General features: G+C 67.8%; 49 protein-coding genes (2 of these 49 cut by a window edge). 29 read left to right on the top strand and 20 right to left on the bottom strand.

Annotated elements, in window-relative coordinates; translation table 11 throughout:
* Positions 1–598: the 5' portion of a LysR family transcriptional regulator gene (locus ACF8NF_RS25540; RefSeq protein ID WP_016449783.1), read on the bottom strand. The gene continues 320 nt to the left of window position 1, outside the view; the window shows 598 of its 918 coding nt (coding positions 1–598); it begins with the start codon at positions 596–598; the stop codon falls past the left edge of the window.
* Between the two features lie 120 nt (positions 599–718).
* On the opposite strand from ACF8NF_RS25540, the gene gcl reads away from it, so the two are divergent.
* From gcl to glxR, 3 genes are all read left to right on the top strand, one after another.
* On the top strand, positions 719–2509 hold the full coding sequence (gene gcl / locus ACF8NF_RS25535) for a glyoxylate carboligase (RefSeq protein ID WP_016449782.1): 1791 nt from the start codon (positions 719–721) through the stop codon (positions 2507–2509).
* A gap of 240 nt (positions 2510–2749) precedes the next feature.
* Positions 2750–3550 (top strand): hydroxypyruvate isomerase, encoded by an 801-nt coding sequence (gene hyi, locus ACF8NF_RS25530; protein ID WP_392451508.1) that lies wholly within the window; start codon positions 2750–2752, stop codon positions 3548–3550.
* A 51-nt stretch (positions 3551–3601) separates the two neighbouring features.
* Complete coding sequence (glxR, locus tag ACF8NF_RS25525) at positions 3602–4516, top strand: 2-hydroxy-3-oxopropionate reductase (protein WP_016449780.1); 915 nt, start codon at positions 3602–3604, stop codon at positions 4514–4516.
* 96 nt (positions 4517–4612) lie between these two features.
* Here glxR and ggt read toward each other — a convergent pair whose 3' ends face one another.
* Positions 4613–6433, bottom strand: a complete 1821-nt coding sequence (ggt, locus tag ACF8NF_RS25520; RefSeq protein ID WP_016449779.1) for a gamma-glutamyltransferase — start codon at positions 6431–6433, stop codon at positions 4613–4615.
* 337 nt (positions 6434–6770) lie between these two features.
* On the opposite strand from ggt, the gene uraH reads away from it, so the two are divergent.
* A complete protein-coding gene (gene uraH, locus ACF8NF_RS25515) occupies positions 6771–7121 on the top strand; it encodes a hydroxyisourate hydrolase (protein ID WP_012204044.1) in 351 nt (116 codons plus the stop codon).
* Between the two features lie 110 nt (positions 7122–7231).
* Here the strand turns inward: uraH and ACF8NF_RS25510 are convergent, their stop codons facing one another.
* On the bottom strand, positions 7232–7621 hold the full coding sequence (locus tag ACF8NF_RS25510) for a DoxX family protein (protein WP_016449777.1): 390 nt from the start codon (positions 7619–7621) through the stop codon (positions 7232–7234).
* A gap of 318 nt (positions 7622–7939) precedes the next feature.
* Here ACF8NF_RS25510 and ACF8NF_RS25505 point away from each other — a divergent pair, with 318 nt between their 5' ends.
* A complete protein-coding gene (locus ACF8NF_RS25505) occupies positions 7940–8524 on the top strand; it encodes a YSC84-related protein (RefSeq protein WP_016449776.1) in 585 nt (194 codons plus the stop codon).
* Positions 8525–8589: 65 nt separating this feature from the next.
* Here ACF8NF_RS25505 and ACF8NF_RS25500 read toward each other — a convergent pair whose 3' ends face one another.
* The gene (locus ACF8NF_RS25500) at positions 8590–8919 is read right to left on the bottom strand and encodes an Arc family DNA-binding protein (protein WP_016449775.1); all 330 of its coding nucleotides are present in this window, start codon (positions 8917–8919) and stop codon (positions 8590–8592) included.
* Positions 8920–9012: 93 nt separating this feature from the next.
* Here ACF8NF_RS25500 and ACF8NF_RS25495 point away from each other — a divergent pair, with 93 nt between their 5' ends.
* Positions 9013–9402, top strand: coding sequence for a hypothetical protein (locus ACF8NF_RS25495; RefSeq protein ID WP_016449774.1), 390 nt, complete (start codon positions 9013–9015; stop codon positions 9400–9402).
* Between the two features lie 3 nt (positions 9403–9405).
* On the opposite strand, the gene ACF8NF_RS25490 is transcribed toward ACF8NF_RS25495, so the two are convergent.
* Complete coding sequence (locus ACF8NF_RS25490; protein ID WP_016449773.1) at positions 9406–9894, bottom strand: hypothetical protein; 489 nt, start codon at positions 9892–9894, stop codon at positions 9406–9408.
* Positions 9895–10024: 130 nt separating this feature from the next.
* On the opposite strand from ACF8NF_RS25490, the gene xdhC reads away from it, so the two are divergent.
* The gene (xdhC, locus tag ACF8NF_RS25485) at positions 10025–10900 is read left to right on the top strand and encodes a xanthine dehydrogenase accessory protein XdhC (protein ID WP_046240322.1); all 876 of its coding nucleotides are present in this window, start codon (positions 10025–10027) and stop codon (positions 10898–10900) included.
* Positions 10901–11086: 186 nt separating this feature from the next.
* Entirely contained in the window at positions 11087–12406 is a 1320-nt protein-coding gene (locus ACF8NF_RS25480) for a urate hydroxylase PuuD (RefSeq protein ID WP_133073327.1), read from the top strand.
* Positions 12407–12476: 70 nt separating this feature from the next.
* Here ACF8NF_RS25480 and ACF8NF_RS25475 read toward each other — a convergent pair whose 3' ends face one another.
* Positions 12477–14360 carry an EAL domain-containing protein gene (locus ACF8NF_RS25475; RefSeq protein WP_392451507.1) on the bottom strand — a complete coding sequence of 628 codons (1884 nt, stop codon included), beginning with the start codon at positions 14358–14360 and terminating at the stop codon, positions 12477–12479.
* 140 nt (positions 14361–14500) lie between these two features.
* Here ACF8NF_RS25475 and ACF8NF_RS25470 point away from each other — a divergent pair, with 140 nt between their 5' ends.
* Entirely contained in the window at positions 14501–15136 is a 636-nt protein-coding gene (locus tag ACF8NF_RS25470) for a Crp/Fnr family transcriptional regulator (RefSeq protein WP_016449769.1), read from the top strand.
* A gap of 120 nt (positions 15137–15256) precedes the next feature.
* On the top strand, positions 15257–17518 hold the full coding sequence (locus ACF8NF_RS25465; RefSeq protein WP_016452621.1) for a diguanylate cyclase domain-containing protein: 2262 nt from the start codon (positions 15257–15259) through the stop codon (positions 17516–17518).
* 16 nt (positions 17519–17534) lie between these two features.
* Here the strand turns inward: ACF8NF_RS25465 and ACF8NF_RS25460 are convergent, their stop codons facing one another.
* A complete protein-coding gene (locus ACF8NF_RS25460; RefSeq protein WP_017404028.1) occupies positions 17535–18227 on the bottom strand; it encodes a Crp/Fnr family transcriptional regulator in 693 nt (230 codons plus the stop codon).
* Between the two features lie 114 nt (positions 18228–18341).
* Positions 18342–20666: a DUF6351 family protein gene (locus ACF8NF_RS25455; RefSeq protein WP_392451506.1), complete on the bottom strand. Its 2325-nt coding sequence runs from the start codon at positions 20664–20666 to the stop codon at positions 18342–18344.
* Positions 20667–20942: 276 nt separating this feature from the next.
* Between ACF8NF_RS25455 and ACF8NF_RS25450 the strand changes: the two genes are divergently transcribed.
* The 8 genes from ACF8NF_RS25450 (at position 20943) to ACF8NF_RS25415 (ending at position 30478) form a co-directional block, all read left to right on the top strand.
* Entirely contained in the window at positions 20943–21875 is a 933-nt protein-coding gene (locus ACF8NF_RS25450; protein WP_016449767.1) for a LysR family transcriptional regulator, read from the top strand.
* 120 nt (positions 21876–21995) lie between these two features.
* Positions 21996–23585 carry an ABC transporter ATP-binding protein gene (locus ACF8NF_RS25445; RefSeq protein ID WP_392451505.1) on the top strand — a complete coding sequence of 530 codons (1590 nt, stop codon included), beginning with the start codon at positions 21996–21998 and terminating at the stop codon, positions 23583–23585.
* On the top strand, positions 23572–24678 hold the full coding sequence (locus ACF8NF_RS25440; RefSeq protein WP_016449765.1) for an ABC transporter permease: 1107 nt from the start codon (positions 23572–23574) through the stop codon (positions 24676–24678). Before ACF8NF_RS25445 ends, ACF8NF_RS25440 begins: the two co-directional genes overlap by 14 nt.
* Positions 24678–25598, top strand: coding sequence for an ABC transporter permease (locus ACF8NF_RS25435; RefSeq protein WP_016449764.1), 921 nt, complete (start codon positions 24678–24680; stop codon positions 25596–25598). The genes ACF8NF_RS25440 and ACF8NF_RS25435 overlap by 1 nt, the downstream gene beginning before the upstream one ends.
* 48 nt (positions 25599–25646) lie before the next feature.
* A complete protein-coding gene (locus ACF8NF_RS25430; protein WP_016449763.1) occupies positions 25647–26819 on the top strand; it encodes a BMP family ABC transporter substrate-binding protein in 1173 nt (390 codons plus the stop codon).
* Between the two features lie 250 nt (positions 26820–27069).
* Positions 27070–28227 carry a BMP family ABC transporter substrate-binding protein gene (locus ACF8NF_RS25425; protein WP_016449762.1) on the top strand — a complete coding sequence of 386 codons (1158 nt, stop codon included), beginning with the start codon at positions 27070–27072 and terminating at the stop codon, positions 28225–28227.
* Positions 28228–28421: 194 nt separating this feature from the next.
* Complete coding sequence (locus ACF8NF_RS25420; protein ID WP_209670836.1) at positions 28422–29429, top strand: aromatic ring-hydroxylating dioxygenase subunit alpha; 1008 nt, start codon at positions 28422–28424, stop codon at positions 29427–29429.
* Positions 29429–30478: an adenosine deaminase gene (locus ACF8NF_RS25415; RefSeq protein WP_043790736.1), complete on the top strand. Its 1050-nt coding sequence runs from the start codon at positions 29429–29431 to the stop codon at positions 30476–30478. The genes ACF8NF_RS25420 and ACF8NF_RS25415 overlap by 1 nt, the downstream gene beginning before the upstream one ends.
* Before the next feature lie 6 nt (positions 30479–30484).
* Here the strand turns inward: ACF8NF_RS25415 and ACF8NF_RS25410 are convergent, their stop codons facing one another.
* Entirely contained in the window at positions 30485–30925 is a 441-nt protein-coding gene (locus ACF8NF_RS25410; protein ID WP_016452613.1) for an HIT family protein, read from the bottom strand.
* Between the two features lie 461 nt (positions 30926–31386).
* Here ACF8NF_RS25410 and ACF8NF_RS25405 point away from each other — a divergent pair, with 461 nt between their 5' ends.
* The 3 genes from ACF8NF_RS25405 (at position 31387) to dcd (ending at position 34538) form a co-directional block, all read left to right on the top strand.
* Positions 31387–32493, top strand: coding sequence for a BMP family ABC transporter substrate-binding protein (locus ACF8NF_RS25405; protein ID WP_392451503.1), 1107 nt, complete (start codon positions 31387–31389; stop codon positions 32491–32493).
* Between the two features lie 111 nt (positions 32494–32604).
* Positions 32605–33897: a guanine deaminase gene (gene guaD / locus ACF8NF_RS25400; protein ID WP_392451502.1), complete on the top strand. Its 1293-nt coding sequence runs from the start codon at positions 32605–32607 to the stop codon at positions 33895–33897.
* 68 nt (positions 33898–33965) lie between these two features.
* Positions 33966–34538, top strand: coding sequence for a dCTP deaminase (gene dcd / locus ACF8NF_RS25395; RefSeq protein WP_013803686.1), 573 nt, complete (start codon positions 33966–33968; stop codon positions 34536–34538).
* A gap of 195 nt (positions 34539–34733) precedes the next feature.
* On the opposite strand, the gene nadB is transcribed toward dcd, so the two are convergent.
* From nadB to ACF8NF_RS25375, 4 genes are all read right to left on the bottom strand, one after another.
* Entirely contained in the window at positions 34734–36236 is a 1503-nt protein-coding gene (gene nadB, locus ACF8NF_RS25390) for an L-aspartate oxidase (protein WP_203399832.1), read from the bottom strand.
* A gap of 10 nt (positions 36237–36246) precedes the next feature.
* Positions 36247–37380, bottom strand: a complete 1134-nt coding sequence (gene nadA / locus ACF8NF_RS25385) for a quinolinate synthase NadA (RefSeq protein WP_312840146.1) — start codon at positions 37378–37380, stop codon at positions 36247–36249.
* Between the two features lie 144 nt (positions 37381–37524).
* A complete protein-coding gene (locus ACF8NF_RS25380) occupies positions 37525–39276 on the bottom strand; it encodes a sensor domain-containing diguanylate cyclase (protein WP_016449011.1) in 1752 nt (583 codons plus the stop codon).
* A gap of 15 nt (positions 39277–39291) precedes the next feature.
* Complete coding sequence (locus ACF8NF_RS25375) at positions 39292–40239, bottom strand: delta(1)-pyrroline-2-carboxylate reductase family protein (RefSeq protein WP_154835113.1); 948 nt, start codon at positions 40237–40239, stop codon at positions 39292–39294.
* Between the two features lie 101 nt (positions 40240–40340).
* On the opposite strand from ACF8NF_RS25375, the gene ACF8NF_RS25370 reads away from it, so the two are divergent.
* The 3 genes from ACF8NF_RS25370 (at position 40341) to ACF8NF_RS25360 (ending at position 43370) form a co-directional block, all read left to right on the top strand.
* Entirely contained in the window at positions 40341–40697 is a 357-nt protein-coding gene (locus ACF8NF_RS25370) for a hypothetical protein (RefSeq protein ID WP_392451501.1), read from the top strand.
* Between the two features lie 108 nt (positions 40698–40805).
* Positions 40806–41687, top strand: coding sequence for a neutral zinc metallopeptidase (locus ACF8NF_RS25365; RefSeq protein ID WP_016449008.1), 882 nt, complete (start codon positions 40806–40808; stop codon positions 41685–41687).
* A 186-nt stretch (positions 41688–41873) separates the two neighbouring features.
* A complete protein-coding gene (locus ACF8NF_RS25360; protein WP_016449007.1) occupies positions 41874–43370 on the top strand; it encodes a DEAD/DEAH box helicase in 1497 nt (498 codons plus the stop codon).
* Positions 43371–43448: 78 nt separating this feature from the next.
* On the opposite strand, the gene ACF8NF_RS25355 is transcribed toward ACF8NF_RS25360, so the two are convergent.
* Entirely contained in the window at positions 43449–44294 is an 846-nt protein-coding gene (locus ACF8NF_RS25355) for a symmetrical bis(5'-nucleosyl)-tetraphosphatase (RefSeq protein WP_016449006.1), read from the bottom strand.
* A 24-nt stretch (positions 44295–44318) separates the two neighbouring features.
* On the opposite strand from ACF8NF_RS25355, the gene ACF8NF_RS25350 reads away from it, so the two are divergent.
* The 3 genes from ACF8NF_RS25350 to ACF8NF_RS25340 all read left to right on the top strand — a co-directional run bounded on the left by ACF8NF_RS25350 (position 44319) and on the right by ACF8NF_RS25340 (position 47610).
* Positions 44319–45632, top strand: coding sequence for a hemolysin family protein (locus ACF8NF_RS25350; RefSeq protein WP_392451500.1), 1314 nt, complete (start codon positions 44319–44321; stop codon positions 45630–45632).
* A 100-nt stretch (positions 45633–45732) separates the two neighbouring features.
* Positions 45733–46026 (top strand): H-NS histone family protein, encoded by a 294-nt coding sequence (locus ACF8NF_RS25345; RefSeq protein ID WP_016449004.1) that lies wholly within the window; start codon positions 45733–45735, stop codon positions 46024–46026.
* 375 nt (positions 46027–46401) lie between these two features.
* Positions 46402–47610 carry an FAD-dependent monooxygenase gene (locus tag ACF8NF_RS25340; protein WP_392451499.1) on the top strand — a complete coding sequence of 403 codons (1209 nt, stop codon included), beginning with the start codon at positions 46402–46404 and terminating at the stop codon, positions 47608–47610.
* Between the two features lie 18 nt (positions 47611–47628).
* Here the strand turns inward: ACF8NF_RS25340 and ACF8NF_RS25335 are convergent, their stop codons facing one another.
* Both ACF8NF_RS25335 and kynA read right to left on the bottom strand, forming a co-directional pair.
* On the bottom strand, positions 47629–48927 hold the full coding sequence (locus ACF8NF_RS25335; RefSeq protein WP_392451498.1) for an MFS transporter: 1299 nt from the start codon (positions 48925–48927) through the stop codon (positions 47629–47631).
* A 91-nt stretch (positions 48928–49018) separates the two neighbouring features.
* Entirely contained in the window at positions 49019–49894 is an 876-nt protein-coding gene (gene kynA, locus ACF8NF_RS25330) for a tryptophan 2,3-dioxygenase (protein ID WP_034365327.1), read from the bottom strand.
* Between the two features lie 163 nt (positions 49895–50057).
* Here kynA and ada point away from each other — a divergent pair, with 163 nt between their 5' ends.
* Positions 50058–50966, top strand: a complete 909-nt coding sequence (gene ada / locus ACF8NF_RS25325) for a bifunctional DNA-binding transcriptional regulator/O6-methylguanine-DNA methyltransferase Ada (RefSeq protein ID WP_016449000.1) — start codon at positions 50058–50060, stop codon at positions 50964–50966.
* On the top strand, positions 50963–51961 hold the full coding sequence (locus tag ACF8NF_RS25320) for a DNA-3-methyladenine glycosylase family protein (protein ID WP_392451497.1): 999 nt from the start codon (positions 50963–50965) through the stop codon (positions 51959–51961). Before ada ends, ACF8NF_RS25320 begins: the two co-directional genes overlap by 4 nt.
* A 17-nt stretch (positions 51962–51978) precedes the next feature.
* On the opposite strand, the gene kynU is transcribed toward ACF8NF_RS25320, so the two are convergent.
* The 4 genes from kynU to ACF8NF_RS25300 all read right to left on the bottom strand — a co-directional run.
* Positions 51979–53283 carry a kynureninase gene (gene kynU / locus ACF8NF_RS25315; protein ID WP_392451496.1) on the bottom strand — a complete coding sequence of 435 codons (1305 nt, stop codon included), beginning with the start codon at positions 53281–53283 and terminating at the stop codon, positions 51979–51981.
* Positions 53284–53335: 52 nt separating this feature from the next.
* The gene (gene kynB, locus ACF8NF_RS25310; protein ID WP_047325874.1) at positions 53336–53965 is read right to left on the bottom strand and encodes an arylformamidase; all 630 of its coding nucleotides are present in this window, start codon (positions 53963–53965) and stop codon (positions 53336–53338) included.
* Positions 53966–53969: 4 nt separating this feature from the next.
* Positions 53970–55367 (bottom strand): amino acid permease, encoded by a 1398-nt coding sequence (locus ACF8NF_RS25305; protein WP_016448996.1) that lies wholly within the window; start codon positions 55365–55367, stop codon positions 53970–53972.
* 99 nt (positions 55368–55466) lie between these two features.
* Positions 55467–55995, bottom strand: the 3' portion of a protein-coding gene (locus tag ACF8NF_RS25300) for a helix-turn-helix domain-containing protein (protein ID WP_392451495.1). The gene runs 257 nt beyond the window's last position; the window shows 529 of its 786 coding nt (coding positions 258–786); its start codon lies beyond the right edge, outside the window; it ends in the stop codon at positions 55467–55469.

Raw genomic sequence — 55995 nt, 5'->3', positions numbered from 1 at the left:
GGTCGTTGCCCTGCACGCTGCTGTAGATCAGCGTGGCGTGCTCCTTGAGGTCGGAGGGGCGGCGCGGCGTGCCGCGCTTGCGCAGGTAGGCGGGCGAGGCCACCAGCACCCAGGGGTTCACGCCCAGGGTGCGTGCGCCCAGGCTGGAGTCGGCCAGCTTGCCCAGGCGCAGGGCCACGTCGATGCCGTTGGCCACCAGGTCGGTGTAGCGGTCCTCGAAGCTCAGGTCGATCTGCACCTGGGGGTTGTGCGTCATGAACTCCAGCGCCAGCGGGATCAGCACGCGCCGGCCGAAGGCCACCGAGCTGCCGATGCGCAGCTGGCCCTGCACCTGGGTCTGTCGCACCTGCACCACCTTGTCCGCCTCGGCCACGTCGTTGACGATGGTCTTGCATTTCTCGTAGTACAGCGCGCCCGCTTCGGTGAGGCTCACGCCACGCGTGTTGCGGTTGAGCAGGCGCACCTTCAGGCGCGTCTCCATGGCCGCGACCTGCTTGGTCACCGTGGGCTGGGTGGTGGCGAACTCGTGCGCGACCTTGGTGAAGCTGCCGGTCTCCACCACGCGCACGAACATGTGCATGGCATCGAGTCTGTCCATGGTGCTGTCTCCTTTTTCATTGATAGTTATTCCTGCACGGAATAAATTTTATGGTCTGTGCAGGCGTTCCGCCAACAGGCCCGTCTGCCTAGAGTTGTCTCCAGTTTGAAGGAGACCTCCATGGCGAAAATGAAAGCAATCGAAGCCGCAGTCCGCGTGCTGGAAAAAGAAGGCGTCACCGTCGCATTCGGCGTTCCCGGTGCCGCCATCAACCCGCTGTACGCAGCGCTCAAGGACCATGGCGGCATAGGCCATATCCTGGCGCGCCACGTCGAAGGCGCAAGCCACATGGCCGAGGGCTACACCCGCGCCGTGGCCGGCAACATCGGCGTGTGCATCGGCACCAGCGGCCCGGCCGGCACGGACATGATCACGGGCCTGTACTCGGCCAGCGCGGATTCGATTCCGATCCTGTGCATCACGGGCCAGGCGCCGCGCTCGCGTCTGCACAAGGAAGATTTCCAGGCCGTGGACATTGCCTCCATCGCCAAGACCGTGACCAAGTGGGCCACCACGGTGCTGGAGCCGGCCCAGGTGCCGCGCGCCTTCCAGCAGGCCTTCCACCTGATGCGCTCGGGCCGCCCCGGCCCCGTGCTGATCGACCTGCCCATCGACGTGCAGCTGGCCGAGATCGAGTTCGACATCGATACCTACGAGCCCCTGCCTGTCTACAAGCCGGCTGCCACGCGCAAGCAGGTGGAAAAGGCCATCGCCATGCTCAACGAGTCCGAGCGCCCGCTGCTGGTGTCGGGCGGCGGCGTGATCAACGCCGATGCGTCCGAGCTGCTGGTGGAGTTCGCCGAGCTGCTGGACGTACCCGTGATCCCCACGCTGATGGGCTGGGGCACCATTCCCGACGACCACCGCCTGATGGCCGGCATGTGCGGCCTGCAGACCAGCCACCGCTACGGCAATGCCACCATGCTGGCCTCCGACTTCGTGCTGGGCATCGGCAACCGCTGGGCCAACCGCCACACGGGCTCGGTCGAGGTCTACACCAAGGGCCGCAAGTTCGTGCACGTGGACATCGAGCCCACGCAGATCGGCCGCGTGTTCGCGCCCGACTACGGCATCGTCTCGGATGCCGGCGCGGCGTTGCAGCTTTTCGTGGAGGTGGCGCGCGAGTGGAAGGCGGCTGGCCGCCTGAAGGACCGCAGCGGCTGGGTGGCCGAATGCCAGGCCCGCAAGAACAATGTGGAGTACCTGCGCAAGACCAATTTCGACAACGTGCCCATGAAGCCGCAGCGTGTCTACCAGTGCATGAACCGCAGCCTGGACAAGGACACCTGCTACGTCTCCACCATCGGCCTGTCGCAGATTGCCGGCGCGCAGTTCCTGCATGTCTACAAGCCGCGCAACTGGATCAACTGCGGCCAGGCCGGCCCGCTGGGCTGGACCGTGCCGGCCGCCCTGGGTGTGCGCGTGGCCGACCCGGCCCGCAAGATCGTGGCGCTGTCGGGCGACTATGACTTCCAGTTCATGATCGAGGAGCTGGCCGTGGGGGCGCAGTTCAAGCTGCCCTACATCCATGTGCTGGTCAACAACAGCTACCTGGGCCTGATCCGCCAGGCGCAGCGCGCCTTCTCCATCGACTACTGCGTGCAGCTGGCCTTCGACAACATCAATGTCGACGACAAGGAAGAGTCCAAGGGCTATGGCGTGGACCACGTCAAGGTGGTCGAGGGCCTGGGCTGCAAGGCGATCCGCGTGCACCGTCCCGAGGACTTCGCGCCCGCCATGCAGCAGGCCGAGGCCTGGATGGCCGAGCACCGCACGCCGGTCGTCGTCGAGGTCATCCTGGAGCGCGTGACCAACATCTCCATGGGCGCCGAGATCGACAACGTGATCGAGTTCGAGGATCTGGCCGCAGCGCCTGCCGACGTGCCCAGCGCCCTGGCCCTGCTGGATTGACGCAAGGCGCCCCCTGAGCGGCTGCGCCGCTTCCCCCTCTCTTCGGAGGGGGACGATGCCATCGCTGCGGGGCGGCCCTTGCCTGGCATCCCCGGCTGGCGCTGCGCCAATGCCTGCATTGCGGGCGGTGCAGGCAATCGGGGGTTCCGATTTCCATTGCCCCTTGGGCATTTTTACCGGCGGGCGCCTTGCGTGCCCTGCCGCTCCCAACCCACCAAACGACTACCGGAGACTTCTGACATGCCCCGTTTTGCTGCCAACCTCAGCATGCTGTTCACCGAGGTGCCCTTCCTCGACCGTTTCGAGCGCGCGGCGCGCGCCGGCTTCGAGGCCGTGGAATTCCTGTTTCCCTACGCCCACACGGTCCAGGAGATCAAGGAGCGCGTCGACGCCCACGGCCTGCAGATCGTGCTGCACAACCTGCCGGCCGGCGACTGGGATGCGGGCGAGCGCGGCATTGCCTGCCACCCCGACCGCGTGGACGAGTTCCGCGCCGGCGTGGCCAAGGCCGTGACCTATGGCCATGCGCTGGGCGTGCCCCAGCTCAACTGCCTGGCCGGCAAGGCGCCTGCCGGTGCCGATGCCGCGCTGCTGCGCCGCACCTTCGTGGACAACCTGCGCTTTGCCGCATCGGCGCTGAGCGCGGCCAATCTGCGCCTGCTGATCGAGCCCATCAACCCCTTCGACATTCCCGGCTTCTACCTGAACCACACGGACGAGGCCCTGTCCATCCTCGACGAGGTGGGCGCGCCCAACGCCTTCGTGCAGTACGACATCTACCACGCCCAGCGCACCGAGGGCGAGCTGGCGGCCACGCTGCAAAAGCATCTGGCGCGCATTGGCCACGTGCAGCTGGCCGACAACCCGGGCCGCAACGAGCCGGGCACGGGCGAGATCAACTACCCCTTCCTCTTCGCGCACCTGGACCGCATCGGCTACCAGGGCTGGGTGGGCTGCGAGTACAAGCCTGCGCGCGATACCGAATCGGGCCTGGGCTGGCTGGACGCCCACACCAGCGTGCGCGCGGCAGTCGCCGCCTGAGCGCCGCCGGAGTTTTTCTCAGCTTTTCAAAAACGACAAGGAGTACACAGCATGAATGCATCCTCTCTCAAGCTTGGTTTCGTGGGCCTGGGCATCATGGGCGCGCCCATGGCAGGCCACCTTCTGGCGGCTGGCCACCAGCTCTTCGTGAACACCCTGGGCAAGATCCCGGCGCAGATCGCCGAGAGCAGCGCTACCCAGTGCACCACCGCGCGCGGCGTGGCCGAGCGGGCCGACATCATCTTCCTGATGCTGCCCGACACGCCCGATGTCGAGAAGGTGCTGTTCGGCGAGGACGGCGTGGCCGCCGGCCTCAAGGGCAGCAGCGGCAAGGTGGTGGTGGACATGAGCTCCATCTCGCCCGTGGCCACCAAGGACTTCGCTCGCCGCATCGAGGCCATCGGCGCCCAGTACCTGGATGCGCCGGTCTCCGGCGGCGAGGTGGGCGCCAAGAACGCCACCCTGTCCATCATGGTCGGCGGCCCCGAGGACGTGTTCGCGCGCGTCAAGCCGCTGTTCGAGCGCATGGGCAAGAACATCACCCTGGTGGGCGGCAATGGCGACGGCCAGACCGCCAAGGTGGCCAACCAGATCATCGTGGCGCTGAACATCGAGGCGGTGGCAGAGGCCCTGCTGTTCGCATCGCGCGCCGGCGCCGACCCGGCCCGCGTGCGCGAGGCGCTGCTGGGCGGCTTTGCCTCGTCCAAGATCCTGGAAGTGCATGCCGAGCGCATGATCAAGCGCACGTTCGACCCGGGCTTCCGCATCTCGCTGCACCAGAAGGACCTGAACCTGGCCCTGAGCAGCGCGCGCCAGCTCGGTGTGTCCCTGCCCAACACCGCCCAGGCCCAGGAGCTGTTCAACAGCTGCGTGGCCCACGGCGGCGCGAACTGGGATCACTCGGGCATGGTGCGTGCGCTGGAGATCCAGGCCAACTTCGAAGTGGGCCAGAAGGTCCCGGCCTGATGCCGCGCAACTGACAACGCGATTGGTGGGAGGGCGGCCTTGCGCCGCCCTGTTGTGAAAAGCCGCGCTCGGCAACGGGCGCGGCTTTTTCTTGCTTCAATAGCCCAGAGTCTGCCCGTCGGGGTTGCGCGGGTCGGAGGCGCCGTAGAGCATGCCGTCGCGCAGCTGGATGGTCTGCGTGCGGCCCATGGATGCCTTCACGGCAACGTTGTGGCCGCGCGACTTGAGCAGGGCCACGGTGTCGGGGCTGATGCCCTTTTCCACGCGCAGCTCGTCGGGCGTCCACTGGTGGTGAAAGCGCGGCGTGGCGGCGGCCTCGGCCGGGTTCATGCCGAAGTCGATGGTATTGACCACGGTCTGCAGCACGGTGGTGATGATGCGCGCGCCGCCGGGGCTGCCGGTGACCAGCACGGGCTTGCCGTCCTTGAGCACCATGGTGGGCGTCATGGACGACAGCGGGCGTTTGCCTGCGGCCACCGCATTGGCATCGCCGCCGACCAGGCCGTAGGCGTTGGCCACGCCGGGCTTGGCAGAGAAGTCGTCCATCTCGTTGTTGAGCAGGATGCCCGTGCCCTTGGCCACGATGCCGCTGCCGAAGTTGGTGTTCAGCGTATAGGTCACGGCCACGGCGTTGCCCATCCTGTCCACCACGGAGTAGTGCGTGGTCTGGTCGCTCTCGTAGGGCTGGGGCTTGCCGGGCTTGATGTCCTTGCCGGCGCGCGCCTGGTAGGGGTCGATGCCGGCGGCCAGAGCCTCGGCGTAGCGCTTGGACGTCAGGCCCTTGAGCGGCACGGTCACGAAGTCCGGGTCGCCCAGGTATTCGGCCCGGTCGGCATAGGCCAGCTTCATGCCTTCGGCCATGTAGTGGATGCTCTGTGCGCTGTTGGCGCCCCACTGGTTCATGGGCCAGCGTTCCATCATGTTAAGGATCTGGATCAGGTGGGCGCCGCCGGAGGACGGGGGCGGCATGGTCACGATCTCATATCCGCGATAGGTGCCGCGCACGGGCTCGCGCTCGACCACCTTGTAGTTCTTGAGATCCTGCAGCGACAGGGCGCCCGCATGCGGCGCCATCTCGGCCGCGAGCTTGCGGGCAATGGCGCCTTCGTAGAACACCTTGGAGCCCTGCTGCCCGATCAGGCGCAGCGACTGCGCCAGGTCCTTTTGCACCAGGCGGTCGCCGCGCTTGAGGGGTTCGCCGTTGCGCCAGAAGATGGCCTGGGTGGCGGGCCACTGGCCCATGTTCTTCTTTTCCTGCTCCAGGATCTTGGCCAGGGTCTCGCTGACCGTAAAGCCCTTGTCGGCCAGCTTCACGGATGGCGCAATCACCGTGGACAGCGGCAGAGAGCCCCATTTCTTCAATGCATGCTCCATGCCGGCCACGGTGCCGGGCACGCCCACGGCGTAGTGGGTGTACAGCGACTTGCCGTCGATGACCTTGCCGTCCGCGCCCACGTACATGTCCCGCGTGGCCTTGGAGGGTGCGACCTCGCGGAAGTCCAGCGCAATGTTCTTGCCGCTCTTGGCGTCGTGCACGATCATGAAACCGCCGCCGCCGATGTTGCCGGCATTGGGCAGGGCCACCGCCAGCGCAAAGCCCATGGCCACGGCGGCATCCACCGCATTGCCGCCCGACTTCAGGATCTGCAGGCCGATGCGCGAGGCCAGCTCCTGCTCGCTGGACACCATGCCGTTCCTGGCCACGACGGGATGGAATACATCCATGTCGAAGTCATAGGCTGCACTGGCCGCCTGGGCCGCATTGCTTTGCGTGATGGGCGCTGCCGCCGGTGCAGGTGCTGCGGCCACCGGCGCTGGCGGCGCCGAGGCCGCGGGCGGCTGTGTGCTGCTGCAGGCGGCCAGGCTGGCAATGGCCAGCGCCAGGCTGGTTGCCAGCAAGGGGGAGCGAAATGGCATCGGTATCTCCTTGGCAGATGAAACAGTGGAACCGTTGAAATGAGCGAAAGTCCTTTGCCGCCCGGTATGCGATGGCCGCAGGGCCTGCAGCCGGGGCGGCGGCGGACCACAGTGTAGAAGCATGGCGTTGCAGGCCTGCCCACGGGCCGCTGCCGACGCCGAAAGTGCGGGTATCTGCCTAGGCTCGAGCTGCATGGCGCACTTCAAGGGCGTACAAAAACTGTATACACTTTGCGAATGCACGAGGGGGCCGCGAGTGCTGTCGCGCGCCGCGCTTCGTGCATCGACCAACCAATGACAACCGGGCGGGCCAGCTCCCGCCGCACAGGAGATTTCCATGGGCCTGAGCACCCACGTCCTCGACACCATGAATGGCTGCCCCGCAGCCGGCATGGCTGTCGCGCTGTATTCCACCGATGGCGACCAGGCCACGCTGATCAAGAGCCTGGTGCTCAACCACGACGGCCGCACCGATGCGCCGCTGTTCGACAACAACAGCCTCAGGACCGGCACCTACCGGCTGACCTTCGACGTGGCGGCCTACTTCAAGGCCCGTGGCGTGCAACTGCCCGAGCCCAACTTCCTCAACAAGGTGAGCCTGGACTTCGGCGTGGCCCATGCCGACCAGCATTACCATGTGCCCCTGCTGGTCAGCCCCTGGAGCTATTCGACGTACCGGGGCTCCTGAGCTCTGGACTGCAGGCGCAGGCTGTCGGGGGATGGCCTGGAGTGAAACCTGAAATGACGAACGGCCCGCATTGCGGGCCGTTGCTCTTGGGGCTCCAGCAAGCGTGCGGGCTACTTGCCCTTGGAATGCCCCATGGCCACGACCAGGGCCGAGATGAAGAAGAAGGCCTGCAGCTCCAGCGCCCAGCCTCCCGAGCTGTGCAGCTGCATCACCTGGCCTGTGTGCACCAGCGCGAAGGCCACGATCATGTTGACCGCAATCACCAGCGCCGCGGGCACCACCCACAGGCCCACCAGCAGCAGCAGCGGCGCCACCACCTCACCCAGATACACCGCATAGGCCAGCCAGCCCGGCGCGCCCGCGGACTCCACCATGCGCTCGATGCTGCCTATGCCGTAGCGGATCTTGGCCCAGCCATGAAAAAGCAGCAGGACCGCAAGCGTGACGCGCAACAGCACCATGGCTGCCTGGGGATGGTGAAAGTGGCTCCAGAACTTCATGAACTCCCTCGATGTGGATGGGCCCGGTGGGCCGGGTGTTGCTGTGGATGCATTCTGGCATCAGCGGGCTTTCGGTGTCGGCTGTGGCGGCCCGGAACGGGATTTTCAGACATTTCCTGCGGGCCTGTAGTCCTATGGCGCAACTTGTGACATGTCTCATCACAAGTACCGCAAAGCGGCCTAGCATCGTCCCCAGCCTGTCTCCGAAGCGGTTTGCGAGCACTGGTAGGGGTGCCCGGGACCGGGAGGCAAGGTGATCAATCCAATGAACCGATGGGGTCTCCCCAAAACGTCCAATCAAGAAAGGCAGGTTTTCCCATGCGTCAGTTTTCTTTGCGTACCGTCGTGATGGCCACTGCACTGGCGGCCGGCAGCGTGGCCATGGTCGGCTGCACCACCACCAAGCCGGAAACCCAGTCCGCGCCGCGTGCTGATTCCACCACCGTCAATGCGCGCGCCAACGCTGCGCTGGAGCGGCTGTACCAGACGGCGCCGGGCTCCAAGGAAATGGTGGCCCGCTCCAAGGGCGTGCTGATCTTCCCCTCGGTGATCGGCGGCAGTTTCGTCATCGGTGTGGAGCATGGCCGCGGCGTGCTGCGCGTCGGCGGCCAGAACAAGGGCTTCTACAGCACCACGGGCGCCTCGGTGGGCTGGCAGGCAGGCGGCCAGTCCAAGGCTGTGATCTATGTGTTCAACACCCAGGAAGCGCTGGACAAGTTCCTGGCCAGCGACGGCTGGTCCGTGGGCGCGGATGCCACGGTGGCCGCAGGCAAGGTGGGCGCCAATGGCAGCGTGGACACCACGACCGCCCAGGGCCCCGTCACCAGCTACGTGCTGACCAACGCGGGCCTGGAAGCCGGCGTGTCGCTGCAGGGCTCGAAGATCACCAAGGTGGTCGAATGATCCCGGCCCTGAGGGGCCTTTGAACGAAACCGGCCTGCGGGCCGGTTTTCTTTTTTGCGGGCGGATCAGGCGCCGCCGGTTGCGCCGTCTTCACTGGCGGATTGCGGCGCAGCGGGCGCGAGCACGGCCTGCTCTATGCGTTCCAGGCGCTTTTCGATGCGCTCCACGGCTTCGGCGCTCATCTTGATGTCGTAGATGCTCACGGGCTCTTCGCATTCCAGCGAAGGGTCCGTCGAGGCCGACAGGCGGCCCAGCAGGGGGGCCTCGAACGTGGTCTGCAGCCGGGCCACGACTTCGGCGTTCATGGAACGGCCGGTGCGCTTGGCTGCCTCCTCGACGAGGTCCTTGAGTTCCTGCGGCAGGCGCAGCTTGTACTGAGGATCGGTCTGTTTCATCGCCGGCAATCATGGACCGGAAAGGTATTGACTGCAAGGGACCTGATAGGTATTGTTGCTTCGGGACCAGCACGGTCCCGCGCAAGGGATGCCATGAAGACAGTGAAGCAATCGGGCCACAGCCATCAGGAACCCTCACCGCAGCACCAGGAGGTGCTGGCGGTGGATGCGTTGTGCCATATGGGAGCGGCCCTGGGCGTGCTGGAGCTGCATGCCGAACGCGCCGGCTCGGCCATGGTATGTGCCGCGCGTGATTTGCTGCGTGGCTACCACGCCAGCGCTGACCAGGCGGTGGCCGGCCTGCAGGCCGGCGGCCGCTCGGCAGGCGTGCTGCCGCAGCTGTCGCAGGACCTGGGCTATGCCATCGAGGTCATCGATCGCGTGAACGATGACGCACCGGACGACCTGGTGCTCTATGCCGTGACCTGCCTGCTCAGAAGCGCCCGAAGCTTTGCCGACGGCCAGCCGTGCGCAGCGGCCTGAGGCTCAGAGCTGGCCCTCGGTCAGCGTGTCGAGCTGGAAGCGGCCGGACTTGTCCCAGAGCCAGGTATCGGTATAGGTGATGCGGGCGGCGCCGGCAGGAGCGGGGAAGGGCGCGGCGGCGCGCACCAGGCGCTCGATCTCGCTCACCACCTCGGGGGCATGGCCGGGCGCGCGCATCCAGTGCAGGCGCTGGACCTGGCCGTTGCGGTCGATCTGGACCTGGAGCACGCCGATCGCGTAGAGCATGGGTGGCAACTGGCCCTTGTAGATGCGATCGGCATTGCGCGCGTACAGATGGTTGGCGGCCACCTTGCGGTACTGCAGCTGTGCGCTGGAGCTGACGTCGTCGGGGCGCGGGCCGGGGCCGGGCGGGGACTTGCAGGCCGTGACCAGGGAGGCAATGGCGGCCATCAGGCCGGCCCACAGCCAGGGGCGGCCGGAACGTGGCTTTTGCACGGAACTGTGCTGCGTGGAATCAGGGGAATCGGGCATGATTGCGAGCGTATCCTGAAACACTGCGGCACCGGCAGTCGGAGCGCAAAACTCAAGTGCCGCAGCGGACAATCCCGCAACAAATTCCAACGAAGCCCGCAGGCGCCACGACGGGCTGTCAGGTGCGCCCATGTGGAGTGACACGTTCAACAAAGTCGAGCAGGGCCTTGCGCAGGGGCCGCTGTGCTGGGTCGAAGTGATGGACTCGCGAGGCTCCGTGCCGCGCGAGCGCGGCGCCTGGATGGCGGTGTTCGCCGACCGCATGGCCGGCACCATCGGCGGCGGGCACCTGGAGTTCGATGCCATCGACAGGGCCCGCAGCCTGCTGCGCGGCTGGGCAACGCCTGGCGAGCAGGGTAGCCAGGGCGGCCAGGTCGCCACCGAGCACCAGCACCGCTATCCGCTGGGCCCCAGCCTGGGCCAGTGCTGCGGCGGCGTGGTGATGCTGAGGTTCGTGCTGGTGCCCCAGGGCCGCATGGACATGCTGCGCGAGCGGCTGCAGCCGCCGCGCGACTGCGTGGCCCTGTTCGGCGCAGGCCACGTCGGCCATGCGCTGGTGCGCCTGCTGTGCAATCTTCCCTACCGCGTGATGTGGGTGGACAGCCGCGATTCGGTCTTCCCCGAGGAGGAGCACGAGCTCGTGCAGTGTGAATACTCCGATCCCGTGCAGTCCGCCGTGGCCGACCTGCCCACCGGCTCCCAGGTGCTGATCATGAGCTTCAGCCATGCCGAGGACCTGGAGGTGGTCGCCCAGTGCCTGAGCCGCCAGCGCCAGCACGGCGACCTGCCCTATGTGGGCCTGATCGGCAGCGCCACCAAATGGGCCACCTTCCGGCGCCGCCTGCGCGAGCGCGGCTTCAGCGATGCCGAGCTGGACCATGTGACCTGCCCCATCGGCGTGCCCGGCATCAAGGGCAAGGAGCCCGAGGTGATCGCGGTGGCCGTGGCGGCGCAGCTTCTGCAGCGGCGCAGCGCCGCGCCTACGCGGAATCAGGGAAATCTCTAGTGAATTGATGCTGCGCAAGCCGATGGGCTGGCGAAAAATTGCATACACTTTGTGTCTACGAAATGGTCGCAGCGGTGCACCGGCGGTATATCTACCGGGTGCGCGGCCTTTTTCTTCTGCTCAGAGCGCCCGCAGTGGTGAGCAGGTTGAACACCGGCGGCCCCCACGCTGCCAAGGTTGAGAGCTATGGAAAGCTACATTCTCGACTGGGCCAACCTGCTGTTGCGGTGGCTCCACGTCATTACGGCCATCGCCTGGGTCGGTTCCTCCTTCTATTTCGTCTTCCTCGACAGCAGCCTGACGCCGCCCGTCGATGACGATCTCAAGAAGCAGGGCGTCAGCGGCGAACTCTGGGCCGTGCACGGCGGTGGGTTCTACCACCCTGTCAAGTTCAATGTCTCCCCGCCCAAGCTGCCGGACCACCTGCACTGGTTCTACTGGGAAAGCTACACCACCTGGCTCAGCGGCTTTGCGCTGCTGACGGTGTCGTACCTGTGGAACGCCAAGATCTACCTCGTCAATCCGGCCGATCCCAATGCCATGGGCTCGGCTGCGGCCATTGCCTCGGCCCTGGCCTTCCTGGTCGTTTTCTGGCTGCTGTACGACGGCATCTGCCGCGTCTTCGGCCAGAAGAAGAACGGCGACGCCACGGTGGGCGCCATGGTGCTGGTGCTGGTGTGCATCGCGGCCTTCCTGGCCTGCCACATCTTCCCGGGCCAGGCCGCCTTCCTGCTGATGGGCGCCATGCTGGCGACCTCGATGAGCGCCAACGTGTTCTTCTGGATCATCCCCGGCCAGCGCACGGTGGTGAAGGCCCTGAAGGAAGGCCAGCCCGTGGACCCCATCCACGGCAAGCGCGGCAAGCAGCGCAGCGTGCACAACACGTACTTCACGCTGCCGGTGCTGTTCGCCATGCTGTCCAACCACTACGGCTGGCTGTACAGCCATGAGCTGAACTGGCTGGTGCTGATCCTGATGATGTTCGCAGGCGCCGCCATCCGCCAGTTCTTCGTGATGCGCCACGGCTTCAAGCTGGGCCGCAATGCCCATCCCTGGCCCTACGCCCTGGTTGGCGTGCTGGTGCTGGTCGGCACGGCCGTCTGGCTCAAGCCCGCGCCGGCGCCTGCCGCAGCGCCTGCGCCGGCTCCCGCCGCCGTGCAGTCGCCTGCCGCAACGACCGAGCCCGCAGCAGCGGCTCCCGGTGGTGACACGGCTGCGCCTGCAGCCCCTGCGTCCCCGGCTGCCGCCGCTCCTGCCGACGGCGCCGTCGGCTATGCCCAGCTCGCGCCCTTCTTGCAGCAGCATTGCGTGGTCTGCCACGGTGCCGCCCTGCAGCAAAAGAATGTGCGCCTGGACTCGCCCGAGCAGGTCAAGGCCCATGCCCAGCAGATCTACCAGCAGGTGGTGCAGCTGCGCAAGATGCCCTTCGGCAATCCGGGCGCCCTGAGCGATGACGAGCGCGGCATGGTCAAGCGCTGGTACGAATCGGGTGCATCGGTGAACTGATCATCCTGCCGCGCCCATGCGCTGCCAGCCACCCGCCCGCAGTCTCGCAAGAGCCTGCGGGCTTCTTGTTTCAGGCAGGCCAGGCCGCTGCGGTGCCGTGCAGGGCCGGATGCCGCGCTTCATCGTGCGGCGTTTGCAGCGCGATGGCGCCGCGCCCCGGCAGGCTTTGCGCCTTGGCCTGCTGCTTGGCCAGGGCCGCGAGGTTGGCGATGTCCTCGGGTGCCAGCAGGCTGCCCGGCGCGACGCGCACCACGCCGATGGACAGCGTGGTGCAGGCAAAGAATCGCCGGATGCCGTGGCGGTCCTCGGCCCAGATGCCGCCGGCCTCGCGCGCCTGGTCGTCGAACAGCTGGCGCGCCTCGCCTGCGAAGGCGCCGACGATGTCCTCGCAGCGCTGCTGCCAGTCCTCGCTTTGCAGCAGCAGCATGAAGTCGTCCCCGCCCACATGGCCCACGAAGTCGCGCCGCGCGTCGCAGTGCGCCACGGCCAGCCGCGCCACCAGGCGGATCATCTGGTCGCCGCGCCAGTAGCCGTAGTGGTCGTTGAAGGGCTTGAAGTGGTTGAGGTCGGCGTAGCAGGCCACGAAGCCGGCGCCGCTGTCCAGCAGGCGCTGCATGTGCAGGCTGATGGGGATGTTGCCGGGCAGGAAGGTCAGCGGGTTGGCGTGGCGCGCGGCCTCGATGCGGGCCTCGGTCACGCGGCGCACCAGCTGCTCGCCCGTGCCCAGGCCCACATAGCGGCCGTTGTCGGTGACGATGAAGCCGTCGCTCAGGTAGCGCTGGTCCTGCGAGGTCAGGATGCCGACGAGCTGGTCCACATCGCAGTCCAGCTCCACGATGCGCGGCTGCACGTTGGCAAAGGCCAGGCAGGGCTTGCGTCCGTGGACTTCACGGAAGTACAGCGTGGCGTAGTGGTTCATGAACTGCTGGCGGTTGATGAGGGCCAGCGGCCGGCCGGCCTCCACGACGGCAATGGCGTGCAGCTGCTGCCCGGCCTGGAACAGCTCGGCCACCTCGTCGTTGCTGGCCGCCGGTGCCACGCAGGGCGCCTGCATCACCATCAGGTTGCGCAGCACGCCCGGGCGGGCGCTGTGGCCCTGGTGGGGCAGCACGGCCACGCGCGGGTCCTGCGCCACGCTCAGCGCCTGCGGGCTGATCTGCGGCTGGGCGGCTTCGGCGGGCCGGCCCAGCAGCCATCCCTGGCCGTACGCAATGCCCAGGTCGCGCAGGGTGCGCAGCTCGTCCTCGGTCTCTATGCCTTCGGCGATCAGCGTGGTTCCGAAGACCTCGGCAATGCCCTTGATGGCCTGCAGCAGCTGCAGCGTGGCCGGGCGCTGCTCGATCTGGTGGATGAAGTACTTGTCGATCTTGACGAAGTCCGGCTTGGCCTCGGACCACAGGCGCAGGCTGGAGCGGCCGTCGCCAAAGTCGTCGAGCGCCAGGCGCGCGCCCGTGGCGTGCACGGCCTTGACGGCGGCGCAGACGGCGGGCATGTCGGTCACATGGTCGTGCTCGGTGATCTCCACCACCAGGGACCGCGCCTGCACGCCGAAGCCGCGCACCGTGTCCCCGACCATGCCGGGGCCGCAGACACCCACGGCCTGCACCAGCGCCTGGGCGCTGAGGTTGACGAACAGCCGGCCCGGCGCGCCCTGGCGGCCCCAGTCCTGCAGCGCCACGCAGACCGCCAGCAGCTCGAATTCCCGAAGAATGCCCTCGGCCGCAGCGCCCTTGAGCAAGGCGTCGGGCGTGTGCAACGGCATGCCCCGGGGGCCGCGGATCAGCGCCTCATGCGCATAGATGCTGCCGCTGCGCAAGTCGGCCAGCGGCTGGAAGACACAGTACAGGCCGCCCGCGCGCATGAGCTGTGCCACGGGGCCTGCACCGGACCGCACTGCGGCCGACAGCACGGCCGCCGCAGCGGGCAGGCTGGCGAGCATCTGGGGATCGATCATGGGCTCAACTTTTCAGTTGGATACATTGCGTTTCATTGGTGACATATTTGTGACAAGTATGCCGCCTGTCGGCGTGCGTGCTGGCAGCCGATTGACGTGGCTCAAAACGCGGCGGCTGCAAAGCCGGCAAAGTTGCGTGCATGTTCGCCCTGTCTTCCTTGCAAGCTTTCGCCTTCGCGCCGGGTTCCGCCCAGGTGTTGGCCGCGGGTACCTGGCTCAGGCTGCGTAGGCAGTCGCCGGATACGGTGATGTATCTGGAACGCGGTCGCGTGCTCCTGGGCATAGGCCAGGGTGGGCAGATGCGCCACCAGCTGGGTGTGGTGGAGGGGCCGGCCTGGCTGGATGCGGCCTTTGTGCTGCAGCGGCGCGGCAGCAGCCTGGACATGCTGGCCGACAGCGATGTCCGCGTGCAGCAGTTGCCCCAGGCCGACTTCCTGCAGGCCGTCTCGCAACTGCCGTCTCCCGCCCAGCAACTGCTGCAGGACATGGCCCAGGCCTACTGCGCCCAGACCGAGCTGGCCGTGAGCCGCCTGTCCAAGGATGCCGAGGCACGCTGCGCACAGTGGTTGCTGCGCCATGCCATGCCGCACGAGGCGGGCGGCCTGCGCGTGACGCTGCACCTGCGCAAGCGGCTGATCGCCGCCCAGCTCGGCATTGCGCCCGAGACCTTCTCGCGCGTCCTGCGCCAGTTGCGTGAACATGGACTCATCGCGGGCCGGGGCAATGTCATCGATCTGCCCAAGCCGGCGGCCCTCGAGGTGCTCGCAGTAGGCTGATTCCCACGCCGCTGACGGGTGCCGGCCTGCAAGCGCCGGGACTTGCGGGGCGGGGTATCCACTGGTTCGCGGGTTCCACCCAGTGGGACGGCTTTCGGGTCTGCATATATTGAGGGCGTCATGTCACTGGACGCCCGTCGATCCCCCTTTTTCCAGGCGCTGCTGGCATCCCAGGATGCTCCGCAGGTGCCGGACTCGCCCTCGTGGCCGCGCGCGTCCACAGGCTGGGGCGCCATGCGCTGCACGGTGCTGGCGCTGGCCGCGGCGGCCGTGCTTGTGGTGGGCCTGGGCAGTGCCTGGTGGGTATCGCACAGCATGCGCCAGCAGACGCTGGAGCGCGCCATGGCCCGGCAGGCCGACGAGGTCGATACCGTGGCGCGCATGCTGGCCTCGCGGCTGGAGCAGCAGCAGCGCCTGCTGTGGGTGCTGGCCCAGGGCATGGCCGACCAGGGCGGCGACCCCAGCCGCCTGATGGGCGAGATGCTGCGCGGAGACGCATCCGTGCGGCTGTTCGACACATTGCAGCTGGCCGATGCGCGTGGGCAACTGCAATTGAGCCTGCGCGGCGGCCGCTCCGAACCCCTGGTCGATCTGGACGAAGGCGTGCGCGACGTGATGCGGCGCAGCCTGGCCGATGGCAAGCCCGTGGTCTCCACCATGGTCCGCAAGGGGGCCGATCCCGCAATGATGGAGTTGCTGTACGCCGTGCCGCTGCGCGCCGGCAACGGCACGGTCAGCGGCGTGCTTTCGGCGGGCGTGCGCATGTCCGGCCAGGCGCTGCTGCCGCCCGGCATCGACCCTTCGCGCTCCGCAGGGCGGCTGCTGGTCATGCAGCGCGACGGGCAGATCCTGGCCCACTCCGATCCGTCGCGCTGGACGGCGCGCGCCGAGGCCGAGCCCGGCCTGGGCGCGGACTGGTTGCAGGACCCTTCCGCCGGCGGCCTGCAGGTGGGCCCCGATACCCAGCGCCGCGCCGGCTACCTGGTGACGACGGCCGGCATGCCGCTGCCGCAGTGGCTGGTGGTCAGGATCACCCCCGAGGAAGCCATTGCGCCCAGCCTGGCGCCGCGCGTGCTCTGGTGGCTGCTGGCAGCCGTCGCGGGGGTCACAGCGCTGCTGGTGCTGCTGCTGATCCTGGTCACCGAACCCATGGCCGCCTTGCATCGCAGTGCACGCCAATGGCTGGCGAGCCAGGGGCGGCTGATGGCCGAAGAGCCCGATCCCGCGCCGGAGCCGGCGCCAGGCCATGCCGAGGAAGGCGGCTGGCGCATGCCCTGGACCCATGCCTGGGGAGAGGCTTCCACGCTGTGGCAGGCCCTGCACCGCCTGGGCCAGATGGGCCAGGACCAGGCCCACGAGGTCGGCCGGCTGCAACTGCAGCTGCAAACGCTGATGGACTACGCGCCCGTGGGCCTGGTGGTCACGCATGCGGCGCATCTGGAGCTGGTGGGCCTGCAGGCCGCGCGCATGCTGGGATATCCGCCGCGCGAACTGCAGGGGCAGGCGATACGCCAGCTGTGCGCCTCCGACGCTGCGCACGCCCAGTTGCTGGAGCGTGTGCGCAAGGACCTGGACATGTACGGCCAGTTCGACAGCGAGCAGTGCTTTGTCCGCAAGGACGGCCGCCCCATCTGGGTGCGCCTGCACGGCCAGAGCCTGCAGCGCCTGCAGCGCGGCCTGGAGCCACGCGCCGTGGTGCCGGCCGATCCCACCCTGGTCTGGGTGGTCGAGGACGTGACCATGCAGCGCCTGGTGCGCGAGCAGCCGGGCTGGAAGGCCATGCACGATCCGCTGACCCTGCTGCCCAACCGCGAGGCCTTTGCCATGCGCCTGCATGAATGGCTGCAGGAATGCAGCGCCGCCCAGCGCCTGCCCGCCGAGGCGCTGCAGGAAGAGGCCTCTTCCTCGCAAGCCGACGCCGAGGTTGCTGCCGTGGCCACGGCCGCGGTCGAAGTCGCCATTTCTCCCATGCCGCACCATGGCGTGATCCTGTTCCTGGACCTGGACCACTTCGCCCACGTCAACCAGCAGGGAGGCCATGCGGCCGGCGACGAGGTGCTGTGCCACATGGCCCGGCTGATCGACAGCGTGGTGCGGCCCTTGGGCTGGGTGGCGCGCCTGGGCGGCGACGAGTTCGCCGTGCTGCTGGCCGGCGTCCCGGCCGAGCAGGGCATGCTGCTGGCGCAGAGCCTGTGCATGGCCGTGCAGGACTGGGAAGGCGCGCACGAGGGCCAGCGCTACCTGATGGGCGCCAGCGTCGGCATGGTGGTGCTCGATGCCCGCCAGCACACGGTCAGCAGCGCGCTGCGCTCGGCCGACATGGCCTGCTATGCGGCCAAGCGCAAGGGCCGCAACCGCGTCGAGGTGCTGGAGGCCGCATGAGCGCCGGGGCCGCGCCTCATTCGAAGGATTCGCTGAAGCGCCGCAGTCCCTCGGGATCGATCAGGGTCAATGCCCCATAGGAGACGCGGACCGCTCCGATGTCCTCCAGCTCTCCCAGGGTGCGATTGACGATCTGGCGCGACACGCCGGCCAGGCTGGCCAACTCCTCCTGCGACATGCCCAGGTGCCGGTTGCCGGTGTCCGGATACAGCCTCGAATCGGTCAGCTCCGAGATGCAGTGCGCCACATGGCGGCTGGAATGGTGCAGCCGCGCATGCTCGCAGCGGCCGATGAACTGGCCCAGGCGCGCATTGAGCTGGTCCAGCAGGAAGCGGTTGAAGCCGAGGCTGCGCTCCAGCAGCCAGTGAAAGGTGCTGGCCGGCATCAGTGCCACCAGCGTATCCTCGATCGCCGTCGCGTCGAACGGCCAGCATTCGTGCTTGAGCAGTGTGCCCTCGCCGAACCAGCAACCCGGGGTAAAGGTGGCCAGCGTGGTGCTGCGCCCGGTAGGCGACAGCGCATGGATCTTGACCGCTCCCTGGACGATGCCGGCCCAGTGGCCGGCCCGGTGCGTCTTGTGGCAAAGCGGGGCGCCGGCCGGTATGTGCCGCAACAGCACCTCCCGCCGCAACCTGAGCAGGTGGGCCCTGCTCAGGTGGGGCGCAAAGGGCGCGGACTTGAGGACGGCGTTGATCGTGGGCGGCTGCATGGTGCTTGATGCAAATCTTCAATGAAAGTCTGCTGCTTCATTGCCTGGATTGGCACGCTGCAAACCCTGATCACCGGCCCCCGGACCCCTGCGGGACTTCGCGCAGGGTGCAGCTCAATCGTTGCGCGAGACCGGCGCAGGCCCGGCCTTGGTGCCCGCCGGGCCGGCACTGAAATCGGTCAGGAAGGCCGCCTCCTGGCTCTGGCCCGTTCCGGCCTGGCTCCAGTCGCACACTCCTGCCGCAAACACTGTGGCAAGGCGCTTTTGCTGTGCCGGGCTGAAGGTGATGCCGGCGTACTCCGGGCTGGTGAACGAAAGGGGCTTGAGCTGGCACTGGTAGATGTCCTCCGCGAGCGGACCTCCGGCTACCTGGCGTGGCGACAGGGTCGGCTTGAGGGGACAGGCTGGGTCGTCCAGGGCCAGGACTTTGTCGAGATCCGAAGGGACGGCTCCCGTCGCGGCGATGCATCCATCCCTGACATCCGAAGGCCTGTTGCGCACCACTTTCTGTGCCAGCGCCGCGCCGGTGGTGTCGCGCTCCACGGCGGTCAGCCAGCGGTCCATCATGACAAAGGCCTCGCGTCGCATGGCAGGGGCGATCAGCAGCGGGATCATGCCCTTGCTGGCGCGGATCACGTGGTTGTCATGGTGGCCGTTGGCGGCATCCAGCCGTGCGCGTTGCTGCAGGCTGCGCCAGGTCATGTGGATGTCGCTGCCGCCCTCGGGCCGCAGGTCGATGATGGCCACCTGGGACAGGTTCCTGCCGTTGCTGGTGAGGCCACTGCTGTAGAGCCTGGGCAGCAGGCTGGCCACGGCCCGCTCGCGGGCTGCCGGCCTGGACGCAGTGCCGCCGGTCCAGTCCATGTCGTTGGTGTAGCTGCCGATGCCTTCGTTGAGCTGCACGAAAGCCTCCGCGTCGATGGCGCCCGACTGCAGTGCCTTGAGTCCGTACTGCAGGCCCGTGTTGTCATACGGCAGTTGCGGCTTGGTGTGGCCGTCGGTGTCCTTGAACGTCCCGAACACCGGGACCAGCATGTCGTGGATCGAGCAGCGCACGCCCTGGCCGCGTGTGCGCGGGTCGTAGACGATGGAGGCGGGAAAGCCCACGCCGCAGTTGTCGGGCAGCCGGGGGTTCTGGGGGGCGATGAAGCTCCCTACCCATTTGTCGCAGTAGCTGGCCGGATGGCCATTGATGGCGGCCTTCGCGGTGTCGCTCAGTGCCTGTCCTGCGGCCGTCCTGTAGTAGTTGGACAGCAGGCCGCAGTCGCGTGTTTCCATCCAGGTGGACACCGTATCGGGATAGCTCAGCCCCGTCTGTATGCCCTGCAGCAGACCCGGCATGGCGGAGGCGATCACTGTCTGCATCATGGAGCCACCCGAGTCGCCGTCGCCCATGGTGTAGCGCACTTCGCCGTAGTTCTCGATCAGGTGCTCCTTGATGCGCATCATGTTCTCGGCGGCCAGCAACTCGTTGTTGTTGTGCAGGTGGTTGGTCAGCATGGCTTTCACGACCATGTGGCCTGCCGCGAGCGCGTTGGGGTCGAACGGCAGGCTGCCGCTGAACTGGTCGAGGAGGTTGACCGCCGGCTCCTGGAAGCGATTGCCGGAAGCGGCTGCGCCGAATCGCCACAGCACCTTGCCGTTCCATCCCTTTTGCGGCTCCCAGGGCGTCCAGGCAAGCGCGGGGTCATGGTAGGCCAGGATCTGGTAGGTGCCGCGGCCCATGACGCCAGTTTCCATGCGCAGCAGGTGCTTGACCGTATCCCCGCGGTCGTTGGTGAAGTCGGCGATCTCGCTGTCGGCCGGGCGCTGCGATGGGTCGTAGGCCACATGACAGGGCGTGGCGCCTGCCGGACCCATCGTGCAGGCGCTGCCTTGCCTGGCCTTGGGCATGTAGTAGTAGGTGTACTGGGTCCTGGTATTGCACTGGACATCCACCGGATCGGTATCGAGACCGCTGACGCGCGTGGTCACGGTCGCCGAAAGTGCCGTGCCCGGCACGGAAACGGTGGCTTGCGCGCCATTGCGCGTGGCGCAGATCCACGGCGCGGTCTGCGGCCCGGCGAAGATGGGATCGCCCCGGCCATGGTTGGTGATGTCCAGCCGTGCCCTCGCGCTGCCGGCCGCCGTGGCGGTGAGGGTGTTGGCGCCCACCCTCAATCCCTCGATCCGGCCCAGAATCCGGCCATTGGCGCGCTGGGCGAACCGGGCGGTGACATCCGTGCCATTGAGCGCCACCTTCAGCGCACCGGGCGGGCTGCCCTTGGGCAGCACAATTTCAATATAGGCATTGCCGTCGCTGATCATGTCGGCCCGGTTGGACAGGCTGCGTATCTCGATGACACCCAGGCCTGAATCACCGCTGCCGCCGCAGGCGGTCAGCACACTGGCGAGCGTGGCTGCGGCCACCATGCCCGAAAAAGGGGTTGGCTGTTTCATCGTCTTGTCTCCTGCAATCCACTTCCTTTTGAAGCGATTTCATTGAATCACGCTAACAGTCTGCAAGTCTGTATAGGTTTGGACAATGGTTTGCCGGCGACTGGCTCGCATATTGCATGTGCTGCGTGCACAAGTGTTTAACCGCCCCTGCCCAGGGCATTCTTGGTGCTTGTATCTAGCTGGCGGGGGTCATGGCTGGGTTACGCTGCGGGCTCCCCATGACCTGCGGCGCGTCCCCGGCGCGACCGCTCTTTTTTTCGCTGATTGCTTCGCTACATGCGCGACCAGGCCCTGTTCGACAAGATTGATCTGCACCTGATACGGGTGCTGCACACGGTGCTGACCGAGCGCAGCGTCTCGCGTGCCGCATTGCGCCTGGGCATGCACCAGCCGGCGGTGTCCGCCGCGCTCAAGCGCCTGCGCGACCTGGCCGGCGATTCGCTGCTGGTGCGCTCGGGCGCGCACATGCAGCCCACCGAGGCCGGGCTGCGCATGGTGCAGCCGGCGGCCGACATCCTGCGTGCAGCCGAGGGTCTGTTCAGCGATGCGCGCCATTTCGATCCCCGCACCTCCACGCGCACCTTCCGCATCGCCGCCAGCGACTACCTGGACCCGCTGTTCCTGCCGCGCCTGGTGGCCCACCTCAAGACCGAGGCGCCCGGCTGCCCCGTGGACATCCTGGCCCTCAACGGCGACGCGCACTACGAGGTGCAACTGGCCCAGGGCGATGTGGACGTGGTGATCGGCAACTGGCCCGAGCCGCCGCAGGGCCTGCACATGGCCAGCCTGTTCGAGGACGAGGTGGTCTGCCTGGTCAGCCCCCAGCATCCGGCCGTGCGACGCGGCTGGGACGTGGCCCAGTGGCTGGAGGCCGAGCACATCGCGCCCACGCCCACCTACCCGGGCGCGCGCGGCGTGATCGACGACCAGCTCTCCCGCATGGGCCTGCAGCGCCAGGTGGCGGCGCGCTGCGCGCATTTCAGCCTGATTCCCGACATCGTGGCCACCAGCTTGCTGGTGCTGACCACGGGGCGGCTGTTCTGCGAGCGCTTCAGCCAGCGCCTGCCCCTGGTGATCCTGCCTTGCCCGGTGGAGTTTGCGCCGCTGGTGTACTACCAGCTGTGGCATGCCCGCACGCACATGGGCGCGTCCACGCGCTGGCTGCGCGACGCCGTGCGGCAGGTGGCGCTGATGTCCCGTGCCCGCTAGGCGACGGCGACAGGAACCGCCTTTTGGGTGAACAAAGTGATGGCCGATATGAGGGCCGCCGAGGCGGTTTCAAGGACTTGTGTTCCAGTTTGTTGCAGAAATTGAAAGACAATCCCAGCCATGAATCCCCCCGATACAGTCCCCCTGCCAGCAGCAGCGCCGCCGCGGCTTCAGCTGACAGGCATCACCAAGCGCTATCCGGCGGTGGTGGCCAACAACGGCATCTCGCTGACCGTGGGCGCCGGCGAAGTGCATGCCATCCTGGGCGAGAACGGCGCCGGCAAGTCCACGCTGATGAAGATCATCTACGGCGCCGTCAAGCCCGACGAGGGCCGCATCGAGGTCGATGGCAAGCCGGTCCACATCCGCAACCCGCAGGAGGCGCGCCAGCTGGGCATCGCCATGGTGTTCCAGCATTTCAGCCTGTTCGACACGCTGTCCGTGGCCGAGAACGTCTGGCTGGGCCTGGACAAAAGCCTGCCGCTGGCCGAGGTGGTGCAGCGCATCGAGTCCACGGCGCATGACTACGGGCTGGAGGTCGATCCCCACCGCCCCGTGCACACGCTGAGCGTGGGCGAGATGCAGCGCGTGGAAATCATCCGCGCCCTGCTCACGCACCCGCGCGTGCTCATTCTTGACGAGCCCACCTCGGTGCTCACGCCGCAGGCGGTGGAGAAGCTCTTCGTCGTGCTGCGCCGCCTGGCGTCCGAGGGCTGCTCCATCCTCTACATCAGCCACAAGCTGCACGAGATCCGTTCGCTGTGCACGGCCTGTACCGTGCTGCGTGGCGGGCAGGTGACCGGCGTGTGCAACCCGGCCGTGGAGAGCAATGCCTCGCTGTCGCGGCTGATGATCGGCTCGGAGCCGCCCGAGCTCACGCACCGCGAATCCCAGGTCGGCGCCAGCGTGCTGCGCGTGCAGGGCCTGGCGCTGCCGCGCTCGGAGCCCTTCGGCGTGGACCTGCAGGGCATACAGCTCGATGTGCGCGCGGGCGAAGTCGTGGGCATCGCCGGTGTCTCGGGCAATGGCCAGAAGGAATTGCTGTATGCGCTGTCCGGCGAGGACACGCGCGCAGCGCCCGAAATGGTGCAGATTGCCGGCCGGGAGGCGGGACGCCTGGGCCCCGGCCGGCGCCGTGCGCTGGGCCTGCACTTCGTGCCGGAGGAGCGTCTTGGCCGCGGCGCCGTGCCCAGCATGGGCCTGGCGCACAACCTGCTGCTGACGCGCAAGACCGCGCTGGGCAAAGGCGGCTGGATTCGCATGGGCAAGCTGCAGGAGCAGGCGCGCGCCATCATTGCGCGCTTCAACGTCAAGGCCGGCGGCCCCAACGCGGCGGCGCAGTCGCTGTCGGGCGGCAACCTGCAGAAATTCATCGTGGGCCGCGAGATCGATGCCAGGCCCGCGCTGCTCATCATCTCCCAGCCCACCTGGGGGGTGGACGTGGGGGCGGCCGCGCAGATCCGCGGCGCCATCCTGCAATTGCGCGACGAGGGCTGCGCCGTGCTGGTGCTCAGCGAGGAGTTGGACGAATTGTTCGAGATATGTGACCGCCTGCATGTGGTGGCCAAGGGCCGGCTGTCGCCCTCCGTGGCGCGGGCCGATGCCACCGTGCAGCAGATCGGCGAGTGGATGAGCGGCCTGTGGGACGGTGCTGCCGCCCCGAACGCCGCCCCGAGTGCCACCAAGGGAGGTGCCCATGTTCAAGCTTGAGCAACGCCCCCAGGCCTCGAAGCTGTGGACCTACGGTTCGCCCGTGCTGGCGCTGGCCATCACGGTGCTGATCGGCGTGTGCCTGTTCGTGATGCTGGGCAAGGACCCGGTGCGCGGCCTGCAGGCCTTCTTCTGGGACCCCGTCAAGTCCACCTATGCGCTGGGCGAGCTGGCCGTCAAGGCCACGCCGCTGCTGCTGATCGCGCTGGGGCTGGCCGTGTGCTTTCGCTCCAATGTCTGGAACATCGGTGCCGAAGGCCAGTTCGTGATCGGCGCCGTGGCCGCAGGCGGCGTGGCGCTGCTGGCGGACAAGACCACGGGGCCCTGGATCGTGCCCGCCATCCTGGTGGCCGGCATGCTGGGCGGCATGGTCTGGGCCGGCATCGTGGCCCTGCTGCGCGACCGCTTCAATGCCAATGAAATCCTGGTCAGCCTGATGCTGGTCTACGTGGCCACCCTGGTGCTGGGCTTTCTGGTCTACGGGCCGTGGAAGGACCCCATGGGCTACAACTTCCCGCAGACCAAGACCTTCGAGCGCGTCACGCAGATCCCCAAGCTGATGCAGGGCATGCGCACCAATATCGGCCTGCTGCTGGCGCTGGCCGCGGCGGCCATGCTGTGGATCTTCCTGTTCCGCACCCGCGCCGGCTTTGCGCTGCAGGTCGGTGGGCTGGCTCCGGCCGCCGCACGCTACGCGGGCTTTTCCTCGCGCCGTGCGCTGTGGACGGCGCTGCTGATCTCGGGCGCCGCCGCCGGCCTGGCCGGTGCGCTGGAGGTGGCCGGCCCGCTGGGCCAGCTCACGCCCTATGTCCCGGCCGGCTACGGCTTCGCCGCCATCATCGTGGCCTTCGTCGGCCGCCTGCATCCCGTGGGCATGATCTTTTCCGCGATTCTCATGAGCATGTTCTATATCGGGGGCGAACTCGCCCAGTCGCGCCTGGGCCTGCCCAAGGCGCTGACCGGCGTGTTCCAGGGCCTGCTGCTGTTCACGCTGCTGGCCTGCGACACGCTGGTGGCCTACCGCGTGCGCTGGGTGTCCCGCACGCCCGTGGTTCCGCCCGCAGCGGCGCCTGCCGTCAAGGAGGCCCGCTGATGGAATCCTACGCACTGCTGCTGGGCTCCACGCTCAGCGCCGGCACCGTGCTGGCGCTGGCCGCGCTGGGCCTGCTGATCAATGAAAAGGCCGGCATCGTCAACCTGGGTGCCGAGGGCATGATGCTGTGCGCCGCCATCGCGGGCTTTGCCGCCGTGGTCCACACGGGCAGCACCACCGTGGGCTTTCTGGCCGGCATGGGTGCGGGCGCGCTGCTGGCCGCCATCTTCGGCGTGCTGGTGATCTGGCTGAACACCAACCAGTACGCGACGGGGCTGGCCCTGTCGCTGTTCGGCACGGGCTTCTCGGCCTTCCTGGGCCTGGGCTATGTGCAGGCACGCCTGCCCGAGCTGCCCAAGTTCGCCGTGCCCTGGCTGTCCGACCTGCCCGTGGTGGGCACGGCGCTGTTCCGCCTGCATCCGCTGGTCTATGGCGCGGTGGCCATTGCGGCGGCCCTGGTCTGGTTCCTCTACCGCACCCGGGCCGGCCTGGTGCTGCGCGCCGTGGGCGAGTCGCCCCAGTCGGCCCATGCGCTGGGCTATCCGGTGCGCCGCATCCGCCTGGCGGCCGTGGTCTTCGGCGGCGCGATGTGCGGGCTGGCCGGTGCCTACATCTCCACCGTCTACACGCCGCTGTGGGTGGAGGGCATGGTGTCGGGCCGGGGCTGGATCGCGCTGGCGCTGACCACCTTCGCCACCTGGCGCCCTGCGCGCGTGCTGCTGGGCGCCTACCTGTTCGGCGGCGTGACCATGCTGCAGTTCCATTTGCAGGCCACGGGCGTGCAGGTGGCCAGCCAGCTGCTGTCCATGCTGCCGTACCTGGCGACCATCGTCGTGCTGGTGCTGATCTCGCGCAATCCGACCTGGATCCGCGCCAACATGCCGGCCTCGCTGGGCAAGCCCTTCTACCCGGGCTCCTGACGCTTTCATTGTTTCTCTCTCCCTCCAGAACCACAAAAGGACAAACGCATGCCCGCTTTGCGCGAACGCACCCTGAAACCTGGCCTCAAAAGCACGCTTGTGAAGATGATCGGCCTGTCGGCCATCTCGGTGGCGGCCCTGACCGCCTGCGGCAAGAAGGAAGAGGCCGCAGCGCCTGCTCCCGCTGCCGCGCCCGCAGCGCAGGCGCCGGCCGAGAAGCTCAAGATCGGCTTCATGTACGTCAGCCCCATCGGCGACGGCGGCTGGACCTTCCAGCATGAGCTGGGCCGCAAGGCCATCCAGGAGAAGTTCGGCGACAAGGTGGAAACCTCCTTTGTCGAAAGCGTGCCCGAGAGCGCCGATGCCGAGCGCGTGATGCGCGACATGGCCGGCCAGGGCAACAAGCTGATCTTCGCGACCAGCTTCGGCTACCAGGAGTTCGTGCAGAAGGTCGCGGCCGACCTCAAGGACGTGAAGTTCGAGCACGCCACCGGCTACAAGAATGCCGACAACGTGGCCACCTACGACACCAAGACCTTCGAGGGCGCCTACCTGGCCGGCATCGTGGCCGGCGGCATGACCAAGACCAAGACCATCGGCGTCGTGGCCTCGGTGCCTATCCCGGAAGTGGTGCGCAACATCAACAGCTTCGTGCTGGGCGCGCAAAGCGTCGATCCCTCGATCAAGGCCAAGGTGGTCTGGGTGAACGAATGGTTCGCCCCGCCCAAGGAGTCCGAGGCCGCCACCTCGCTGATCAACGGCGGCGTGGACGTGCTTTACCAGAACACCAACTCCCCGGCCGTGCTCAAGACGGCCGAGGAACGCGGTGCGCGCGCCTTCGGCAAGGACGGCGACATGAGCGCCTTCGCGCCCAAGGCCCACCTGGGCTCGGCCGTGATCGACTGGACGCCTTACTACAGCAAGGTCACCCAGGACACGCTGGACGGCAAGTGGCAGGGCGGCTCGTTCTGGTGGGGCGTGAAGGAAGGCGCCATCGACCTCGTGAAGATCGCCGACGACGTGCCCCAGGACATCAAGGACAAGGTCGCCAAGGCACGCGACGGCTTGAAGGACGGCAGCTTCGCCGTCTGGACCGGCCCCATCAAGGACAACGCGGGCAAGGAAGTGCTGACGGCAGGCCAGGTCGGCGACCTGGGCTTCATGACCAGCATCAACTTCTTCGTCAACGGCGTCGAAGGCAAGGTGCCGGGCGCCAAGTGATCCGGCGGCAGTCCATGCAACAAGGGCCCTTCGGGGCCCTTTTTTCTGCCGCGATCCGCCAGACGGGTCCGCCCTATGCACCACGATTGTGCAAAGCCCCCAAAATGTGGTTTTCCCGCATGCCTGGTGGCTCTGGCGCAGCCGGCTGGCGCCATTCTTGCTTTATTCTCGGGACCCATCGCGGCGGGTCTGCGCCCCTGCGGACACCGCCTTCTTCCTGCCTGCCGCAGGACCACTTGAGGAAACTTCGATGACTGATCTTCACAAACGCTCCCTGATCAAGGTGGCAGCGCTGTCGGCCGTGGCCGCCGCCGCGCTGGCCGGCTGTGGCAAGAAGGAGGAGGCCGCGCCTGCGCCCGCTCCCGTTGCCGAGGCCCCTGCTGCCGCTGCAACCGAGCCTTTGAAGATCGCCTTCGCCTACGTGGGCCCCGTCGGTGACGGCGGCTACACCTTTGCCCACGACCAGGGCCGCCTGGCGCTGGAGAAGGAATTCGGCGACAAGATCAAGACCTCCTACGTCGAGAGCGTGCCCGAGGGCGCCGACGCCGAGCGCGTGCTGCGCGACATGGCCGCCAACGGCAACAAGCTGGTCTTCGGCACCACCTTCGGCTACATGGAGCCCATCCAGAAGATCGCTCCCGACTTCCCCGATGTGAAGTTCGAGCACGCCACCGGCTACAAGACCGCCGCCAACGTCAGCACCTACGACAGCCGCACCTACGAAGGCGCTTATCTGGCCGGCATCATCGCGGGCTCCATGACCAAGTCCAACGTGCTGGGCGTGGTCGGCTCCGTGCCGATTCCCGAAGTGCTGCGCAACATCAACAGCTTCACGCTGGGCGCGCAGTCCATGAACCCCAAGATCAAGACCAAGGTGGTCTGGGTCAACGAGTGGTTCGCCCCCCCGAAGGAAACCGAGGCTGCGACTTCGCTGATCAACGGCGGCGCCGACATCCTGTTCCAGAACACCGACTCCGCCGCCGTGCTCAAGACGGCCGAGGAAAAGGGCAAGCGCGCCTTCGGCTGGGACTCCGACATGACGGCCTACGGCCCCAAGGCCCACCTGGGCTCGGCCATCATCAACTGGACTCCCTACTACACCAAGACCGTGCGCGAGATGCTGGACGGCAAGTGGAGCAGCCAGCAGACCTGGTGGGGCGTGAAGGAAGGCGCGATCGACATCGTCTCGCTGGCCGATGACGTGCCCGCCGAGGCCAAGGCCCGGATCGAAGAGGTCAAGAAGGGTCTGAAGGACGGCACCTTCCACATCTGGAAGGGCCCGATCACAGGCCAGGACGGCAAGGAACTGCTGGCCGCCGACGCCGTGGCCGAAGACAAGTTCCTCACGGGCATCAACTTCTACGTCAAGGGCGTGGAAGGCAAGGTGCCGGGCCAGGACAGCAAGTAAGACAGACGCCAGGCCACCCGGCGCAGGCCGGGTTGCCTGTTGCCGCCAGGGCCGCCTTCGGGCGGCCTTGGCGTTCATGCGCAGCACAGGTGTACCTGTACCGTACCTGTGCTGCGCATCGAGCGGGTTTATGCTCGCTCCCAGCCGCGGCCTGCCCGCTGCCGCGGCACAGACAGACAGCAAGAGATTCCCCCATGATCGAAAACTCCCTCTGGCATCCCGTGGCCCAGGCCCACGAAGTTGTCGATGCGCCGCTGGGCGTGCAACTGCTGGACCAGCCCCTGGTGCTGTGGCGCGATCCGCAAGGCCAGGTCCGCGTCTTCGTGGACCGCTGCCCGCACCGTGGCGCACGCCTGTCCATGGGCCGTGTCGAGAACGGCCACCTTGAATGCCCCTACCACGGCTGGCAGTTCGCCGACAGCGGCCAGTGCGTCAAGGTGCCGGCCCTGCCCAGCTTCACGCCCCCGCCCTCGCAGTGCGTGAAGGCCTTCGAGGCACAGGAAGCCTACGGCCTGGTCTGGGTGCGGCTGGCCACGGGCGAGGAGCTCTCGGCTGTTCCGGCCCTGGCGGCCCTGGCGGCACTGCCAGCGTTTGAAGCCGAGGCGGACGCGCACCTGCGCAAGCTCAACTGCGGCCCCTACGACGTGGCCGCCAGCGCGCCGCGCATCATCGAGAACTTCCTGGACATGTCGCACTTCGGCTTTGTCCACGAAGGCTGGCTGGGCAGCCGCGACGCCACGGCCATCGAAGCCTATGCCGTGGAGACCACGCCCACGGGCGTGCTGGCCACGGGCTGCAAGGCCGTGCAGCCGCAGTCCAACCTGCACTCCACCAGCGCGGCCGAGGTCGAGTACACCTACGAAGTCACGGCGCCCTATGCCGCCGTGCTGACCAAGCTGCCCGAATCCGGCACCACCCGGGCCGGATGGCGCGAGTCCATCGCCCTGTTCATCTGCCCCGTCACGCCCGAGACCAGCCGCGTCTGGTTCCGGCTGGCCGTGGCAGACTTCGATTCGCCCGACGCCCAGCTACAGGAATTCCAGCACACCATCTTCTGCCAGGACCAGCCCGTGCTGGAGTCGCAGCAGCCCAAGTGCCTGCCGCTGGACCCGCGCGCCGAAATGCACTCTGCGGCCGACCGCATGTCGTCCGCCTACCGCCGCTACCTCCGGGCCAGCGGCATCACCTTCGGAGTCTGCTGATGCACACCGTACCCGCCGTGGATGCCGCGCATCTGCCCCAATTGCTCCAGGCCATGCCCAAGGCCGAGCTGCACATGCACATCGAAGGCTCGCTGGAGCCCGAGCTGATCTTCGCGCTGGCCCAGCGCAACGGCGTGAAGCTGCCCTATGCCAGCGTGGAAGACCTGCGCCGCGCCTATGCCTTCACCGATCTGCAAAGCTTTCTGGACATCTACTACGCCGGCGCCAGCGTGCTGCTGTACGAGCAGGATTTCTACGACATGGGCCGCGCCTACCTGGCGCGCGCCGCGCAAGACAACGTGGTCCATGCCGAGATCTTCTTCGACCCCCAGACCCACACCCAGCGCGGCGTGGGCATGGAGACCGTGATCAACGGCCTGTACCGCGCCTGCCGCGATGCGGAGATAGAGCAGGGCATCTCGTCGGCGCTGATCCTGAGCTTTCTGCGCCACCTCAGCGAGGAGGACGCCTTCGCCACGCTGGAGGCCGCGCTGCCGCTGCGCGACCGCTTCATCGGCGTGGGGCTGGACAGCAGCGAGGTCGGCAACCCGCCCGAGAAGTTCGCCCGCGTGTTCGCGCGCTGCCGCGAGCTGGGCCTGCACCTGGTCGCGCATGCGGGCGAGGAGGGGCCTCCCGCCTATATCTGGGGCGCGCTGGACGTGCTGCATTCCGAGCGCATAGACCACGGCGTGCAGGCCGCGCGAGACGAGGCCCTGATGCAGCGCCTGGTGCGCGACGGCGTGCCGTTGACCGTCTGCCCGCTGTCCAACCTCAAGCTGTGCGTGGTGCCCGACCTGGCGCAGCACAACCTGCCGCAACTGCTGGAGGCGGGTCTCAAGGTCACGGTCAATTCCGATGATCCGGCCTACTTCGGCGGCTACGTGAACGAGAACTACCTGCAGCTGTTCGCCGCCACGGGCATGAACTCGCAGCAGGCCTGGCAGCTGGCGGTCAACAGCTTTGACGCCAGCTTCGTCACGCCCCAGCAGCGCGCCCACTGGATGCGCCAGCTGGAGGCCGTGTTCGCCAAGTACGCAGCCCTGGCCTGAGTCCGCTCAGGCCAGCGCCTTCCTGAGGCGCTCGGCATGCTCTTGCAGCGCCTGCATGCCGGGCTCCTTGCGCGGCCAGCCCAGGCCCACGCCGTCGCCCTCGTGGCGCGGCAGCACATGCAGGTGGAAGTGGAAGACGGTCTGCCCGCCCGCTGCGCCGTTGGCCTGGAACAGGCTGATGCCTTCGGGGTCGAACGCTGACTGCACGGCCTGCGCCACGCGCTGGGCCGTGCGCATCACGGCGCCGGCCTCGTCGGGCGTGAGGTCCAGCAGGGTCACGGCATGGCGCTTGCTGGCCACCAGCACATGGCCGGGATTGACCTGGCCGATGTCCATGAAGGCGATGGTCTGCTCGTCCTCGAACACCTTGGCGGACGGGATCTCGCCCGCCACGAGGCGGCAGAAGATGCACTGGCCCGGGGGCGAGGTATCGACGAACATCGGCATGGTCTTGTACTCCTTGGTGGTTGCTGGGGGTTGGAATTTGCCGACGATCTTAGAGCGTGTTAAGCACTTTTAAGTACCCGCGTTGGTTCTGCGCGCTGGTGATCGCAAGGCGCAGTGCGCCGCCAAGGCTGGAGCCTTGGCAAGCGCTGCAACGCCGCGAGCGCCTGCGCGCAGAGCCAACCCTTCGGGAAAGCCGGGAAATGGGCCCGGCCCTTCGTTGCAGCACACTTGCGGTATGGCAACCGCGGCGCGCGCTGCGCCTCGTTCCGGGCCCATTTCCCGGCTTTCGCGGGCACTTAAAAGTGCATAACACGCTCTAGTAGACGGTATCTGCCGCCCCTTATGGAGGCCATAAGCGCAGGCCCAGGCAGCCCCCGGGGCCGCTGCCTATAATCGCGCCCCGCACCGGCCGCTGCCCACGGCAGGTGCGTTTTCATTTCCGGGCCATGTAGAGGAACACCATGTACAAAAACCTCGCAGCCGCAGTCGCGGCCGCAAGTCTTGTATCCACGGCCTTGTCCCAAGGCCATCCCGCCCCTTCATCCCCCGCAGGTTCCACGCCCCTCAAGGCGGCCTTCGTCTATCTGACGCCCGTGCTCGACGCCGGCTGGACGCGCCAGCACGACGAGGGCCGGCGCGCATTGCAGGCGGCCCTGGGCCCGCGCGTGCAGACCCGCGCCGTGGACAGCGTGCCCGAGGGCCCCGACGCCGAGCGCGTGCTGCGCGACCTGGCCGCCAGCGGCAACCAACTGATCTTCACCACCAGCTTCGGCTACACCGAGTCCGTGATGCGCGTGGCGCGCGACTTCCCGCAGGTGAAGTTCGAGTCGGTCACGGGCTTCAAGCGCGCCGACAACGTGGCCACCTCGAATGCGCGCTACTACGAGGGCCGCTATCTGTCGGGCATTGCCGCAGGCCGTGCCAGCAAGACGGGCGTGGCCGGCTTCGTGGTCGGCTTTCCGATTCCCGAGGTGCTGCAAGGCATCAACGCCTTCACGCTGGGCATGCGCTCGGTCAATCCCAAGGCCACGGTCAAGGTGGTCTGGCTGGATACCTGGTTCGACCCGCCGCGCGAGCGCGATGCGGCCATGGCACTGTTCAACGGCGGCGTGGACGTGGTGTCCTTCCAGGTCGCATCCACCGCCGTGATGCAGGCCGCCCAGGAGCGCGGCCGCATGGCGATTGCCTACCACTCCGACATGCGCAAGGACGGGCCCGACGCCCAGTTGCTGGCTGTCACCCACCAGTGGGGCGACTACTACACGGCGCGCGCCAAAGCGGTGCTGGACGGTAGCTGGAAGAGCCAGGACACCTGGGGCGGCGTGCGCGAGGGCATGATCCGCGTGGAAGGCTTCGGCCCCAGGCTGCCGCCCGCCGTGCGCGAGGAAGTGCTGCAGCGCCAAAAGGACATGGCCCAGGGCCGCCTGCAGCCCTTCAAGGCCGGCGACCAGCCGGTGCGCGACAACCAGGGCCAGGTGCGCATTTCAGCCGGCAAGCAGCTGGACGATGCGCAGATCCTGCAGATGAACTGGCTGGTGGAAGGCGTGCAGGCCACCCTGCCCAAGTGAGGTGGGACCCCTGGCTGCCGCCCTGGCGTAAACCCTAGGGTGGCGCCTGCCGATGGCGCCTATAGCGCTGCGGATATGGCATCTGCCTGTCCGCCCGCTAAGCTTGGCGGCATGCAAATCTACCGTTCCTCATTGCTGCGTTTTGCCAACGATGGCCAGGCGCTCTACGACGAAGATGGCCTGCTGGCCGTCGCCCCGGATGACAAGGGGCAGCAGCGCGTGGTCGCCGCCGGCAGCTGGCAGGCGCTGCAGGCGCAGTTCACCGGACAGCCGGGCGCCGAAGTCACCCATCTGCCGGGCCGCATCCTGGCGCCAGGCTTCATCGACCTGCACATCCACTATCCGCAGACCGATGTGATCGGCGCGCCCGCCGCAGGCCTGCTGCCCTGGCTGGAGAAATACACCTTCCCTCATGAGTCGGCCTTCTGCGAACGCGCGCATGCCGACAGCGTGGCCGAGTTCTTCCTGGACGAGCTGCAGCGCAACGGCGTGACCACGGCGCTGGCCTTTGCCACCTCGCACCCGGGGTCGGTCGATGCGCTCATGGGCGCGTCGCAGGCGCGCGGCATGCGCATGATCACGGGCAAGGTGCTGCAGGACCGCCACAGCCCCGACGGCGTGCGCGACCAGACCGAGCAAAGCCTGATCGACACCGAAAACCTGATCCAGCGCTGGCATGGCGTGGACCGCCTGGGCTACGCCATCACGCCGCGCTTTGCCCCCACCAGCACGCATGAGCAGCTGCGCGGCGCGGGCGAGCTGGCCGCACGCTACGCCGATGTCTGGATCCAGTCCCATGTGGCCGAGAACCTGGACGAGGTGCGCTGGGTGGCCGAACTCTTTCCGAAGGCCCGCAGCTATCTGTCGGTCTACGACGACTTCGGCCTGATGCGCGAGCGCGCCGTCTACGCGCACTGCATCCACCTGGACGACGAGGACCGCGCCCTGATGCGTGAACGCAGCACCGCTGCGGCCGTCAGCCCCACCAGCAACCTGTTCCTGGGCAGCGGCTTCTTCGACTTTGCGCGGGCCGATGCCGCGCAGTTCCTCTACGGCCTGGCCAGCGACGTGGGCGGCGGCATGAGCTTCAGCCCTTTCCGCACCATGCAGGCCGCCTATGTGGCGGGCCGCGAGGGCCAGACCAAGCAGGGCCTGAGCCTGTCGCCCGGCAATCTGTGGTGGCAGCACACGGCGGGCGCGGCGCGCGCATTGGGGCTGGCCGGCCAGGTGGGTAATCTGCAGCCGGGCTGCGAGGCCGACTTCGTGGTCATCAACCCGGCCTGCACGCCGCTGCTCGAGCGCAAGACCCGCCAGGCGGGGAGCCTGGACGAGCTGCTGTTCGCCATGATCATCCTGGGCGATGACCGCCTGATAGAGCGCACCGTCGTTTCTCAAGCAAAATAGCGCCTTTGCACCAGTGCCCGGCCGGGTGCTGGCGCCTGACAAGGACAGCTAGGGAACGAGGAATTGCCATGAGCATCAAGAGCGACAAGTGGATCCGTCGCATGGCCGAGGATCACGGCATGATCGAGCCTTTCGAGCCGGCCCAGGTTCGCAACGTCGATGGCCGCAAGATCATCAGCTACGGCACCAGCAGCTATGGCTACGACATCCGCTGCGCACCCGAATTCAAGGTGTTCACCAACATCCACAGCACCGTGGTGGACCCCAAGAACTTCGATGAAAAGAGCTTCGTCGATTTCGAGGGCGACAGCTGCATCATCCCGCCCAATAGCTTCGCGCTGGCGCGCACGGTCGAGTACTTCCGCATCCCGCGCAACGTGCTGACCATCTGCCTGGGCAAAAGCACCTACGCGCGCTGCGGCATCATCGTCAACGTCACGCCCTTCGAGCCCGAATGGGAAGGCTATGTGACGCTGGAGTTCTCCAACACCACGCCGCTGCCCGCCCGCATCTATGCCGGCGAGGGCTGCGCCCAGGTGCTGTTCTTCGAGAGCGATCCCGACGATGTCTGCGAGGTCAGCTACCGCGACCGTGGCGGCAAGTACCAGGGCCAGGTGGGCGTGACGCTTCCCAAGGCCTGACGGCTTTGGCCCGGAAGACAAGGCCCGCAGCGAAAGCTGCGGGCCTTTTTCATCGCTGGGCCGTCCCAAGATGAAAAGCGGCCCCCTCGGGGGGCAGCGGACCTTGCGCAGCAAGGGTAGCGTGGGGGTCATTCTTCATCGCCGGGCCGCCCCAAGATGAAAAGCGGCCCCCTTGGGGAGCGTGGGGGTCATTCTTCATTCCACCAGCGCCGGTGCGGTGTCGATGCGCGAATGCGCACCGCAGCTCTCGCGCCGTGCGGCGGCAGCCGTGGCCATGAGCCAGCAGACATCGAGCTGGTTGCGCAGCGCATGGCCTGCGGCAGGTGCCAGCCTTTCCCGCCATGCCGCAATGCGCTGCACGGCCTGTGCCAGGCCCTGGTCGCTGCGCTGTATGCCCACGCAGTCCTGCATGAGCTGGCGCAACTCCTGCGCGATGGCGGCCGTGTCCTGCTCCTGTGCGCCGGCCTGCAGGGTTTCGGTCGGCCGGGCCGGCGCCGGGGCAGCAGCCGGCTGCTGCGCGATGGCCCGGGCGGCCGCGCGGCCCATCACCACGCATTCGAGCAGCGAATTGCTGGCCAGCCGGTTGGCGCCGTGCAGTCCGGTGCGCGCCACCTCGCCGATGGCGCGCAGGCCATCGACATCCGTGCGCCCGTCGATATCGGCCAGCACGCCGCCGCAGGCGTAGTGGGCGCAGGGGGCCACGGGAATCGGCTGCGTCGCAATGTCGATGCCATGGCTGGCGCACAGGGCCATCACGCCCGGGAAATGCGACTGCAGCCAGGCGCGGGGCCTGTGGCTGATGTCCAGGTGCACGAAGGCCAGGCCATGGCGGTCCATCTCGTGCCGGATGGCCCGGGCCACGATGTCGCGCGGCGCCAGTTCGGCCCGCTCGTCATGGGCAGGCATGAAGCGCGTGCCGTCCGGCAGGCGCAGCAGGGCGCCTTCTCCACGCAATGCCTCGGAGACCAGGCCGGCCGCGCGGCCGCCCACCTGCAGGGCCGTGGGATGGAACTGCATGAACTCCAGATCACCCACGCGGCAGCCCGCGCGCCAGGCCATGGCCACGCCATCGCCCGTGGCGGTGGCCGGGTTGGTGGTGGCTGGATAGACCTGCCCCAGCCCGCCCGTGGCCAGCACGGTATGCGCGGCATGCCAGCGCTGCTGGCGGCCATCGGGCAGGCGCACCAGCGCGCCTGTGCAGTGCGCAGGCTGTCCTTCGGTCAGCAGGTCCAGCGCGCTGGTGTGTTCATGCAAATCGATGTTCGCGCGCTCGCGGCAGGCGCGCAGCAGGGCGGCGTGCACGGCCTGGCCGGTGCAGTCGGCGGCATGCACGATGCGGCGGCGGCCGTGGCCGCCCTCGCGCGTGAGGTGCAGGCCACCGCTGTCGTCGCGCGTGAAAGGCACGCCGTGGGCCACCAGCCAATCGATGGCGTCGGGCGCCTGCTCGAGGATGGCGCGCACGGCCTGTGCATCGCACTGGCCTGCGCCCGCGACCAGGGTGTCTGCCACGTGGTCGTCGATGCTGTCCTGTGCATCCAGCACGGCGGCAATGCCGCCCTGGGCCCAGGCGCTGGCACATTCCTCGGCCGCGCCCTTGCTGAGCAGGGCCACGCGCAGATGCGGCGGCAGCGACAGGGCGGCGGCCATGCCGGCCAGGCCGGCGCCGATGATGAGTACGTCTGTGCAAGGCTGTGTCATGGCGCTGTCCTCAGGCGGGACCGAAGTGCTGGAAGAGCGCCGCATCGCGCGCAAGGTCGCCGCTGGCGCGCACGGGCTGGCGGTGGCCGGCCGCGAAAGCCAGCATGCGTTCGATGGGCCGGCGCGCGGCCTGGGCGATGGCGGGATCCACCTCGATGGCGCACAGGCCCTGCTCCAGGGCCAGCTCCACGCCCTGCAGGCTGTTCATCGCCATCCACGGGCACATGGCGCAGCTCTTGCAGGTGGCGCCCTGGCCGGCCGTGGGCGCGGGCAGGAAGGTCTTGCCCGGGTAGCGCATGCGCATGTCGTGCAGGATGCCCTGGTCGGTGGCGACGATGAAGGTGTCGGTGGGCAGCCGGCCAGCCGCGTTGATGAGCTGGGTGGTGGAGCCCACCACGTCCGCCTGGGCGGCCACGGCGGCCGGCGACTCGGGATGCACGAGGATGGCGGCCTGCGGATACTCCAGTGCCATGGCGGCCAGTTCGTCGGCCTTGAACTCGTCATGGACCAGGCAGGAGCCATGCCACAGCAGCATGTCGGCGCCGGTCTGGCGCTGGATGTGGGCGCCCAGGTGGCGGTCGGGAGCCCAGAGGATTTTCTCGCCGCAGGCGTGCAGGTGGGCCACGATGTCCTGTCCCACCGACGATGTGACCACCCAGTCGGCGCGCGCCTTCACCGCCGCGCTGGTATTGGCGTAGACCACGACCGTGCGGTCCGGGTGGGCGTCGCAAAAGGCGCTGAACTCGTCTGCCGGGCAGCCCAGGTCCAGCGAGCAGCTGGCGTCGTCGTCTGGCATGAGCACGCGCTTTTCCGGGCTGAGGATCTTGGCGGTCTCTCCCATGAAGCGCACGCCGGCCACGACCAGGGTGCTGGCCGGGTGCTGGGCGCCGAAGCGCGCCATCTCCAGCGAATCGCCCACGCAGCCGCCGGTCTCGCGCGCCAGGTCCTGCAGTTCGCCATCCACGTAGTAGTGGGCCACGAGCACGGCATCGCGCTCGTGCAGCAGGGCGCGTATGCGCTCGGTGGTCCGAAGGCGCTGGGCGCGGTCCAGTTCAGGGGGAATGCGGGCCCATGCCTCGCCGATGCCGCACTGGCCGGCGTGGGAGAAATGGGGCTTGTCGTACTGCACGGATTTGAGCTGCATGGTGGCCGTCCGGGACTGTGGAAAAGGTCTGGTGATGGCTGCGAATAATATGCTCAATTTGAGTATTAGTGTGATGTTTTTTCCCGCACTGGTGTTTTGCGGCAGGCGGCAAGCCGAGGGGGCAGAAAGCGGCGCGGGGCCGTCTCAGCGCTGAAGCTGCACGTTGTTGCGGCCTGCGCCCTTGGCCTCGTACAGCGCTTCGTCGCCACGGCGCAGCATGGCGGCGGCCGTGTCCGTGGTGCCGCGCAGCGTGGCCACGCCCACGCTGGCGGTGACGGGCTCGCCGTGGGCCATGGGCGTGGAGGCCAGCAGTTCGCGCAGTTGCTCTGCAATGGCCACGGCCGCGTCGGCCGTGGTGTCGGGCAGCAGGGCCAGGAATTCCTCGCCCCCCATGCGGGCCAGCACGTCGGACTCGCGCAGCCGCATGCGGAAGGCGCGCGCCAGGGTGCGCAGCACGGCGTCGCCCATGTCATGGCCATGCTGGTCGTTGATGCGCTTGAAGTGGTCCACGTCGATGACGAGCACGCTCAAGGGGCGGCCGCTGCGGCGCGCCAGCGCCATGGCGAAGTCCAGCTGGAAATCGAAGCCCCGGCGGTTGAGCAGGCCCGTGAGCGGATCGCTGCGCGCCTGGTGCTCCAGCTCGGCATTGGCCTGCTGCAGCTGCAGGGTGCGCTCGCGCACCTGGCGCTCCATGGCCTCGTTGGCCGAGCGCAGCTGGGCAATGCTGCCGCGCAGCGCCTGCGAGAGGCGGTGCACTTCGCGGCTGCTGTGCAGCTGCGGAATGTCCGGCGCCGCGCCGCTGCCATCGATGCCGTTGGCCGCGCGGGCCAGGCGCTTGAGGTCCTGGCTGAGCCTTCGTGCCACCAGCCAGGCGATGACGGCGGCCACCAGCGCCGCCGCCAGGCCGCCGGCCAGCACCTGGTGCATGGCCTGGCGCGCGGGCGCATAGGCGCTGTCGTGCGGCTGGCGGGCCACGATGTGCCAGCCCATGGCCGTCACCCGGTTGTGGGCCTGCAGTGGCACGGTGGCCGTCAGAAAGCTCTGCGGGCTGTCCTGCCAGCGCGCCACCTGCACGGGCAGCAGCGTGGCATCGGACGTATCGGCAGACACGGTATGGGCCACCGGCAGGCGCTGGTCCAGCGCCTGCAGCGGCTCCAGGCTGTCGCCCGGGGCGTGGATGATCTTGCCGTGGCGGTCAAAGATGAAGAGGCCGATCTGGCGATCCCCGCTGTCGGCCTGCTGCAAGGTCTGCATGGTCTCTCGCACCCATTCCCAGCTGCTGTGCATGCACAGCACGCCCTGCGTGAGTCCGCCCACGCGGATGGGCGCTGCAAAGTCCATGAACCGGCGCGGCGCGCCGTCGGCCGGGGGCGCAAGCAGCGCGGCCATGCGCGGCGAAGAGGCACGCACGTCGCCCACATGCACGCGCTGCAGCCCCGGCTCGAACCAGGGCCGGTCGCTGACATCGTGGCCCACCAGCAACTGGTCGGTGGCGCTGCGCACCGTGCCTTCGGCGTCGGCCACGCCTATCCAGAGGTTGGACGGCGTCAGCGAACGGGCGCGGTTGAGCAGCGCTCCCACGCCCGGGGAATCCAGCCCTTGCACCCACAGCTCCGGCGAAGCGGCCAGCACCTCCACGGTATGGGCACGGCTGAACAGCCCTTCAGACAACTGCCGCGCCGCGTTGGAGGCCATGGCATGCAGCGAGGCGCTGACCTCGCGCTCCATGCGCCAGCGCAGCAGTTCGCCGAAGGCCAGTGACATCAGCACCGTCACGCCCACCAGCAGCGAGCCGAAGACCAGGGCCAGTTGCGTGCGCAGGCCCAGGCGCTGCCAGCGGCCGGGCTCGGTGCTTGGGGGCGGGGCGGGGGAATCCGGGGGGGAAAGCTCGTTCAACGCAGAAATCCGTCGTCAACTGTTCTGAAGCGCAGCCCGGCGCATTGCCAGGCGGGTGGCCGCAAGGTCCCAGCCCCCCCATCCGCAGGATTTGAACAGCACCGGCACCTGCGGGCGCAGCCATTGCTCGCGCACCACCTGCTCCAGCGTGGGCAGGGCGGCCACGTCCATGCCCGCCTGCAGCAGATCACCGGCTTCGTGCAGCGCATCTGCGGTATCGACGACGACGCGGCCCGCCTGCGCAAGGCCCAGGCACAGGCTGGGCGCCAGCTCCACCATCTGCGGCGTGAAGGCGCCCACGGCCGAGACAAAGGCATCGGCGCGCGGGGCTGCATGCAGCACCACGGCGCGGGCCGGCGTGCAGGTCACGATCAGCGGGCAATGGCGCGCGGCGGCCTCCAGATCCTGCACGGCACTGGCCTGCAGGCCCATGGCATGCGCCTGGCTGACCAGTGACTGGGCGCTCTCGGCGCTGCGCGATGCCACCTGGACCTCGCGCACGCCCAGGCCTGCTGCAAAGGCCTGCATATGGGCCAGGCCCTGCACGCCGGCGCCCACGATCAGCAGCGGGCCCTGCGGATTGGGAGCCAGCCTTTGCGCGGCCAGCAGCGATACGGCGGCCGTGCGCCGCGCCGTGACCGTGGGGCCGTCCAGGATCAGGCGGCGCTCGCCCGTGGCCACATCGAAGACCACCACATCGCCCTGGATGGTGGCGCGCGGCGTGCCGGCATTGCCGGGCGTGAGGCTGATCAGCTTGGTCATGGCCACCTGCCCATCGGTGGCGGGCATGCAAAACAGGCTGCCTCCTGCGGGCAGTGGCATCACGATGCGCGGCGGCACCTGCACTGCCCGGGGCTGCAGCAGTACAGCCGCGATCTCTTCGGCCAGCTCCTTCCAGGGCAGCAGGGCGGCGGTGGCCTGCGCGTCTAGGGCGGCGGAGGAGTGCGTGCTGGAATGGCTCATGGCCGCGACTGTACACAGTAGGCGCGCGCAGGCCAATGCGCGATGTGTCCGGTGGTGCACCCAGGCCCGCGCGGGCCTGCGCAGGCACTACGATGTCGCCTATGTCACAAAAGCCTTCTTATCCGCGCGAGGAGCCCAGCTGGGACGGTTCGGCGCGGCCCGAAGCTCCCCGCAAGGAATCGGCCCCGCGCTACGAGCAGCAGCGGCGCGGGCCCGCGCCCGAACCGTGGCAGCGCGAGGAGCCTCCCAGCGAACAGGCACCTGCGCCCCGCAGGCCCGGCGAGCCTGCACGCGAGCGGCGCAGGCGCGGCGGATGGGGGCTGGGCCTGGCGGTCGTCGTCGGCCTGTGCATCGTCGCCGCGCTGCTGGCCGGCATGGTGCTGGTGGCGCGCGAGCAGGTACTGCGCAGCCAGGCGCCGCCCGTCACTGCCCCCATGGCGGCGCAGCCCGTGCGCTGATACACGCCGTATCATTGCCGGGACTGCGGACGCTGCGGCCCCGCAGGTTCCGACGTAATATCGCCGCCCGATGCTGCAGGCCGCAGCACAGATCCAGGAGCGAACACCATGAGATGGGAAGGCAACCGCGAGTCGGACAATGTGGAGGACCGCCGTGATGACGGTGGTGGTGGCGGTGGTGGTCCCGTCTTTGGCGGGCGCAGCATAGGCATCGGCACCATCGTCATCGCCCTGGTCGGTGGCTGGGTGCTGGGCATCAATCCGCTGACCATCCTGGGGGCGCTCAGCGGCGGCGCGCCGGTGCAGGTGCAGCAGCCCCAGGGGCCGGCCCACAAGCCGCCGGCCGACGACCAGCTCGCCCGCTTCGTCTCCACCGTGCTGGCCGATACCGAGGATGTGTGGCGCGAGGTGTTCCGCCAGGGCGGCGCCCAATATGCCGATCCCAAGCTCGTGCTGTTCCGCGGCGCCACGCCCACGGCCTGCGGCACGGGGCAGTCCGCCATGGGGCCGTTCTACTGCCCTGCCGACCAGAAGGTCTATATCGACCTGGGCTTCTATGAGACGCTCAAGAACCAGCTGGGCGCGCCCGGCGATTTCGCCCAGGCCTATGTGATTGCCCACGAGGTGGGCCACCACGTGCAGAACCTGCTGGGCATCAGCGCTCAGGTGGACCGTGCGCGGGGCCGCGTCAGCAAGGTCGAATACAACCATCTGTCGGTCAAGCTGGAGCTGCAGGCCGATTGCCTGGCCGGCGTCTGGGCGAACCGCGCGCAAAGCGCACGCCAGATCCTGGAGCAGGGCGATGTGGAGTCGGCCATGAATGCCGCTTCCAAGATCGGCGACGACGCCCTGCAGCGCGCCGGTGGCGGCGCCGTCGTGCCCGACAGCTTCACGCATGGCACCAGTGCCCAGCGCCAGCGCTGGTTCAGCACCGGTCTGCGCACCGGCAGCGTCAAGTCCTGCGACACTTTCTCGGCCGCTTCGCTTTGAAAAATGCCCCCCGAGGGGCGCTTTCCCATCTCGAGGCGGCGGCCCGGCGATGAAAAAAATGCCCGCATAGCGGGCCCTCGTACCGGGTTTTTGCGGGTTGCGCTCACGCAACGCCATGCTTGTCCAGGTGCCAATTGGCGTTATTGCAACGCACAAATCGCGCTAGGTGCGACAATAGCGTCCTCAATGACAAGCTCTTTCTCCAATCTCCAACTGGCCGAGTCCCTGGCGCGCGCCGTGGCCGACATGGGCTACGAGTCCATGACGCCCATCCAGGCGCAGGCCATTCCGGTTGTTCTGACCGGCAAGGATGTCATGGGCGCAGCCCAGACCGGCACGGGCAAGACGGCAGCGTTCTCGCTGCCATTGCTGCAGCGGCTGATGCGCCACGAAAATGCCTCCGCTTCGCCTGCACGGCACCCCGTGCGGGCGTTGGTGCTTTTGCCCACGCGCGAACTGGCGGACCAGGTGGCTCAGCAGATCGCCCAGTACGCCAAGTACACCAAGCTGCGCAGCACCGTGGTGTTCGGTGGCATGGACATGAAACCGCAGACGCTGGAACTGAAAAAGGGCGTCGAGGTGCTGGTGGCCACGCCGGGCCGGCTGCTTGACCATATCGAAGCCAAGAACGTGGTGCTCAACCAGGTCGAGTACGTGGTGCTCGACGAGGCGGACCGCATGCTGGACATCGGCTTCCTGCCCGACCTGCAGCGCATCCTGTCCCATCTGCCCAAGACACGCACCACCTTGCTGTTCAGCGCCACCTTCTCGCCCGAGATCAAGCGCCTGGCCGGCAGCTACCTGCAAGACCCCGTCACCATCGAAGTGGCCCGTCCCAACGAGACGGCGTCCACGGTGGAGCAGCGCTTCTACAGCGTCAGCGACGACGACAAGCGCTATGCGCTGCGTTCGCTGCTCAAGCAGCGCGAGATCCGCCAGGCCTTCGTCTTTTCCAACAGCAAGCTGGGCTGCGCCCGCCTGACGCGGGCGCTGGAGCGCGACGGTTTGCGCGCAACGGCGCTGCACGGCGACAAGAGCCAGGACGAGCGCCTGAAGGCGCTTGAAGCCTTCAAGCGCGGCGAGGTCGATCTGCTGGTGTGTACCGATGTCGCGGCCCGCGGCCTGGACATCAAGGACGTGCCGGCCGTCTTCAACTACGACGTGCCCTTCAACGCCGAAGACTATGTGCACCGCATCGGCCGCACGGGCCGCGCAGGCGCCTCCGGCATTGCCGTGACCCTGGTGACCAGCCACGATGCGCGCCTGGTGGGCGAGATCGAGAAGCTCATCAAGAAGAAGATCAACGTCGAAACCTGCCCCATGGAAGATTTCCGCGGCAGCGCACCGCGTGGTCACCGTTTCGACGAGTTGCCGCGCCAAGGCGCTGGCGGCGGGTACGGTCGTGAACGGGATCGCGGTGGCGAGCGTGGCGATCGCGGTGCCGATGCAGCACGGGGCAGCACGGGCTTCGGCCATCGCGGCTCGCGCATGGCCCAGCGCCCGGCGCATTCCGACCCCTTCTTCGACAAGCCCTATGAGCCTTCGGCCAGCGCCGACGCCAACTGGGAAAGCCAGCGCGCTGCGCCCAAGGCCGGCGGCAACATCAAGCCCAAGCGCAAGCTGGCGGCGCTGTTCAAGGCACCGGTCGCGCCCGCCGCGCCCGTCGCCACCTCCGAGGTCTGAGCGCCGCACACGCGGCCTGCTTCCCGAATAACGCCTGCCTTGCAGGCGTTTTTTCATGGGTGCACGGGCTGCTCCCGATCAGCCTGGGGCCTGGGCCTGCGGGCAATCCACCTGGATCAGCTCCCTGTCCGCCAGATGGTCGCCGAAGCGCATCATGCTCAGGCAGCCACCCCAGACGCAGCCCGTGTCCAGCGCCACCAGATCGGGCCGGTTGATATGGCCCAGCGTGGACCAGTGGCCAAAGGCAATGGGCACGCCCGCCGTGGCGCGGCCCGGCACATCGAACCAGGGCATGAGTCCTGGCGCCGCCTGCTCTGCCGACTCCGTGCTGTCGAAATCCATGACCCCCTGAGCGCTGCAAAAACGCAGCCGGGTCAGCGCGTTGACGATGACACGCAGCCGTTCCCAGCCCTGCAGATCCGGCGACCAGCGATCGGGCTGGTTGCCGTACATGGCTTGCAGGAAATCCGGCAATTGCGCGCTGCGAAGTACCGTGTGCACCTCGCCTGCAAGGTCCATCACTTCCTGGGCGGTCCACTGCGGCAGCACGCCTGCGTGGACCATCAGCAGCTCATCGCCATGCACCGTGCGGTGGCTGCGCGCCAGCGGCTGCTGTCGCAGCCAGTCCAGCAGCTGGTCACGATCGGGCGCTTGCAGCACCTGGGCCAAGGTGTCGCGGCGGCTGTTGCGGCGCACGCCGTGGGCGGCGGCCAGCAGGTGCAGGTCATGGTTGCCCAGCAGGGCCCGCATGGAGTCGCCGGCGGCCATGCAGGTGCGCAGTACCTTGTCCGATGCCGGGCCGCGATTCACCAGGTCGCCGAGGATGTACAAGGTATCGCGGCTGGCGGAGAAATCCACGCGTTGCAGCAGGCGCTCAAAGGCGTCGTGGCATCCCTGGATATCACCGATACAGTAAAGTGCCATGGTCTTCTTTCTGATATACGAACCATGGATTTTCTGCTGATCGCGTTGCTTACGCTGCTCAATGGGGTGTTTGCAATGTCCGAATTGGCACTGGCCTCCAGCCGCAAGGCTCGGTTGGTGGCACTGGCTGAAACAGGCGACAAGGGGGCGGTGGCGGCACTGGCCTTGCTCGACGACCCCACGCAATTTCTTTCTTCGGTGCAGGTGGGCATCACCTCCATCGGCCTGCTCAACGGTATCCTGGGTGAGGCGGCCTTCAGCGACGGACTGGCCGCATGGCTGCTGGGCCTGGGCGTTCCAGAGCGCGCAGCCAGCATTTCGGCAACGGCAGTCGTCGTGACCGTGATCACCTTCGTCACCATCGTTTTCGGCGAGCTGGTGCCCAAGCGCATCGGCCAGCTCTATCCCGAAACCGTGGCCATCGTGGTCTCGCGGCCCATGACGTGGGTGGCGTCGGCAGCCAAGCCTTTTGTGCGGCTGCTGGCCTTCTCCACCCGCGCCATGCTGACCTTGCTGCGCATCAATGAATCGGCGGCACGCTCCGTGACCGAGGAGGAGATCGCGGCCAGCCTTGCCGAGGGCCGCGATGCCGGCGTCATCGAGGCCAGCGAACACCAGATGGTGCAGAACGTCTTCCATCTCGATGACCGCTCGCTGACGTCGATCATGGTGCCGCGCGGCGATGTGCAATGGCTGGATGCCGACATGACCGTCACCGAGGCATTGCAGGCCTCGGCCGATGACCACGCAAAGGGCGGCCATTCCTGGTATCCGGTGTGCCGCAATTCCCTTGATGACGTGGTCGGCATCATCAGCGTGGCGCGCCTGCTGGCATTGGGTCCCGATGCGGCGGGCTCCACGCTCTACGAGCATGTGCTGCCGGCCTCGTTCCTGCCCGAGACGCTCAGCGCCATGGAACTGCTGGAGCAATTGCGTGCCCGATCCGGGCGCATGGTGTTCGTGGTGGATGAATATGGCGTGGTGCAGGGCATCATGACGCCGCGCGATTTGCTGGAGGCGATTACCGGCGAGTTACAGCCTGTGACCGAAACGGAAGCATGGGCCATGCAGCGTGGGGATGGCTCCTGGTTATTGGACGGGCTGATGCCCATATCGGAGCTGAAGGCGCGCCTCGATATTCGTGACCTGCCCGATGAGCACCGTGGCCGATACAACACCGTTGCCGGCCTTCTCATGGCGGAAAGCGGTCATTTGCCGGTTCTGGGAGAGCGGATCAGCTGCGCGGGCTGGATCTTCGAGGTGATTGATCTCGATGGCAAACGCATTGACAAGGTGCTTGCCATTTCGGAATTATCCGAAGGGTCCTCGCTGCAATAGGCAACTGCGATATTGTGGATTTTGCTTACATGCGTCTTGCCCTGTAGGGCGATTATGTTTTTATAATGAAAGCTCTTAAACAACTTTCAAGGCGCACACCATGAGCTCTTACAAGGAATTGCTGAAGCAGCGACAGGAACTGGAGCAACAGATCCAGGAAGCGCGCAAGCGTGAACTGTCTGACGCCGTGGGCAAGGTTCGCAATTTGATTGCCGAATATGGCCTGACTGCGGATGACGTCTTTCCTTCGGCTCGTGGTCGCGGCAATGCGGGTGCAACGGGCACCAAGGTGGCGCCCAAGTACCGTGATCCCGCCACTGGCCAGACCTGGACCGGACGCGGCAAGCCGCCGAAGTGGATTCAGAATCAGGACCGCGAAAAGTTCGTCATCTGATTTTTCCATCGCGCATGTTGAAAGAGCCCGCCTTGTGCGGGCTTTTTTCATTGGCACGGCCATTTGTCAAAAATTGACTCGGTTGAGAATGACTATCATGCGCTGTGCAAAGCGTGGGCCTGTGCACGGACATTGCGCGGCGGCGATGCCAGGGTCGATTTCTGGCGGTAACGCAAAATGCACGGTGCCAGTGATGCACCTTGCGGCAGTTTGGAGCATGCGAGGTGGGTGTTTCCGGGTCTTGGCGTCTCAACGCATGGCGGATGCATGCGTGTTTCAGACAAATCCGATGATTTTTTGATTTTCTTCAGTGGTGGCCGACTTGAATATCCAGGCACCAGCCACCATGGGCGAAGGCAGGGGCACAATACGCGCATGAACAAGCAGGTGTTGATTGCCGGCGGCGGCATTGGTGGCCTGGCTGCCGCGATTGGTGCATCGCGGGCGGGTTGGGAAGTGCGTCTTTTCGAACAGGCACGCGTGCTCAGCGAAGTGGGGGCTGGAATCCAGCTGGGGCCGAATGTGGTGCGCCGCCTGCAGGCCTGGGGCCTGCAAAAGCCGCTGCAGCAGGTGGTGGCGCTGCCGGACAGCCTGCGGGTGCGCAGCGCCGCCACAGGGCAGGAACTGGGGCACATGCCTCTGGGCAGCGAGGCCGTGCATCGCTACGGCGCTGCTTACGCCACCATCCACCGGGCCGATCTGCAGCAGCTGCTGAAGGAGGCCGCTCAGACTTATCCGGGCATGCACCTGAACCTGGGCCAGCCCATTGAAGGCTTTTCCGAAACGGACGGCGTGGTCACCGTGCGAACCCGGGCCGGCAAGCTGATCGAAGGCGATGCCCTGGTCGCCGCCGACGGCGTGCGCAGCGTCCTGCGCCAGCAGCTGCTGGGCGACGGCCCGCCTCGTGTCACCGGGCACCTGGCCTACCGCGCCCTGGTGCACCAGGCCCAGTTGCCCAAGCGGCTGCGTGCCACTGATGTCACGGCCTGGCTGGGCTCGCGCATGCATGCCATCCAGTACCCCGTGCGCCGGGGCGAGCTGCAGAACCTGGTGGTCATCGTCCAGGGCCCGGCGCCCGAGGACCTGGCGAACTGGGACCACGCGGGCAATCTCGATGATCTGGTGCGGGTGCTGCAGGGCAGTTGCCCCCAGCTGCTGGACCTGGTCCAGCATGTGCCTGCAGCCGGTGGCGACTGGCGCCTGTGGCCGGTGGGGGATCGCCCGCCTGTGCAATCGGCCGCGCAGATGGCGCGCGGCGTGGTGGCCTTGCTGGGCGATGCCGCCCATCCCATGCGCCCCTATCTGGCCCAGGGCGCCGGCATGGCGATTGAAGATGCAGCCGAGCTGCAGCGCGCCCTGTCCATGCACGATCTCGACGTCAACATGCGCCTGCGCCGCTACGCGCTCAATCGCTGGCAGCGCAATGCGCGCGTGCAGGCGCGCTCGCAGCGCAATGGCCGCATCTTCCATGCCACGGGTCCGGTGCGCTGGGGGCGTGACCTGTCGCTGCGCCTGCTGGGCTCCCGGCTGATGGATCTGCCCTGGCTGTACCGTGGCGATGGCTCGGCCGCCAACGCCTTGTAGAGGCACAGACTCCGGCCGCTAGGCGGATGCCTGGCGCAGCAGCGGCGAGGAGGGCAGGAAACGGAACGCGGTTGACGCACCGACGAGGGTGGCCGCAATCGAGATCATCACGGCCTTGTAGGGCTCCACGCCCCAGGCCTCGGCCCAGGCCGCCACCCAGCCCGTGAACCATTGCACCAGGGCCACGCCCAGGAACATGGCCATGGTGAACAGCGACAGTGCGCGGCCGGTCATCTCGGGCGGGTAGGAAGCGCGCACATCGGCGTACTGCAGCACCGAATAGCCCGACAGCAGGCCCATGGCGAAGATCAGCGCCACATTGGTCCAGCCATGGTGCAAAAAGGCCATGAGCATGAACAGGCTGCCCATGAGCAGCGAGTAATTGGTGAGCCAGCGCCGGCGCCGTCCTGGGCCGGGGTCCATGCGCCCGAAAATCGCGGGGCTGAACAGCGAGATCATCGATACGACCAGCGCCACATTGCCGCTTTCCACCAGCGAAAAACCATAGCGATGGATGAGCAGCGGCCCCAGCCACAGGCCGCGCAGCGCCAGAAACGATGCATAGCAGGCCATGGCCAGCAGGACGATACCCAGCGTGTGCGGCAGCGTGAACAGCTCGGCCATGCGGCGTGCCGCCACGCCCCAGCTTTCCCGTGCGGCGGTCTGTGCTCTGCGGCGGGCGGGCTCGTGCACGCGCCACCAGATCAGCAGCCAGGACAGGGCCGACATCACGGCCAGCAGCGCAAAGCCCGAGCGCCAGCCGAAATGCTGGACCAGCCAGGCCAGCGGCGTGCCTGTGAACAGCAGCCCCAAGCCGCCCACGCCCATGCCCACGCCCGACAGAAAGGCGAAGCGGTCCATGGGAAAGTGGCGCGAGATGAACATGGTGCAGGCCAGGAAGGCCGGCGAGCAGCCCACGCCGATCAGCAACTGGCCCACCATCAGCCAGCCGTAATTGGGTGCGGCGGCGGACAGTGCCGATCCCGCGATCGCCAGCGGAAACGACAGCAGCACCGTGCGGCGCAGGCCGTAGAGATCCATGCCTATGCCCATGAGCAGCTGGGCCACGCCGAAGGACAGTCCGAACAGGCCCGCAAAGGCCCCCAGCGACTGGGCCGTAAGCCCGAAATCCTGCTGCAGGCCGGTCGCTATGACCGAGGTCGTGGTGCGAAAGGCCTGGCTCAGCGCAAAGGCCGAGAGCAGGGCCAGCAGCATGGCCCACAGCAGCTGGCTGCGTGGCGGCGGTGCTGCGGTGGAGGTCTGCGAAGCCTCTGTGTGTGTGTTGTTGTGTGGGGGCTGTTGCGGCGCTGCGGACACGGTATTTCTCCTGGCGCCGCAGCTTACCCGTTTGCGCGCATGCGCGCTGTCGCCACCGCAGCGGTCTGCCGTCGGTGGCGCCCGCCAGTTCTTACAGCTCGGTGCGCAGCGCCCAGATTTCGGGGAACAGCACCACGTCCAGCATCTTGCGCAGGTAGCTGACGCCGCCGGTGCCGCCCGTGCCGCGCTTGAAGCCGATGACGCGCTCCACCGTGGTCAGATGGCGGAAGCGCCACAGGCGGAAGGCGTCCTCGATGTCGGCCAGCTTTTCGCCGAGCTGGTACAGGTCCCAGTGCTGGTGGGGATCGCGGTAGACCGTGATCCAGGCCTGCTTGACGCCTTCGCTGGCCTCGTAGGGCTGGGTCCAGTCGCGCTCCAGCCGGTCGGCGGGCACCTCGATGCCCTCGCGCGCCAGCAGTTGCAGGGACACGTCGTAGAGCGAGGGCGAGCGCCATGCCGCCTCCACCTGGGCCAGCAGGTCGGGCCGGTGGGCATGGGGCTGGAGCATGGCGGCGTTCTTGTTGCCCAGCGAAAACTCGATGCAGCGGTACTGGTAGCTCTGGAAGCCGCTGGAGTTGGCCAGGTAGGGACGCATGGCCGTGTACTCGGGCGGCGTCATGGTGGACAGCACGGTCCAGGCGCTGACCAGTTGCTCCATGATGCGGCTGACGCGGGCCAGCATCTTGAAGGCGTCGGCGCGCGTGCCGCCTGCGATGGCGGCCGTGGCGGCTCGGACCTCATGCAGCATCAGCTTCATCCACAGCTCGCTGGTCTGGTGCTGGATGATGAACAGCATCTCGTCATGCGCGGGCGACAGCGGGTGCTGTGCCGTGAGGATCTGGTCCAGGTGCAGGTAGTCGCCATAGCTCATGGACTGGCTGAAGTCCAGCTGGGCGCGCTCCTCTTTGACGATGGATTCGGTGCGGCCGGGGCTGTTCATGGGACAGCCGGAGTGTTCGGTGGTCATGTGGGAGTCTCGCAAGTCTCGATGCGGAAAATGCAGGGCGCAGCGTAACCGAATCCCGCGCAGCAATCCTGCGGCTTGCAAGAAGCGGGATGCGCGCCCGCGCCGGGCTGCGTAGAGTAGGGCATCCGATGATCCTGAAAGACATGCCGTGTCCCACCAAGCCATGAATCAAGCCAGCGATGCCCCTGCCAACCCCGCTGCCCTGGTGGCCCGATGCTGCCGCTGGCTGGAGACCGAGGAGCCGCCCCCCGCCCTGGGCGCGCTGGCAGAACGCTCGGGGCTGAGCCCCTGGCAGCTGCACCGATTGTTCAAGCAGGCCACGGGCCTCACGCCCAAGGCCTATGCCAAGGCGCACCGCGCGCGTGCGCTGCGCCAGGCGCTGCAGCCAGGCCAGAGCGACTCGGTCACCGATGCCGCCTACCTCAGCGGCTATGCGGCCAGCAGCAGTTTCTACCGCGACGCAGGCGCCATGCTGGGCATGGCGCCCGGTGACTACCGGCGCGGCGGCATGCGCCAGACCATCCGCTTTGCGGTGGCCGAATGCACGCTGGGCAGCATCCTGGTGGCCAGCACCGATCGCGGCGTGTGCTGCGTGCTGCTGGGCGACGATGCCGAGGCCCTGGTCCAGGACCTGCAGCAGCGCTTTCCGCTGGCCGAACTGGTGGGCGGCGATGCCGGATTCGAGCACACCGTGGCCCAGGTCGTGGCCCTGGTCGAGCAGCCGCGCCGGGGCCTGGCACTGCCGCTGGATGTGCAGGGCACGGCCTTCCAGCAGCGCGTATGGCAGGCGCTGTGCGCCATTCCCGCCGGGCAGACGCTGAGCTATTCGGAACTGGCCCTGCGCCTGGGCATGCCCACGGGTGCCCGGGCCGTGGCCAGCGCCGTCGCGGCCAACCCCATTGCCGTGGCCGTGCCCTGCCACCGCGTGGTGCGCAACGACGGCAGCATCTCCGGCTACCGCTGGGGCGTGGAGCGTAAGCGCGCCTTGCTGCTGCGCGAGGCGCGCCAGGCGCAGGAGGCGTCTGGCAAGGACGCTGGGCACGCACCGCTGCGCCAGGCAGGAAGCGCATGAGCGGGCAGGGGCAAGGGCGTGGCACCGGCCAGACCTACCAGGCGCAGCAGCAACTGACGCTGCCGGCCGGCTACCGCATGACCGAGTTCTGGGGCTTTCACCGGCGCGATGCCCAGCGCCTTTCCGAATGCGATCTGCAGGATGGCGGCACCATCCGCATGCACAAGGGCCTGATGTGGAAAGGCCTTCCCACGCTGCTCACCCTGGAGCTGACGCAGCAGTGCGAAGAGGCGGCCGTGGTCCAGGCCCGATGGCACCTGCCCGCCGATGCGGGCGCAATCACCGGCATGGACGATGTGCTGGCCGCCATGCTGCGGCGCATGTTCGGACTGTCCCAGGATGTGGGGGAGTTCGAGCGCCGCTTTGGCCGCCATGAGCGGCTGGGACCGCTGCTGGCGCGCCAGCGGGGCCTGCATGTGCCCGCGGCCTGCACGCCCTGGGAGGCGCTGAGCTGGGCCGTCACCGGGCAGCAGATCAGCGTGGCGGCAGCCGTGTCGCTGCGCCGCCGCCTGATCGCTGCAGCCGGCCAGCCGGTGGCGCTGCACGATGGCCATGCCGACGCGCCGCAGCAGCTGTGGTGCATGCCGGAGGCCGCGCAGGTGGCGCAGCTGAGCGAGGACGACTTGCGCGCGGCCGGCTTTTCCCGGAGCAAGACCCATACGCTGCGCCTGCTGGCGCATGCCGTGCAGGCGGGCGAACTGCCGCTGGACGATTGGGCCGCCATGCCCGAGCTGCCCGCCAGCGAGATCAGCCGGCGGCTGCTGGCCCTCAAGGGCGTCGGCCCGTGGACCGTGAACTACATGCTGCTGCGCGGCTATGGCCAGCTGGACGGCCCGTTGCACGGCGATGTGGCCGTGCGCCGCGCCCTGGCGCGGCTGCTGGAGACGGAATCCGTGGACGCCGCGCAGACCGAGTTGTGGCTGCGGGACTTCGCGCCCTGGCGCGCCCTGGTCGCGGCCCATCTCTGGGCCTCGCTGTCGTCCACGGCGTTCTGAAGGGCTGGCTCCAGGCTTCAGGTCACCGCATTGACGCGGTTGAACTCCGGCTTGCGCCATTCGCCCGATTCCAGCACCAGGCGCAGGTGCTCCACGGCATGCCAGACATCTTCGAATCCCACGTACAGCGGCGTGAAGCCGAAGCGCAGGATGTCCTTGTGCAGGCCCGTGCCGTCTCCCTTGCGGAAGTCGCCGATCACGCCGCGTGCGATCAGCGCCTGCACGATGGCATAGGCGCCGCTGTCCTTGCCGTCCACGCCCAGCCCTTCCTCGCGCGTGAGGCAGACCTGGGAGCCGCGCCGGCCGTGCTCGCGCGGCGTGGCCAGGCCCAGGCCGTGGCCCTGGCAGCGTTCCTCGACCAGGGCGATGAACAGGTCGGTCAGCGCCAGCGACTTGTTGCGCAGCGCGTCCATGCCGCCCAGCGGCTCCACGGCCGTGAACACGTCCAGGCCGCACTGCAGCACGCTCAGGCTGACCATGGGCTGGGTGCCGCACAGGTAGCGCTGTATGCCCTGGGCCGGGTGGTAGTCCGGCACAAACTTGAAAGGCTCGGCATGGCCGAACCAGCCCGACAGCGGCTGCCAGAAGCGGTTGATCAGGCGCGGATGGGCCCAGACAAAGGCCGGCGCACCGGGGCCGCCGTTGAGGTACTTGTAGCTGCAGCCGATGGCGAAGTCGGCATTCGCGCCCTTGAGATCGACAGGCACGGCGCCCGCGCTGTGGCACAGGTCCCAGACGCAGAGAATGCCCTTGCCCTGCGCGGCAGCCGTCACGGCAGCCATGTCGTGCATGGCGCCCGTGCGGTAGTTCACATGGGTGAGCATGCAGATGGCGACCTCGTCGGTCAGCGCATCGGCAATCTCCTCGGGTTCGAGCAGCACCAGCTCCAGGCCGTATTCCTGGCAGACCGACTGGGCGATGTAGAGGTCGGTGGGGAAGTTGCTGCGCTCGCTGATCAGGCGCTTGCGCTGCGGCGCGTCCTCGCGCGCGATGCGGGCCGCAGCCGTCAGCACCTTGTAGAGGTTGATGGAGGCCGTGTCGGTGAACACCAGCTCGCCCGCGCCCACGCCCAGCCAGGGGGCGAACTGGTCGCCCAGGCGCTGGGGCAGGCTGATCCAGCCGGCGTCGTTCCACGAGCGGATCAGGCCCTGCGCCCATTCCTGCTGCACCACCTCGGCCACGCGCGCGGTGGCGGCGCGGGGGCTGGCGCCCAGCGAATTGCCGTCAAGGTAGATCACGCCTTCGGGCAGCGTGAATTGGTCGCGCAGGGCGCGCAGCGGGTCTTGCGCATCGAGGGTGAGGCAGTCTTGCAGGCTCGTCACGGGGTCTCCTTGGGTATGGAAAAGGCGAAAGGCGAAAGGTGCGGCCCGGGAATCAGGCCAGGGCACGCAGCACGGCGCGCACGGGCGAGGCATCGGCCTCGACCAGCTTGAGCGGCAGGGCGATGAGCTCGTAGTCGCCCTCGGGCACCTCGTCCAGCACCAGGTTCTCCAGCACGCGCAGGCCGCGCCGGCGGATCACCTGGTGGCTGTCCAGGCTCTTGCTGCTGGCCGGGTCGATGCTGGCCGTGTCAATGCCGATGAGCTTCACCCCCAGGTCGGCCAGCCGCTCCACCGTGGCCGGTGCATAGGCTGCCAGTTCCTGGTCCCAGGTGGCGGGGGCGCGCTCGTAGGTGCGCACCAGCACGCGTGCCGGAAGATGCTCCACGGCGTGGGCGATGTGCTCCCATTCGACCAGCGGTCCCTTGCCGATGGCGTGGATCACGCGGCAGGGGCCGAGGAAGGCGTCCAGGTCCACATGGCCGATGCTGGCGCCGTCCGCGTCATAGTGCAGCGGTGCATCGGCATGCGCTCCCACATGGGGCGACAGCGTGATGGCGCTGACATTGACCGGGCAGCCCGGCCCGATGGTGGCGCACCATTGCTGGCTGTAGGCCGTGTCGCCGGGAAAGACGGGGCTGGCGGCCTGCACGGCCGGGGAGATGTCCCAGAGTCTGCGGGTCATGGTTTCACTCCTTCGGGGCGGTTCGGGCGGCCTGTGCGCGCGGCCGGTACCACAGCGCATACACCAGGGCCAGCAGGCCCAGGAAGGGCAGGCCCGTGAGCAGCGTCATGTGGAAGACCTCGGTGAAATAGGTGGTGACGATCACGCCCAGCATCAGCGCGGCGCCGGCCAGCGTGAACAGCGGATAGCCCCACATGCGGAACTGCAGGCGCTGGCCCGGATGCTCGCGCGACCAGCGCGCGCGGAAAAACAGATGGGTCACGAAGATCATGAACCAGGTGAACATGGCGCCGAACATGGACACGGACATCATCCACAGCAGCGAGCCTTCGGGCTTCCACAGGTTCACGGCCACGGCCACGGCAATGCCCAGGCAGGAGATGGCAATCGCCGCCACGGGCACGCCGCGGCTGTTCAGCCGCCCGAACACCGAGGGCGCATAGCCGCCGCGCGACAGGCTGAACATCATGCGCGAGGTCACATACAGCTGGCTGTTCATGGCCGACAGCGCGGCCACCAGCACCACGAAGTTGATGATGCTGGCAGCGCCCGGGATGCCGATGATCTCCATCACCTTCACGAAGGGGCTCTTGTCCGTGCCGGCCTGCTGCCAGGGCACGATGGCCAGCATCAGCGCCAGCGTCAGCAGGTAGAAGATCACCAGGCGCGCCATGGTGGTGCGAAAGGCCCGGGTGATGGCGCGCTTGGGGTCCTCGGCCTCGCCGGCCGCCACGGCCACGGCCTCCAGGCTCAGGTAGCTGAAGATGGCGATGATCACGGCCACCCAGGTGCCCCACAGGCCCTTGGGGAAGAAGCCGCCATCGGCTGTGTAGTTGAAAAAGCCGATGCCCTGGGGCTGCGAGCCGAACACCACCCAGGCGCCGATCAGGATGAAGGCCACGATGGCGATGATCTTGACCATGGAAAAGCCGTACTCCACCTGGCCGAAGGCCTTGACGCTGCTGGCGTTGACGGCCACCAGCGCGCCCGAGAACACCACCACCCAGATCCAGCGCGGCACGTCGGGGAACCAGTACCCCATGTAGATGCCTATGGCCGTCACCTCCATGCCCACGGCCAGCACCACGGCGGCCCAGTAGGCATAGCGGACCATGAAGCCGGCCATCGGGCTGATGTAGTGCTCGGCATAGGCGCCGAACGAGCCCGAGGTCGGATGGGCCACCGTCATCTCTGCCAGGCAGCCCATGAGCAGCAGCGAGATCAGCGCGCCGATGGCGTAGCTGACCAGCACGCTGGGGCCGGCGAATCCGATGGCGAAGGCGCTGCCCATGAACAGGCCGGTGCCGATGGCGCCTCCGATGGCGATCATCACCATCTGGGCGGCGGACAGCTGCTGGCGCAGGCCGGTTTCTCGTTGCTGAATGTCTTGGAAGGCGGCCATGGTGCGCGGCGGTTGGGGGCTGAAAGCGGAAGGCGTAAGTATCTGCGCTTTCACCGCCGGCTCCGGGCTGGCCGCTGCAAAACCATGGGAGGGTCCGGCTCAGGCTCCGCGTGCGTAGCAGCCCGGCGTCAGCGCATGGTGGGCCTTGAAGGCGCGCTGCAGGTGGGCCTGGTCGGCAAAGCCCATGGCATAGGCCGCATCGGACAGCGCCGCCCCCGTGGCCAGCAGGCGGCGCGCGCCGTTGATGCGCAGGTTCAGGCGGTAGCTGCCGGGCGTCATGCCCGTGGCCGCCTTGAAGCGGCGGATGAAGCGCGTGGCGCTCATGCCGCATTCCTGGGCCAGGGACTGCACGGTCAGGCCTGCATCGGGTCCTGCATGCAGGCGCTGCAGCGCGGGGGCCAGGGCCGCCGCATCGCCGGGCAGGGGCAAGGCTGCGGGCTGGGCACAGCGGTCCAGCAGGTGCTCCAGGCCCAGGGCCAGGTGGTCGGCGGCGGCCGCGCCATCGACGGGGCGGCACAGGCCATCCACCAGGCGGGCGATGTCCGCATCCGTGAGCGTGCGCCGGGGAAAGCGCAGCGCGGCCACGCCCAGCCGCGCGTGCAGCCAGTCGGCATCGACAAACAGCATG

Source organism: Delftia sp. WSY_22 (assembly GCF_043104185.1).
GTDB classification, from domain to species: domain Bacteria; phylum Pseudomonadota; class Gammaproteobacteria; order Burkholderiales; family Burkholderiaceae_C; genus Comamonas; species Comamonas tsuruhatensis.
The sequence above is the reverse complement of the archived record's forward strand: the minus strand, read 5'-3'. Positions and strand labels throughout refer to the sequence as shown.

Excerpts from the sequence above, each read along its gene's own strand:
- ACF8NF_RS25510 (WP_016449777.1), bottom strand. The coding sequence starts at position 7,621 with ATGAAGTTCTGGAGCCACTTTCACCATCCCCAGGCAGCCATGGTGCTG.
- nadA (WP_312840146.1), bottom strand. The coding sequence starts at position 37,380 with ATGCAGCTCAAATCCGTGCAGTACGACAAGCCCCATTTCTCCCACGCC.
- guaD (WP_392451502.1), top strand. The coding sequence starts at position 32,605 with ATGCAAATCTACCGTTCCTCATTGCTGCGTTTTGCCAACGATGGCCAG.
- ggt (WP_016449779.1), bottom strand. The coding sequence starts at position 6,433 with ATGCCATTTCGCTCCCCCTTGCTGGCAACCAGCCTGGCGCTGGCCATT.
- ACF8NF_RS25355 (WP_016449006.1), bottom strand. The coding sequence starts at position 44,294 with ATGGCACTTTACTGTATCGGTGATATCCAGGGATGCCACGACGCCTTT.
- ACF8NF_RS25375 (WP_154835113.1), bottom strand. The coding sequence starts at position 40,239 with ATGAGCCATTCCAGCACGCACTCCTCCGCCGCCCTAGACGCGCAGGCC.
- ACF8NF_RS25365 (WP_016449008.1), top strand. The coding sequence starts at position 40,806 with ATGAGATGGGAAGGCAACCGCGAGTCGGACAATGTGGAGGACCGCCGT.
- ACF8NF_RS25450 (WP_016449767.1), top strand. The coding sequence starts at position 20,943 with ATGCGCGACCAGGCCCTGTTCGACAAGATTGATCTGCACCTGATACGG.
- ACF8NF_RS25495 (WP_016449774.1), top strand. The coding sequence starts at position 9,013 with ATGAAGACAGTGAAGCAATCGGGCCACAGCCATCAGGAACCCTCACCG.
- ACF8NF_RS25350 (WP_392451500.1), top strand. The coding sequence starts at position 44,319 with ATGGATTTTCTGCTGATCGCGTTGCTTACGCTGCTCAATGGGGTGTTT.
- uraH (WP_012204044.1), top strand. The coding sequence starts at position 6,771 with ATGGGCCTGAGCACCCACGTCCTCGACACCATGAATGGCTGCCCCGCA.
- ACF8NF_RS25440 (WP_016449765.1), top strand. The coding sequence starts at position 23,572 with ATGTTCAAGCTTGAGCAACGCCCCCAGGCCTCGAAGCTGTGGACCTAC.
- xdhC (WP_046240322.1), top strand. The coding sequence starts at position 10,025 with ATGTGGAGTGACACGTTCAACAAAGTCGAGCAGGGCCTTGCGCAGGGG.
- ACF8NF_RS25405 (WP_392451503.1), top strand. The coding sequence starts at position 31,387 with ATGTACAAAAACCTCGCAGCCGCAGTCGCGGCCGCAAGTCTTGTATCC.
- ACF8NF_RS25430 (WP_016449763.1), top strand. The coding sequence starts at position 25,647 with ATGCCCGCTTTGCGCGAACGCACCCTGAAACCTGGCCTCAAAAGCACG.
- ACF8NF_RS25435 (WP_016449764.1), top strand. The coding sequence starts at position 24,678 with ATGGAATCCTACGCACTGCTGCTGGGCTCCACGCTCAGCGCCGGCACC.
- gcl (WP_016449782.1), top strand. The coding sequence starts at position 719 with ATGGCGAAAATGAAAGCAATCGAAGCCGCAGTCCGCGTGCTGGAAAAA.
- ACF8NF_RS25480 (WP_133073327.1), top strand. The coding sequence starts at position 11,087 with ATGGAAAGCTACATTCTCGACTGGGCCAACCTGCTGTTGCGGTGGCTC.
- ACF8NF_RS25455 (WP_392451506.1), bottom strand. The coding sequence starts at position 20,666 with ATGAAACAGCCAACCCCTTTTTCGGGCATGGTGGCCGCAGCCACGCTC.
- ACF8NF_RS25320 (WP_392451497.1), top strand. The coding sequence starts at position 50,963 with ATGAGCGGGCAGGGGCAAGGGCGTGGCACCGGCCAGACCTACCAGGCG.
- ACF8NF_RS25360 (WP_016449007.1), top strand. The coding sequence starts at position 41,874 with ATGACAAGCTCTTTCTCCAATCTCCAACTGGCCGAGTCCCTGGCGCGC.
- ACF8NF_RS25410 (WP_016452613.1), bottom strand. The coding sequence starts at position 30,925 with ATGCCGATGTTCGTCGATACCTCGCCCCCGGGCCAGTGCATCTTCTGC.
- ACF8NF_RS25475 (WP_392451507.1), bottom strand. The coding sequence starts at position 14,360 with ATGATCGATCCCCAGATGCTCGCCAGCCTGCCCGCTGCGGCGGCCGTG.
- ACF8NF_RS25500 (WP_016449775.1), bottom strand. The coding sequence starts at position 8,919 with ATGAAACAGACCGATCCTCAGTACAAGCTGCGCCTGCCGCAGGAACTC.
- ada (WP_016449000.1), top strand. The coding sequence starts at position 50,058 with ATGAATCAAGCCAGCGATGCCCCTGCCAACCCCGCTGCCCTGGTGGCC.
- ACF8NF_RS25370 (WP_392451501.1), top strand. The coding sequence starts at position 40,341 with ATGTCACAAAAGCCTTCTTATCCGCGCGAGGAGCCCAGCTGGGACGGT.
- ACF8NF_RS25415 (WP_043790736.1), top strand. The coding sequence starts at position 29,429 with ATGCACACCGTACCCGCCGTGGATGCCGCGCATCTGCCCCAATTGCTC.
- kynB (WP_047325874.1), bottom strand. The coding sequence starts at position 53,965 with ATGACCCGCAGACTCTGGGACATCTCCCCGGCCGTGCAGGCCGCCAGC.
- ACF8NF_RS25305 (WP_016448996.1), bottom strand. The coding sequence starts at position 55,367 with ATGGCCGCCTTCCAAGACATTCAGCAACGAGAAACCGGCCTGCGCCAG.
- ACF8NF_RS25340 (WP_392451499.1), top strand. The coding sequence starts at position 46,402 with ATGAACAAGCAGGTGTTGATTGCCGGCGGCGGCATTGGTGGCCTGGCT.
- ACF8NF_RS25465 (WP_016452621.1), top strand. The coding sequence starts at position 15,257 with ATGTCACTGGACGCCCGTCGATCCCCCTTTTTCCAGGCGCTGCTGGCA.
- nadB (WP_203399832.1), bottom strand. The coding sequence starts at position 36,236 with ATGACACAGCCTTGCACAGACGTACTCATCATCGGCGCCGGCCTGGCC.
- kynA (WP_034365327.1), bottom strand. The coding sequence starts at position 49,894 with ATGACCACCGAACACTCCGGCTGTCCCATGAACAGCCCCGGCCGCACC.
- ACF8NF_RS25490 (WP_016449773.1), bottom strand. The coding sequence starts at position 9,894 with ATGCCCGATTCCCCTGATTCCACGCAGCACAGTTCCGTGCAAAAGCCA.
- ACF8NF_RS25460 (WP_017404028.1), bottom strand. The coding sequence starts at position 18,227 with ATGCAGCCGCCCACGATCAACGCCGTCCTCAAGTCCGCGCCCTTTGCG.
- ACF8NF_RS25420 (WP_209670836.1), top strand. The coding sequence starts at position 28,422 with ATGATCGAAAACTCCCTCTGGCATCCCGTGGCCCAGGCCCACGAAGTT.
- ACF8NF_RS25345 (WP_016449004.1), top strand. The coding sequence starts at position 45,733 with ATGAGCTCTTACAAGGAATTGCTGAAGCAGCGACAGGAACTGGAGCAA.
- ACF8NF_RS25470 (WP_016449769.1), top strand. The coding sequence starts at position 14,501 with ATGTTCGCCCTGTCTTCCTTGCAAGCTTTCGCCTTCGCGCCGGGTTCC.
- glxR (WP_016449780.1), top strand. The coding sequence starts at position 3,602 with ATGAATGCATCCTCTCTCAAGCTTGGTTTCGTGGGCCTGGGCATCATG.
- ACF8NF_RS25445 (WP_392451505.1), top strand. The coding sequence starts at position 21,996 with ATGAATCCCCCCGATACAGTCCCCCTGCCAGCAGCAGCGCCGCCGCGG.
- ACF8NF_RS25505 (WP_016449776.1), top strand. The coding sequence starts at position 7,940 with ATGCGTCAGTTTTCTTTGCGTACCGTCGTGATGGCCACTGCACTGGCG.
- ACF8NF_RS25425 (WP_016449762.1), top strand. The coding sequence starts at position 27,070 with ATGACTGATCTTCACAAACGCTCCCTGATCAAGGTGGCAGCGCTGTCG.
- hyi (WP_392451508.1), top strand. The coding sequence starts at position 2,750 with ATGCCCCGTTTTGCTGCCAACCTCAGCATGCTGTTCACCGAGGTGCCC.
- dcd (WP_013803686.1), top strand. The coding sequence starts at position 33,966 with ATGAGCATCAAGAGCGACAAGTGGATCCGTCGCATGGCCGAGGATCAC.